Origin of the sequence: Mycobacterium sp. VKM Ac-1816D (assembly GCF_000416385.1) — a bacterium.
In the GTDB taxonomy this organism is placed as follows: domain Bacteria; phylum Actinomycetota; class Actinomycetes; order Mycobacteriales; family Mycobacteriaceae; genus Mycobacterium; species Mycobacterium neoaurum_A.
In genome coordinates, this window is record NZ_AOHQ01000142.1 from 57342 (window position 1) to 115012 (window position 57671).

Genomic DNA, 57671 nt, shown 5'->3' on the forward strand with positions numbered 1-57671 from the left:
GTGCTGGGCGGTACGGCGGATGCGGTCAGCGTGCAGGCGGCCTTCGCGGTGGCCGCGGCGCTCACCCTGACGGTGGCGGCACTGTGCCGACCCACCACCCTTGCCGGGCCGCTGCCCTGATGCTCGCCTGATCTGCCGTCTCGACAGCGGAATTTTTCGGCAACCGGATTGTTATCAAGGTTTGGCCCGTTTGTCACACGGGTAACTTTGGTAACAGGCGCAGCAAAGCGTCACACCGGTAACTACGAAAGAGCCGAATGGATCACCGCCATGAACACAGTCCTCTTCCTCAGCGCCAGTGGCGCCACTTATGAGACCCGCGCATACACCACCGCCGATATCACCGATCTCATCAACGCCCAGGGCTTACAGGCGCTGACCAGCGCCGATCATCAATTCGACTTTTGGTTCAGCCCCTCGGCCGGCGGCTGTCAACGCCGCGTCAACCGCACCGCCACCGAACTTCTGATGGCGACGACCTCGCTCGGCGCCGGCAATGTACCCCTGCTCCGCGGCGCCGTGGTGATCGCCAGCCACGATGCCGACGGCGATCTGGACGGCCTGAGCTGGGAGCAGCTCGACCAATTGGTGGACCGCCACCGGTCACTGTCCGCGGGCAAGCTTCGCGCGCTCTGCCGGCGAATGAACCGCGACGAACGCCAGCGGCGCCGCGTGCTCGCCGCTCGCACCGCGACGCGCTCGGCCAAGACCGCGCAGGCGGCACCGAGAACACCCGTCGCGCACTGAACAGCGCCCGCCGGACGCCGTCAGGCCCGGTGTTTCGGATACCCATGAGCCAGCCGGGCGGATCCGCGCTATTTTGTGGCTCATGCTCAATGCCGAACGTGATGCGGTCGCGCTCCGCTTCGCAGAGTTGCTCCGCGATCTGGAGCGCACTCAGCCCAACGACACCGAGACCGCGCTGCGGGAGCTGACCGTCAACGCGGCGGCCGCGCTGCCGGGCGCCGTATCGGCGAGCATCACGGTCGCGACCCGCGAGGGTGAGGTCAAGTCGGTGGCCGCCACCGATTCGGTGGCCGACAAGATCGACGACATCCAGCGGCGCACCAAGCAGGGGCCGTGCCTGGAAGCCGCCTGGGAACAGCACACCATGCGGATCCGGGATGTCGAGACCGAACAGCGTTGGCCGCTGTTCTGCCAGGAGACGCGGCAGAACACCAGCATCCGTTCCTCGCTGGCATTCCAGCTGTTCCGGAACCGCGAGGCGATGGGAGCCCTCAACTTCTACGGGGAACGCGTCGATGCCTTCGACGACGACGCCGTCGAGCTCGGGTTGATCCTCGCCACGCATACCGCGGTGGCCTGGAATCTGCTGGTGCGCGATGAACAGTTCCGCAGCGCGCTTGCCTCACGTGATCTGATCGGGCAGGCCAAGGGCATCCTGATGGAACGGTTCGGGGTGGACGCGGCAGGGGCGTTCGGGCTCCTGCGCAGGCTCTCCCAGGAGAGCAACACTCCCCTGGTCGATCTCGCCGAACAGGTCATCGATTCCCGAACCGGGGAGGACCGACCCGTTTGAATTTCCCGACGTGGGTAAACTGAACCCCATAGACCGTGGGTTCAGGTACGACGCCCATCCGGAGCCATTTTTGTGGAGCCCAGATGACGTCCGACCCCATTGCTGCTGCCCTGCCCGAGCGCGCAGGCATCGACTCCAGCGACCCCGAGCTGATCCAGAAGTACCTGGACCAGTGCTATTCGACCGGATTCGCCATCACCAGACTCGACGGTGCCGACCGCGGTCCGTGCTCGTGCACGCACTCAAGGGTTGATGTCGATGCCTTCGCGATCGAGGAGATCCGACATACCGGTGCGGCCCAACTGCGGGCCGATCACGTACCGGTAGTGGTGGCACTGAACGTCCTGGCCGGACGCGTCGAGGTACAGCACGGCGGATTCACCGCGGTCGCCGAGCGCGGGTCGTGGATTCTGGCTTCGAGCGGTCTCGGCGCCGTCCGGATCACCCTCGAAGACGCCCAGCTGCGTGCGGTGGTGGTGTCCAAGGCACTGCTCGCCGAGGTCGCAGCGATCGACACCGAGTCCCCGTCGGTACCGCGCTTCACCGCGCTGATACCGGAGGATGCGCACACCACGCATGCACTCGAGGCCACCGAACGGTTCCTGGACAGCTTGCTGTCACCCGATAACACCACCGACGACCCGATCGTGCTGCGATCCGCGGGCCGGATGCTGGCCAGTGCGATGCTCAGCACCTTCCCCAACGACCTGCCCACGGGCTCCGCGGATGCCGAAACCGCCGCCGACCAGCCCGCGCTGCTGCGCCAGGCGGTCAACTTCATCCAGGACAACGCCGCGCGCGATATCAGCGTCCGAGACATCGCAGCGGCCCTGTACCTGTCGCCCCGCACCGTCCAATACCTGTTCCGGCGGCACCTCAACACCACGCCGACGGCGTATCTGCGGACCATCCGGCTGGCGCAGGCGCGCAAGGAACTCATCGCCGGCGACCGATCGGTGACCACCGTCGCGGCGACGGCGGCGCGGTGGGGATTCGCCCACACGGGCCGGTTCGCCGTGCTGTATCGGCGAACCTACGGCGAGAGCCCGCACGAGACGCTGCGGCGGTGAGCCGTGATGCACTTCGCCACGCGGCCGATGATCGTCGCAAACTGGATCCACCGTCCCGGTAGCCTGAAAGCCGGTTGAGCAGCAGCCGTACCGGTCGCCTCAGCGACACCCCGCTTCCAGTGAGGGCGTCATGACAGACACACTCCCCAGCGACACCCCGGTGCCCGTCGGCACGTCCCGGCGCGCCCTTCGGATGACCACGCAGTGGCAGGATTTCGACCTGGCTGTGGTGACGGTGACCGGCGAACTCGACGCGACCAACACCGATGTACTGCTCGACTACGCGCTGAGCAAGGTCGTGCTGTGCCAGCGGATGGTGCTGGACCTCACCGATATCGACTTCTTCGGCTGTGCCGGCTACTCGATGTTGAAGACGCTGGAATACCGGTGCATCCTGGCCGATGTGGTGCTGACGCTGCTGCCCGGCCCGCCGGTACGGCGCGTCCTCACAGTGTGCGAGTACGCGGCCCGGCACGGTCTCTGACGCGTTCGCCACCGAGCCGTTGCCGTATCGACCCGCCGGGGGCGGCCATGCAAAGATCGGCTTCGATGTCCGCGTTGGTCGGCAGGAATGCCGAATGCCAGGTGCTCGACGCGCTGGTGCGCACCGTCCGGGACGGCGGCAGCGATGTCCGGGTGCTGCTCGGACAGGCCGGCGTCGGCAAGACGACCCTGCTCGGTCATCTGCGCGCATCCGCCGCCGACCTGCACATCCTCGATGCCACCGGCATCGAGTCCGAGATGGAATTGCCGTACGCGGGTCTGCATCAGGTGTGCGCACCCATCCTGCACCTGCGCGCCGCGCTGCCCGCACCGCAGCGCGCGGCGTTGGAGAGCGCGTTCGGCCTGAGCGATATCGCACCGGCCCCGGATCGCTTCCTGGTCGGCCTCGCCGTCATCGGGTTGCTGGTCGCCGCCGCGGCGCAGTGTCCAGTGCTGCTGATCGTCGATGATCTGCAGTGGTTGGACACGGTGTCGGCGCAGACACTGTTCTTCGTGGCACGCCGGCTGCCCGACGTCCGGGTCGGCCTTATCCTGGCCTTGCGCACACCGATCGACGGTATCGCCGGGCTGCCCGCGATGGCCGTACCGGGGCTGACCGACGACAGCGCACGTGAGCTGTTGGAGTCGGCATTTCCCGGCCGACTCGACCCGGCGGTTCGTGACCGTATCGTCGCCGAGGCACGCGGTAATCCCCTTGCCCTGCTTGCCATTTCACAGGGACTCAATGCCGTCGACCTGGCCGGCGGCTTCCAGCGGCCCGACCGGCGCCCGGTGGTCACCGAGATCGAGGATCACTATCTGGCGACGCTGCGGTCACTGCCCCCGGATGCTCGCGGCGTGGTGCTGCTGGCCGCCTCCGAACCCGTCGGTGACCCGTCGCTGCTGCGTCGTGCGATGGAGGTGCAGCGGTTGCCCGCGTCGGCCGAGACGGCCGCCCGTGACGCCGGCCTGATCGCCGTAGACACCCGCGTGCAGTTCCCACACCCGTTGGCGCGCAGCGTCGCCTACCGCTCGGCAGGCACCGACGAACGACGGGCCGCCCATCGCGCGTTGGCCGCAGGCACCGATCCGAACGTCGACCCCGACCGTCGCGCCTGGCACCGAGCGCTGGCGGCCGACGGTGTCGATGCCGACGTGGCCGACGAACTGGAGGCCTCGGCCCGGCGGGCCCGCCAACGCGGCGGAACGGCCGCCGCGGCCGCGTTTCTCACCAGAGCCGTCGAGCTGACCCCCGACCCGGCGATCCGGGGCGCCCGCGCCCTGGCGGCAGCCGAGGCGCATCGCGAGGTCGCCTCGTTCGAGGCCGCTCGGCAGTTGCTGGCGACGGCGCAGCTGTGCCCGCTGTCGGGCCTGCAGCGGACACAGTGGGCGCAGCTGCGGACCCGCCTGATGTTCGTCTCGGCACGCACCAGCGGTGACGCCCAGGCGCTGCTGTCCACGGTCGACCAGTTCCGCACGGTCGCAGAACAATTGCAGGTGCTGGACCCCCCGACGGCCGGTGCGGCCTATCTGGAGGCGATGACGGCGGCGGTGTACGTCGGCCGCCACGGCGGGGCCAAGGCCACCGAGATCGGTGCGGCCGCCCGCACCGCTTTCGCCGGCACCGAAGGCGGCCGCCCGCTCGATCAGGTCGCCAGGGCGCTGGCCGACCGGCTGGCGTTGGGCGCCGAGGCCGCCATGCCCGCGGTGCGCGCGGCGCTGGAGGCGCTGAAGGCGGCCGGCCGAGACCAGGTCGCCGGCGTCGGCAACGACTGGTTCTGGCTCGGATTCCCGGCCGTGCACGAATCCCTGATCCACGAGGCATGGGATGACGAGGGCTGGCGGGACATCTCCGCATACGCCATCGCGCTGGCCACCGATCGCGGCGCACTCACCCTGTTGCCCGCATCCCTGTTGGCCCGCGCCGGATCCGAGATGGAAGCCGGTGAACTCGATTCGGCGCGCGATCTGGTCGGCAAGGCACACGAGATCTCGGTCGCGACCGGATACACGCCGCCGCGGTATCACCGCCTCGTTCTCGCGGCCTGGACCGGCGATGATGCCGAGGCCTCTCGGCTGATCGACTCCGCGCTCAAGGACAGCACCGCCCGCGGCGAGGGCCGCATCACCGGGTTGGCCTACTACGGCGCCGCCGTGCTGAACAACGGCAGGGGCCGCTACCGGGAGGCGTTGGAGGCGGGCCTGCACGCATTCGCCTACGAGGACCTGGGTTTCCACAACGAGATGCTGTTGGAGCTCATCGAGGCGGCCGTCCGTTGTGATCAGCCCGAGCGGGCCGCCGAGGCCATGGAGCAGCTGCAGGCACGCACACTGGCCGCCTCGACCCCGCGCGCGTTGGGGTCACTGGCGCGGTCGCGGGCAATGCTCGCCGACGGGCCGGCCGCCGGGGAGCTCTACCTGGAGGCTCTCGACCAATTCGGCAAGACCAGACAGGCCGCCCAGCTGGCCAGGACGCACCTGTTGTACGGAGAATGGTTGCGTCGCAATCGTTCCACAAAGCAGGCCCGTGAACATCTGCGCATCGCGCATGAGTCCCTGCACCGCTTCGGTGCGACCGGATTCGCCGAACGCGCGCGGCGCGAACTCCAGGCCACCGGCGCCAAGACCCGCAAGCAGCCGACCGCCGCCGGTGACGCACTCACCTCCCAGGAGCAACAGATCGCCCAGCTGGCCGGCCGCGGGCTGACGAACCAGGAGATCGCCGGCGAGCTGTTCATCAGCGCCCACACGGTGGAGTATCACCTGCGAAAGGTCTTCGCCAAGTTGAACATCCGCTCGCGCCGTGAGCTCAGGGCACACATCTGAGGCGGCTCATGCGCCGTGTCGGTCACCCAGCATCACGATGTTGTCGGCGAGGTCGTTTCGGGGGATGGTCAGGTTGTTGGCCGGGAAGGCCGGGTCCGCGTAGCCGATACTCAGCCCGCACAGGATCGTCAATTCGTCGGGGATGCCGAGCTGTTGCCTGACGAGGTCGGGATACAACGCGGTGGACACCTGGACGCAGCTGTCGATACCTCGGTCGGTCAGCGCCAGCAGCAGGGTCTGGACGAACATGCCGACACCGAGCGCATCGGGAAGCCCGAGATCGCGGTGCATACACACCATGCCCGCCACCGGCGCGCCGAAGAAGTCGAAATTGCGCAGCTGCGCCGCCCAGCGGGCCTCGGCATCATCGCGCGCCACCCCCATCGAGCCGTAGACCAGCGCTCCGAGCTCGCGTCGGAGCGCGGCGAACGAGTCGGGTAGGCCGAGGTTCGCCGGCGGATTCGTTCGCGCCTCGGCCGACAGGGCGGCGCCGAGGGTGTCCCTGGCCGATCCGGTGGTCAGGTAGAGCCGCCAGGGTTGCACGTTGGAGTTGGACGGGGCCCGCATGGCCAGCTCCAGCGACTCGGTCAGCAGCTCCATCGGAACGGGTTTGTCGCGCAGGAACATCCGGGTGGAGCGGCGGCGCTGTACGACGTCGGTCAGGGTGCTCATCGGGCACCGAGCCAATCGACGAGCCGGGTCATTGCCAGCTCGGCGCCGGGCCCGGTCACCAGGCTCGTCTCGGTGACCGGGGTTCCGAAATAGGTGGCATCCGGGTCGGTCACGATGCGCAGCCGGTCCACATCCGGCAGCACCAGGGCGGCGAGTTCGGCGAACGACATGGTGTCGGGTCCGCCCAGGTTGTGCACCCCATCGATCGGAGCCTCGCCGGCCACCCGCGCCAGCACCGCACTCACCTCGGCCGCGGCGATGGGCTGGATCAGTGCATCCGGCGCGTGGACCACGCCGTCGGCGATCAGCGAGCCGGCGATCATCTCGGTGAACTCGTGGAACTGGGTGGCCCGCACGATGGTGTAGGGAACACCCGACTGCGCGATGGTGTTCTCCTGCACCACTTTGCCCCGCAGGTATCCGCCGCCGCGCAGACCGTCGACACCGACGATCGACAGCAGGACGTAGTGCCGCACACCGGCTTTCTTCGCGGCGCCGCTGATGTTGGCAGCGGCGGCGGTGAAGAATGCCAGCGCGGCATCATCGTCCATGGTCGGCGAGTTCAGCACGTCGACGACGATGTCGGCACCCGACAGCGCCTCGGCAAGGCCCGTGCCGAGGGCCGCGTCCACTCCGGATCGCCGGGATGCCGCCCTCACCCGGTGTCCCGCAGCGGTGAGCATGTCGACCAGCGGTGCACCGATCTGCCCGGTGGCGCCGATGACGGTGATGTTCTCGGTGGTCATGGTCGTTGTCTCCTCACGGTGCGTGAACTGCTCCAGAAGAGAGTCGCACCGGGAGGGGGCAGCCGAATCACGGAAAGCCCGTAGTCCCGCAGGTGAGCGGTGGCCGGTCAACCGGCCGTCAGCAGGATGTACTGGGCCGCCGTGCGCTGGTGCACATCGGGCAGGGCGTCGCCGTTCACCTCGACCGCGTACTCGCCGGCCAGGGCGACACAGTAGAAGGACTTACCGCGGGTGGCACAGTGGCTCTCCGGCAAGTTCGGCACGGCATCCACGGCCGCGCCCTGGTTCAGGATTTCCTTGCTGAAGGCGTTGACGATCATCAACGCCGAACCCGGGTTGCGCGCCTGATACACACTTGCCGCAGCCATCGCGACCGTGGTGACGCCGGTGTCGGAGAACAACGTCTTCGATTCCAATGGGTTGGTCTGGAAGTGCATGGCGCCGCGCTCGTCGTACACGGCGTTCTTCGTCGAACTCGGATTGGATTCCGCCGGAATGGTTTTGGCAAGGAGGCCGGTCGGGTCCAGCTCCACCTCGCCGAGCGCGTTGGGATCTGCGGGAGAAAACTTGTCGACCCGGGGCGCCTGCAGATCGACGACCTTCTGCACCAGTGTCGCCGCCATGTCCAGCCCATCCACGGACTGGGCGAGTTGCATGAACACAAAGGGGCCGTGCGGGGTGAAGGAACGGATGACCGCCCACGGCTTGTCCGATCCGGTCGGGGTGAACGGGTAGGTGAATGCCAGGGTTTCGGGGTGCCCGGGAATCGTCGCCGGTACGGGAGTGGCGCCGCGCACCGCCTGCTCGGCCGTCGCGCTGTTCATATCTGTCGCGGCCGCCTGGGCGGCGGCCGGGTCCGGGAACCGCATGACCGCATTGATCAGGATGTGCTTGTCGGGCGCCTCCCGCGCGGACGCGAAACCGTTGACGAAACCATGGCTCTGCGCCCGCTGCGCCACACTGTCGGGTGAGAACTGGGACAGCGTGGTGGGAGTGTCCAGCAGGTAGAAGGTGCTCAGGTACGGGGAGATGAGCTCGCGGTGGGCCTCCCACGGGCCGACGACGTGATCGGCCAGCCGCTGGGCATCGACCACCGCCCCGGTCTTCGGGTCACCGGCCCGGCCCAGCGGAGGACGAGGCACCGTCGGATAACGGCCCGCGTCCAGTTGCGCCGGACTCACGATCGGGGGCAGCGAGGTCTGCGGAGCCGATGCGGCCGGGCCGACCGGGTCGCCCGGGGCCGGGGACTCCGGAGACGCACAACCGGTCAGCATGGCCATGACGGCAGCGGTGCCGACGGCCGCGGGGAACACACCCATCCTCTTCACGCCCCGACCCTAACCCTGGGCACCGGCTCGCGTGCCCGGCTACCGGCGAATCATTGCGCCGCACCGTACTCCAGCGCGCGTTCCGAAGAATCCACCCGCCCGTTGCTGGAGATGGTCAGCAGGTCGGGCATGACGGCGTAACGTGCGCCGTCGGCGGGATTGACGGCGACGAATCCGGGACCGGATCGCTGCGCGTTGCGTATCTCCAGATTGGCGCCGTCACGCAATCGCTCACCGCGGTAATAGAAGTCGCCGGATGCGGTCTGACAGATGATCGCCAGCGACTGGGCGGTCCTGATCAGCGCGACCGGTGAGCTGGAGCTGTCGCAGCGGGCCGAATGCCCGACGAAACCTTGGGAGTCCGTGCCGGATATCCCGTCGACGGCGGCCGTCGACGGTCCCGCCTGCGACGGCCCGGTCGGCTCCGATGACTGTGCCGGGGCGGCCAGTGGCGATCTCGATGACGGCGCGTCACCACCGCCTAGTACCAGTGCCGACGCCAAAGCCGCTGCGATGGCGAACAATCCGATGGTTGCCAGCGCCACCGTCCACCGCGCGGACACCCGACGTCTGGCGCGCGGCGGCAACGGGGTCACCACCGAGGGATGCGGTCTCGGGTGCACGGCAGAGTACCGCTGGGTTCCCGCCGGCGAGCCGACAAGATTGGGCACCGCCGGCGAGCCGGCAAGATTGGGCGCCGCCGGCGAGCCGGCAAGATTGGGCGCCGCCGGCGAGCCGGCAAGATTGGGTACCGCCGGCGAGCCGGCAAGATTGGGTACCGCAGGCGGGGCGAGCGGCCGCGCGTTGTCGACGGCCTGCACGGCCGCCCTGGCCAACTCACCCGCGGTCGGATACCGCAGGCCCGGGTCCTTGGCCATCCCTCGGGCGATCACATCGTCGAACGTTCGGCTGACCCCACGGCGCATGATGCTCGGCCGCGGCGGTGCGGAGAACATGTGTGCCGCCCACACCTGGCGGACGTCCTCGCCGGCATACGGTTCCAGACCCGTCAGGGCCTCGTACAGCACGCAGGCGAGCGAGTAGACATCGGCCGCCGGGGCGCCGCGGTCGCCGCTGAAACGCTCCGGCGCCAGGTAGGCACTGGAACCGACCACAAGACCCGTCGAGGTCACCGCGGGTTCTCCCCCGCCGTGCGCGATGCCGAAGTCGACCAGGTATGCGAAATCGTCGGCGGTCAACAGGATGTTCTCGGGTTTGACGTCGCGGTGCACCAGGTTGGTGGCGTGTGCGGCATCCAGTGCCGTGGCCACCTGGGCGATGATCGACACGGCGCGGCGCGGCGCGAGTGCACCCTGGTCGCGCAGGACGTCCTTGAGGCTGGGCCCCTCCACCAGGCGCATGTCGATGTACAGCACACCATCGATCTCACCGAAGTCATGCACGGGGATGATGTGCGGCGCGTGCAACCGTGCGGCCAGCCGGGATTCGCGACGGAACCGGTCCCGGAAGCTGGGGTCGGTCGCCAGGTCGGACCGCAGCAGCTTGATCGCCACCACGCGGTCGCGGACGGTGTCGTACGCGCGATACACCTCGCCCATGCCGCCCACGCCGAGCACGGATTGCAGCTCGTAGGGGCCGAACCGGGCGCCCAGCCTGGAGCCGCCCTTCACGGAGCCCACATCTGGTCCTTTTCGTTTCGGAGGTCGCCGACGGGTTTCCCGCCGCGCAGCGATCCCTAACTACAGCGACGGTGCGGAGGCGCTCACAGAGTTCATCACCAGCTGATACAGCGGCAGACCCCACGCGTGCGGACCGCTGGTCGACGGTTCGTACGCCGTGTGGATGGCGATCGACGAGGCGGGGATCTCCTCGAGCTCGGGGTTGTAATCGCATACCGGGTCGCCGACATCACAGACGCTCACGGTGCGGGCACCCATCCGCGGGTCCAGCGGCGAGGTATCGGTGGAGGCCAGGAACGAATGCTCCTGCGCGACGCCCTTGCCGGGGCCGGGCAGCGCGGCCGCCGACCCGAGGTTGATGGTGGTGTCGGCGGGCAACCTGTCGCCGTCGGCGACCAGCAGCGCCGCGACCACCTGCGGGTTGTCGGCAAGATCGTGCAGGTTGCGGTGGACCACCATGGCGCCCTGGGAGTAGCCCGCCAACACCACCTTCGACTGCGGGCACCGGGCGGTGTAGGCCTCGAGCTGATCTGCGGTCGCGTCGGTGCCGTCCTCGACACTGTCCATGAAGTTCATCCAGCCACCGAGCCCGCCGGCGAGCGGTACGGGTGCGGCCGGGTACTGCACCGCCTCGGCGGTCATGGTGCGCCCGCCGGCGGCCAGCGCATTGCTCAGCTGCTGGTAGGAGGCGTAGACCACGTCGCCCATACCGGCGTTGGACACCAGCTGTGCGCCGTCGCGCTGACCCGAACCGGCGGCGCCGATCCAGTGCACGTCGGCGCAGGCCGGCTCGGCATCGGCGGTGGGCGCTGCGGCCAGCGCCGTCGCGGCCATCAGCGCGGCCGCCCCAAGTCGGAGGATCACATGGGTTCTATCGCCGCAGGCGCCGGCCGGCGTTACCGATACCGCACGAGACCCTGCTCACGCCGGTTGGTGCACCATCGCCCGGCGGAACTCGGTGGGGCTGACACCCCGGACCCTCTTGAACGCCGAACTGAACCCGAACGGATCGGAGTAGCCGACCGTGCGCGCGATCTCTGCCACGGTGGCTCGGTTCTCGATCAGCAGGTCGGCGGCCAGGGTCATCCGCCATGTCGTGACGTAGCTCGACGGCGGTTCGCCGACCAGGTCGGTGAATCGCTTGGCCAGCGTCGAACGGGCCACCCCACAACGTCCGGCCAGGGCGGCCACCGTCCACGGTGCTGCCGGATCGTCGTGGATCAGCCGCAGGGCATCACCGACCACCGGGTCACGCTGCGCCGCCCACCAGGCCGGCGGCTGCCCGCCGGGACGGTCGAACCAGGTCCGCAGGGTGCACACCAGCATCCAGTCCAGCAGCCGGTCCAGCACCACCTGCTGGCCGGGGGCGTCGATGGCGACTTCGGCGGCCAGGTGCTCGAGCACCGCGTCGCCCTCACCTCCGCCCGGCACCCGCAGGACGTCGGGCAGTTCGTCGAGAAGCCGTCGGCTGATCTCACCGCGCACCGGGTACGCACCGATGATCGCGGTGGTGGCGTCGGCGCCGCGGTCGCCGAAATCACTCCAGCCCAATCGATATCGGGTTCCGCCGCATTCGGGCACGGCGCATTCGGTGCCGCATTCGACGGGGTCCGCGCCGCTGTCGAGATCGTCGACAAAGGTGAAGGTCTGCGGGCCACGGACGATGACGGTGTCACCGGCCCGCAGTGGTTCCGTCACCCCGCCGGGGGTGACGATCCAGCCGCCTCCGGTCAGCACCGTGCACAGGGTCAGCGGTGCACCGTCGACGAAATGCAGATTCCATGGTGGCTGCAGGGTGGACCCGCCGAAGAGTGAGCCGTTGGCGCGCACCCCGCGGAACAGGTCTCCGAAGACGTCCATGCCGACAGCATAGAGGTTTGGACATGAAATCCGGCTATTCAACCATGGAATCGTCCACGACTGCGCGGTTGACTGTCACTCATGAGCAACGACACCATCCTCGTACTCGGAGCCACCGGCAAGACCGGGCGCCGCCTGCTGCCGCGGTTGCGACTGCTGGGCGTGCCGGTCCGCGCCGCATCGCGATCCAGCGGCACCCGCTTCGACTGGTCGGCCCCGGATACCTGGGACGACGCATTGACCGGCGTGGGCGCGGTCTATCTCGTCGCGCCGCCATGGCCCGGACCGACGGCCGACTTCCTCACCCGGGCGGAGGCGGCCGGGGTGCGCCGGGTGACGGTACTGTCCGGTCGCGGCGCCGACCGGTGGGGCGAGTCCGCCTTCGGACTGGATATGCGGTCCGCCGAGGCCGCCGCGCGGAATTCAACGCTGGAATGGACCATCTTGCGGCCCAACAACTTCGCGCAGAATTTCGACGAGGACCTGTTCCGGGCACCACTGCAGGCGGGCGAGCTGTTGTTGCCCGCCGGTGATGTGCCCGAACCGTTCATCGACGTCGATGATGTCGCCGACGTCGCGGCGCGGGTATTGACCGAACCGGGGCATGCCGGCAAGGTCTACGAGCTGAGCGGTCCGGAACCGGTGACCTTCGCCGCGGCCACCGAATTGATCTCGCGGGCAACGGGTCTGCCGATCGCGTACAAGCAGGTGACCGCCGACGAGTACATCGCCGCCCTCGTCGAGTCCGGCGCCGACGAACAGGACGCCGAGCACGTGGCGGCCATGTTCACCCTGATGGCCGACGGCGGAATCGCCGGCACCACTGGCGACGTCGCCACGGTTCTCGGGCGAGAACCACGCAGTTTCACCGAGTACGTGACCCGTGCGGCCGCGGCGGGAGCGTGGGACCGGTGAGCGCCATCACCGAAGGAGATATCGCCCTGCTGCGTCGGCCGCTGTACGGATTCCTCACTGTTGCAGGCGGTCCCGATCCTGCACAGCCACGACCGGTCTGGTACGAGTACGCCGACGACGGCACGATCGGGCTGTTCACCGAGGCCCGCTCGGTCAAGGTGCGCCGGTTGCGGCGGGACGCCCGTGCCTCGCTCGTGGTCACCGCGCCGGTCGGCGAACGGGAGCACTGGGTGTCGGTCGCAGGCCGCGTGGACATCCACACCGATGGGGCGTCCGACCTGGCGGCGCGGCTGGCGGCCCGCTACTGGGATCTGCAGGATCCGATCCGCACACAGGAACTGGCGGCGATGCAGTCGGTCGAGCTGTTGCGGCTGGTCATCCACCCGGACGCGATCACCCGGTACGCGATGGGCTAGCGGGCGACCGTCACGACGCTACTTTCCGGCGTTGCGGGCCAGGTCGATGGCGTACTGGTTGACGAAGGTTCCCGCGCTGGGCTCACCGCGATCACACGAACCGTCGGATTCCCCGACCCGTTTGACCCACAGGTAGGCGTCGATCTTCGGATTGGCCGTTGCGGTGGTCGGCGGCACGCCCAACGCGCGCCCCGGCGGGTTGCACCAGCTCAACGGGCTGTCCGGCGCCGGTCCGTTCCCGTTGCGGGAAGTGTCGATGACGTAGTGGGCGCCGTTGGTCATCCCGGAGATGGCCTCGCCATACCCGATCTGTTCCTCGGTGGTGAAGTAGTTCGTGGTGTTCAGGCTGAACCCACGCGCACGCTCGATGCCGACCTGGTTGAGCCGGTTGGCCATCTCGCCGGCGTCGACCCACCGGGAGTGTCCGGCATCGACGTAGACCGCGGCCGCGGGATCGCGGGTCAGGGTGTCCACCGCGTACCGGATGAGGTCGAAACGCTCCTGACGCTGGTCGCCGGACAGGCAGTCCGCCATCGCCAGCGCGTCCGGCTCCAGGATGATGGCTGCCGGCGCCCCGCCGAGCCCGGCCGAGATGGCGTCGATCCACTGGCGGTAGCTGTCCCCGGAGCCGAAGCCGCCGGCGGCGAAGCTGTAGCAGTCACGGTGCGGCAGCGCGTAGATCGCGAGCACCGGTGTCGCTCCGGCGCCTTGCGCGGCACCCACGAGCTTGCTGACCGTTCCCGACACCGTCGATGCGGGGAAGGCCTGGTCCAGCCAGTAGGCCTGCGGGGTGTTGGCCACATAGTCGAGCTGCGGGTTACCCGGCGACGCCTGTGCGGCCCGCATCGCCTTGGAGATGGGATCGACATAGAACGGCCTACCGGCCAACGGGTTCGCCTCGCTGGCCAACCGCACCTGCGGCGTGGGGACAACCGGGAGGCCGAGACCGGCGACGGCCGCTATGGCGGCGATGGCGAAGAAGGGGGCAAGCCACCGCGCGACGGTGCCAGCAGCAGAGGACATCACATCGACAAAAGTTAGTGCGGCTCGGTGTTGAAGGCCAATCGCTCACGCCCTGGTCACGGGCCATTTCGCGCCAGGGCAAACTTGTGGTTGCCAGCCCCGCGTGACACCACGTGCCACTCCCGGGCCGCACTGCGCCCACCAGCAACACATCAACGTCAATTTGCGGGTAGTCACAGCAGCACCACGGGTTGCGGCGGGAGCCCGCCGCGCGGCGTGGTCACGGCCCGCGGAGCCCGGTGCTGCCGTGCTCGTGGTCGGTGGTGGCCCAGTGCCAGAAGTCGGCGTCTTCGGTGATTCTGCGGAACTGCACGAGGACCTGCTCATCGGACAGCTCGTCATCGTCCGGGTAGGCATCGATGACGGCCAGGTCGTCGCGCTCGACGCTGCCGGACTCGTCTGCGTTGTCGGTCTGGAAGTCGCGCGAGTCGCACCGTGCGAGTTGCGCGCCCCGGATGAGCAGTTCGGGTCGATGGACGTAGTTGATGCGAGATTGGCCGTGATCCAACGCCGCCGGGGGATGCCATTCGCATTCGTTGCGACCGTTGAACATGGTGGTGTACCCGCCCGGGCGCACCATGCGGTTGTCACACCCGCATGCCAGGGTCAGATCATCGACGTTCGTATAGCCACCCTCGGCGAAATCACGGTCTCCATGGTGGACCTGGCAGCGGTACGCCCCGGCCGTGCAGCACGGTTTGGTGCAGCCGCCGTCGCGAGCGATCAGCATGATCCGCTGGGCCGGGCTGGCGGTGCGCCGGGCTCGGAAATAGTTCAACGCGGCACCGGTGGCCCCATCGAAGATCGCCAGGTAATGGTTCGCGTGCCCGCCCATGCGAATGACGTCGCGGATCGGGAGTGTCGTCCCACCCCCGGATACACCGACCCCGGCGCGGGATTCCAAGTCCTGCAACGTGGTGCGGATGATGACCGACACGGGCAGTCCGTTGAGTTGGCCCAGATCGGTCATCAACGCGATCCGTCCGATCGCGATCATCGCGTCATGGGTGCGTTGGGCGACGGTGCGGTGATCATTGTCGATCTGAGCCTGGGTGGGCGTACCGCTGGTACACGGCTGTTCATCGTCGGGGTTACACATGCCCGGGGCGGCGAAGCGCGCCAGCAGCGGTTCCCACACCGCAGCTGCTTCCGGGGTCAGTGATCCGGTGATCACGGCCATGCCGTCGCGACGTTGCGCCCCGATCGCGACACCTCGGCTGCGTTGGCGTTCGGCGTCATCGGGAAGGGGCCCGTCCTGATCGAGCAGGAACAGTTTCAGGGCGGCGGCGTCCTTGAGTTCCTTGGGACCTACCCCGACCGCCAATGTCACCAGGTCGGCTTCGAACATCTCTCGCTCGGCGAGACCGACGAACCCGGGCAGGTCGGCCATGGCGTCGCGCAGCACCCTGACATGCTCGGCAGTGATCAACCCGCCGGCTTGTGCAGCCGCCACCACGGGAAGGAGCGGGGGCAGGGGCTCACCGGTCAACGCGCGGCGGGGCCCCAACGCCGCAGCCTCGTGCAGACGCCGGCCCGCTTCGGCGGGCGACAGACGCCACCGGATCCGCAGTACGGCGTTCCAGGATTTGGCGCCCATCTCCCGTGCGCTCGTCTCCTGCTGCAGTTGGTTCAGCAGCCGATGCCCTTGGGCAGGTAGTCGGCAGGTCAGCGTTTCGTACTCGTCGATCAGCGTGACCAACTCATCACGTGACAACGCACCGAGGTCGCAATCGGCGAACGCATCCATGGCGGCCCGCAGACCCGCCATCGCCGCCATCACCCCCGCCACCGCCGTTGTCATGATTCGAACATACATTCGACCACCGACAAGTGGCGAGAGGGCGCTCAGGCGGCCACCGCCGCCGGCACGGCCAGTGCTGCGCGCAACAGGGTACGTCCGCGATGCAGCCGGGAGAGCACCGTTCCCATCGGAGTGTGCATCATCTCGGCGATCTCGCGACAGGAGTAGCCGTCGATGGCCGCATAGCAGAGCACGTCGCGAAACTGCTCGGGCAACCCGGCCAGTGCGGAAGCCACCGCGTCGTCGGGCATGACCTCCAGCACCTCGGCCTCCGCCGATTTCGCCCCGCGCGCCGCGCTCACCGCGGTGACGTCATCGCACAGAAACTCCGGGCGCCGCATGCTCTTGCGGTAGTTGCCGATATGGGTGTTGGTCATGATCCGAAACAACCACGCCCGCAGATTCGTGCCACGCTCGAACGCCTCGAAACCGGCGAACGCCTTCAACAACGTCTCTTGCAGCAGCTCCTCGGCATCGGCGCGGTTGCGCGTCAGGCGGAACGCGCCGCGGCGCAACACATCCAGATGCTCGCGCACATCATGGTCGAAAGCGTCGGCGAGGGCGGCATCCATGGTGGGCTCCTTGGCGGTCGAAGCTGGTGATGTGTCCCATCTTGTCGCGCAGCCGCATTCCACGTCTGCACCGCTGACGCCAAAGGCCGACCACGGCCACCGGTAGTCCTCGATACCCGCTAGCGGTACCGTTCGACCGCACCGACCGGTCACTCCCGGCGGTGAACGGTCTCGGTAAACCAACAGCGCGGTCACGGTTACATGACGTTATCCGCAATGTCGACAACGTAATTCGCCACATCCGAGGTGCCTTTCGGGCACGCCGGGGACGCTGCCCGAGTTTACCCCCGAAGTCGCGGGCACATTTTGACATATCGGACAATTCGACGCCCACGAAGGTAGTTGCGATCGAAACTAGCTGGAACGAGCCCCGACAGGGCCTCCGACCACGCCTTCTCCCGCCGACGGTCGTGCGCCCGAGTGATCACGTGCGGTTTTGCTGGTTGCCCTCGGGGCTCGGGGCATGGTGACGATCGGTGGCCTAACACCCGGTCGGCAATCCGTACTGCGGGAATACTGTTGCGCCGCTTACATTGATCGCCGTCACAGCTTGTTCCGCTCCGGACTGCCAGAGAGGCCGTCATGCTGTCTCCATCATTCCGCGCCGCACGGCGAGCACGAATCGTCGCGCTCGTCGCGGCCGTGCTGTGTGCAACCTCGGTTCAGATACCCATCTCACATGCCACGGCACCGCCACGGGTCGACGTCTCGGCACGCGCGCTCGGTATCGCGGAATCGAATCTCTACTTCATGTCTCCAGACGAATTAACTACCGCAATAACGGCTTTCGAAGTCATGGGAGTCACCCAGATCCGGATCTTCCTGCCATGGCGAGCCATGGAGCCGTCACGGGGCACCTACAACTGGACCATATCCGACCGAATACTCGACGCTGCGGCCGACAAGGGAATCGCGGTGGTCGGCGCGGTGACGAGTACCCCGATCTGGGCCGCCGACAACGGATTCTGGCTGCCGAATGCCGCCCCGCGTGATCCCAGCGATTACGCGTCCTTCATGACGCAGGTGGCCATGCGATATGGCGCGGGCAGCAGTAGGCCGCGCATCGCGGCCTACGAGATCTGGAACGAGCCGAACGCGAACATCGGATGGTCACCCGAACCCGATGTCGTCGGTTACACGACTCTGCTCAAAGCGGCGTATTCCGCGATCAAAACCGTCGAGCCCGGCGCACTGATCATCGGCGGTGTCCTCGGTGCGGGGCTCAGCTTCGGGACCTGGACCATCAATCCGGTCGACTACCTCGCCCAGATGTATGCCAATGGCGCACGCGGCTACTTCGACGCGTTGTCCTTCCACCCGTACAACTTCTCCAGCAGCTTCTCCGCCGGAATGCCGTACGCGAACACCCCGTATCGGCAATACCTGTCGATGCGGCAGTTGATGGACCAAGCCGGCGACACCGACAAGCTGATCTGGACCACCGAATACGGTGTGCCGACCTCTGCCGTGGACGCGACGACGCAAGCGGCCTGGATCATCGACTTCGCCGACACCTGGTCCCAACTGCCCGGCGTCGGACCGATGTTCATCTATTCACTGTCCGACCGTCCGAACGAGACGCCGTGGGGAATCTACGACACGAACTGGGTGGCCAAGCCCGCAGTGTCGGCGATCCATGACTGGATCGCCGAGCACTCCGGCGCATCGGTGCTCCGGCAGCTCAGTGGGGGCTGATTCGAGTCGGACACCCACCGCATGGCTGTCACGGTGTCGACTCACTGACCTGCCCGTCGCGGACCGTCCAGTGCCGATCGAGGCGGACATTCTGCAACATGCGCCTGTCGTGGGTGACCAGCAGCAACGTCCCGTCATACCCGTCGAGCGCCTGCTCCAGCTGCTCGATGGCGGGCAGGTCGAGATGGTTCGTCGGTTCGTCGAGCACCAGCACGTTGGTACCGCAGGCCTGGAGCAGCGCCATCCCGGCGCGCGTCCGCTCACCTGGCGAGAGGTCGTCCACCTCGCGCTCGACATGGTCGGCCCGCAGGCCGAACTTGGCCAACAGCGTGCGCACATCGGCGGTGGGCCAATCCGGCACGTGCTGCTCGAAGCGGTCGACCAGCCGCCCGGGACCGGTGAATTCGGTTCGGGCTTGGTCGATCTCGCCGATCGCCACGCTGGCACCCATGCTGGCCCGTCCGCTGTCGGGTGCTCGGCGACCGAGCAGTAATCGCAGTAGCGTCGACTTTCCCGCGCCGTTGGGACCCGTGATCCCGATTCGATCGCCCGCACTGACCTGAAGCGATACCGGACCGAACAGGAAATCACCCTGCCGCACAGCGGCATCGTCCAGCGTCGCCACCACCGAGCTGGAACGCGGCGCCGCACCGATGCTGAACTGCAGCGACCACTCCTTGCGCGGCTCCTCGACCTCTTCCAGGCGGGCGATCCGGCTCTCCATCTGCCGGACCTTCTGCGCCTGCTTCTCACTGGATTCCGTCTGCGCCCGGCGGCGATTCTTGTCGTTGTCCGGAGCCTTGCGCATCGCGTTACGCACACCCTGGCTCGACCACTCCCGCTGAGTCCGCGCCCGCGCCACCAGATCCGCCTTCCGGTCGGCGAATTCCTCGTACTCTTCGCGGCGATGCCTGCGCGCGACCGCGCGCTCTTCGAGATAACTCTGATAACCACCGCCGTAGACCGTGGTCTGGTTTTGCGCGATATCGAGTTCCAGCACGCGAGTCACCGTGCGCGTCAAGAACTCCCGGTCGTGACTGACCAGCACGACCCCGCCACGCAGATCCCGCACGAACTGTTCGAGACGTTCCAGGCCGACGAGGTCGAGATCGTTGGTTGGCTCATCGAGCAGGACGATGTCGAACCGGGACAGCATCAGGGCCGCCAATCCGACCCGGGCCGCCTGGCCACCCGAGAGAGCCGTCATGAGTGTGGCATCCGGCTCGACGTCCAATGCCAGATCCGCCAAGACCACCGGCAGCCGCTCCTCCAGGTCGGCCGCACCGGTGGCCAGCCAGTGATCCAGCGCCGTGCCGTAGGCATCGGCGGCGGCATCGGATTCCGACAGTTTCTCCGCCGCAGCCTCCATGGCGGCGGTGGCGGCCGCGCATCCGGTCCGCCGCGCGATGTAGGCCGCGACGCTCTCACCGGCGACACGTTCGTGCTCCTGCGGTAACCAGCCGATGAACGCGTCGGCGGGGGCACGGCTGATCGTGCCGTCCAACGGCGACAGCTCTCCCGCGAGGATCCGCATCAGGGTGCTCTTGCCCGCACCGTTGGCCCCGACGACACCGAGCACATCGCCCGGGCTCACCGTCACGTTCACGTTCTCGAACAACGTCCGGTGCGCGTACCCGCCGGCCACGTCCTTGACCACGAGCGTGGCGGTCATGCGGGCACATTCGCGCCGCAGATGCCGCAGGTCTCGAACTGCGTGCGCCCCCAGCGCGCGATCGGGACGAAGAACAGGGTGAATTGCCGGTACCGACGTACCCGCGACCATGCCGTGGTGTTGTGACAGCGCGGGCAGGTCCGGACGCCGGCCTCGCCGAGCAGCTTCTGTTTGGTGCCGAAGCCGAAGATGAAGAGCACGGCTCCAGCCTAGAGAGATCGCATCGACCGGGTGTTCTTCAGCAAGGCCCCGTCCCCGCACCGAGTCGGGATCGCCAGGACCCCCGGGGCGGTGAGCTCGCTTCGTCGATCCCCGGATTCCGGCGCCACGGCCGTTCCGCGTTAGGGTGCTGGAGAGAACTTCGGCAAATTTGCAGATAGAAGATGTGAGCCCCACATGACCGCAGCAGCAGAAGCGTCGACACTTCAAGAACGGGTCGGCCACTACTACCAGATGGACGGTACCTACCTGGTGGGTCGGGAGAAGATCCGCGAGTTCGCACGCGCGGTGCAGGACAAGCACCCGGCGCACTGGGACCTGGACGCGGCCCGCGCACTCGGCTACCCAGGCCTGGTCGCGCCGATGACCTTCACATCCACTCCCGCCATGGCCTGCAACCAGCGCATGTTCGAGCAGATCGTGGTCGGCTACGACATGTACCTGCAGACCGAGGAGGTCTTCGAGCAGCACCGCCCGATCGTCGAAGGTGACGAGCTGACCATCGATGTCGAGCTGACCTCGGTGCGCCACGTCGCGGGCCGTGACCTCATCACCGTCACCAACACCTTCACCGACACCGCGGGCGAGGTGGTGCACACCCTGCACACCACGGTCATGGGTATCGGCGCCGAAGAGGTCGACCCGGCGATCCGGCCCGCGGTGCAGGGCGTGATGATGCACGGCATCAACATGCTCGGCGCCGAGGACTCCGAAGCGCCGTACCACAAGGAGGTCCGGCCGGGGGGCACCGTGACCGTCGCCGACGGCAGCAAGCGCAGGCCCACATCGCGATCGTTCGCCGATGTGACTGTCGGCGACGCCTTGCCGACACAGCAGGCGCGACTGTCACGAGGTGACCTGGTCAACTACGCCGGTGTGTCCGGTGATGCCAACCCACTGCACTGGGACCAGAACATCGCCAAGCTCGCCGGGCAGGACGACGTGCTGGCCCACGGGATGCTCACGATGGGCCTGGGCAACAGCTTCGGTTCGGCATGGTCCGGCGACCCGGGCGCGGCGACCCGTTACGCGGTCCGGCTCTCCCAGCCCGCGATCGTTCCCGCCGTCGGCACCGAGATCGAGTTCACCGGGAAGATCAAATCGCTGGACCCCGAGACGCGCAGTGGCGTGGTCGTGGTCGGGGCCAAGTCCGGCGGGCGCAAGATCTTCGGTTTGGCGACGCTCAACGTCCGGTTCAGCTGAGTTCAGTGCTCGTCGACGCCGGCCCGCACGCCGGCCTCGGCGAGTGCGGCCAGCACGGCTTCACGATGAGCAGTGCCCCGGGTTTCCACGGTCAGCATCACCTCCACCTCGTCGAGCCCCAGCGTCGGCGCCGTGCGGCGATGGACGACATCGAGCACGCTGGCCCCACTGGCGCTGACGACACTCAGTAATCCGCTGAGCCCACCCGGCCGGTCGGGGATCACCGCCTTGACGACCAGATACCGACCGGCCGCCCGCAGCCCGTGGTTCATCACATGGGTCAGGACCAGTGGATCGATATTGCCGCCGGAGAGCACGGCGCACACCGGACCGTCGACCGCCGTTGTGCCGGTCATCAGCGCGGCGACCGCGGCGGCTCCGGCGGGCTCGACCAGCAGCTTGGCACGCTCGAGGCACAGCAGCAGTGCACCGGACAGCGCCTCCTCGGACACCGTCACCACCGAGTCGACGAGTTCGCGCACATGGGTGAAGGGCACCTGCCCCGGCAAGGGGACCGCGATCCCGTCGGCCATCGTCGACATCGACTGCACCCGAACCGGCTCACCGCGCCCCAGCGATATCGGCCAGGCCGCCGCACCGGCGGCCTGTACGCCGATGACACGGACCCGCGGTGCCAGATGGTGCATCGCCGCGGCGATGCCCGCCACCAGACCGCCGCCGCCGGTCGGCACCAGAATGGTTGCCACGTCCGGGATCTGGCGCAGTATCTCGAGTCCGACACTGGCCTGTCCCGCGACGATGTCGAGATGGTCGAAGGGGTGGATCAGCACCGCCCCGGTCTCGGTGGCGAACTCGGCCGCGGCGTCGAGGGCGTCGGCCAGGGTTGCCCCGACCAGGTGGACCCGACCACCGTAGGCCTTGGTGGCGACCACCTTCGGCAACGCCGCGTTCTCGGGCATGAACACCGTCGATTCGATGCCCAACTCCGTTGCCGCCCAGGCCACCCCTTGCGCGTGGTTGCCCGCGCTGGCCGCCACCACACCGCGGGCGCGTTGCTCACCATCGAGATTCGCGATGCGGTTGTAGGCACCGCGGGGCTTGAACGAGCCGGTCCTCTGCAGGTTCTCGCATTTCAGCCACACCTGCCGGTCGGTACGTTCGGACAGCACCCGCGATGCGATGACCGGGGTCTCCCGGATCACCGGGGCCAACAGCTCGGCGGCCGCGGTGATCTGATCGAGAGTTACCAGCGCCGGATCCACCACTCCATCGTTGGCTACCAGACCGACAAGGTCAACGATCCGGCCGCGCTGGTCACCCCGTCGGTATCGGTCGCGACGATCAGGATGGTGCGGGTTGTCCACGCTCCTTGGGTGGCGGAGAAGGTGACCGCCTTGAGGGCATCTTCGTACTGCTGCTTGGTCGCGATACCGGAGAGGGTCAGCGTCCTGGTGCCGGCGTCATAGCTGGCGGTCACCGGGTTGTTCGGCAGTCCCGCGAACACCAAGGTGTCGCCGTCCTTGCCGAACGCCGTGACCCGCACGGTCACCTGTTGCAGGTGGCTGGAATCGGCGTCGACGATGGAGACGGCGGCGACAGGATTCACCGGTGAACTGCCGATGGTGTACGACCGGCCGCCGATCGGGGTGACGAGCGGAACCAACCGCGTCGGTGAGGACACACCGACGGTGACGAATCCCGGCGCGATGTTCTCGATACCGTGCTCGTCGGTCGCCGAGATCGTCAGACCACGCACCAGCGCCGCACCCTGGGTGGCACTGAACGTCACCGCCTTGAGCGCCTCCTCGTACTGAGCCAGCGTCCCCTCACCGACCAACGTCAACGTCCGGGTGTTCTCGTCCCAGGTCGCCGTGACCGGATTACCCGACGGCGCAACATAACCCAACACATCACCGCTCTGGCCCAACGTCGCGATCTTCACCACGACCTTGGACAACTTGCCCGAATCACCATCGACGATATCCACCCCCGACACGATCTTCGACGGATTGCCACCGATGGTGAAACCACCACCGGCAATCGGGGTCACCAGCGGCGGAAGGGCGGTGGCCGGCCAAACCGCCACGGTCACGAAACCCGGGGCGATATTGGGGACATCATCGGAGTCGGTCGCCGAGATCGTGAGTCCGCGTACCAGCAGCGCGCCCTCGGTCGCCGAGAACGTCACGGCCTTGATCGCCGCCTCATACTCGGCGAGCGTCCCCGTCCCCTCCAGCGTGAGGGTCAAGGTGTCGGGATCCCAGGTCCCGAGGATGGGGCTGTCGGTGGGGGCGGTGTAGGACAGCGTGTCACCGGTTTGCGCCAAGGTCGCGATCTTGATGACGACTCGTTTGAGTGTCGTCGAATCACCGTCGACGATATCGACCGTCGACACGATATGGGCGGGCTGTTCACCGAGTTTGTAGCCACCGCCCACGATCGGGGTCACCAAGGGCGGCGCCTGATAGACCGGATCGACGGTGACCGGCACCGTGATCGTGAGATTGTCGGCCTCGGCGATGCCGAGGAATCGGGTGACCGTCTCGACCAGCGTCTGGATCTGGCCGAGGACCCCCGGCAGATGCTCGGAGTCGTCGCGCACGACGATCTGGAAGCTGTCCACCAACGGCTGGCCGGTCACCAGTGCGTAGGGGGTGTAGACGAACTTCCCGGTGATGAGGTCGCGATACACCCAGCCCTTCTCGGGCTGGATGATGTCGTAGGTCAGGACATCACCGTTGGGGTCGGTGGCGTTGAGGTCGATGTAGACCTGGCCCAGGACGTTCTGCTCGTAGACGATGGGCCCGGCCACCGGTGTCCGGTTGACGAAGGTGTGGCTGATCTGCCGAGCGACCCACGCCATCATCGTGTTCACCAGGACATCCAGCGGTGACAGCACGGGAGCCGACTCATTGGCCGCGGCGCTTGCCGCGTACATCTTGGGCGTGTCGGTGCCACCGGACACCGCGGAGTCCCGCACCGACGGCGCGGGAGCCACCTCGGTGCCCGGGGCCTGCTCGGCCGGTTCCTGCTCGAGCGGAGCCGGTGCGGACTCCTGGGTCTCGGACTCCGGAATCGACTCTTCGGACTCGGCAGCTGCGTCGGTGTGGCCCGGGGATGTCGTGACGACCGACGCCGGCTCGACCGATGCGACCGGCGGCCGGGACTTGCGGCCGGGATCGGTGTCGGTATCGGTGTCGCCTACCGGCTCGGCCGGGTCGACGATGACATCGGTGGGTTCGCCGGTGGCTTCCTCGGTGGGTTCGTCGGTGTCGAGCTCGGTGTCGACACGTCCGGGATCGATCGCGCCGTCGTCCTCGTCATCATCAGCCCCGTCATCAGCCCCGCTACCGGCCTGCCCTGCCGATGCACCGCCGGTCGGCGTGTGCCCCGAGTCGGTGTCGCGGTCGGAATCGACGCCGGACCCGGACTCCGGACCCGTGGCCGGTGAGTTCTTCGTGTCGCTCGCAGATGAGTCGTTCCCGCTGTCGGATCGCGACGGCGACTCGGTGCCGGTATCGGCGTAGGCGGGCTGGGCGGCCCCGGCGATGGCGAAGCCGACGCCCAGCGATACCGCGAGCGCGCCGACGCGGCCGATGTGCAGCGCATATGCCGAGGTCACCTTGCGGGCGTGGCGTGCCTGACCTGCGATGTCACCGGACTCCAGAAGTCCCCTGGCCTGCCAGTTCGACTGGTCGCTTCGCGTGACGCGGTGACGGGCCGGGGCTGCACACATAAGAGTTGTTCTCCAAAGCTCGTTCCATGCCCCCGTGTCAGTCGGGATCGCGCGCGCCTCCCCTGCGCCCACGATCCCGTGATGCCGTCGGCCGAACTCCGATGTACCAGGCGTTGTTCGGCCTCCCAGACTGTAGGGGTGATTCCGATACCGAAGTAGCGTTATGAGCAACAAATTTTGCGATCGCAACTATTGAGCAATGCCATCCCTGTGAATATCCTGAGCGAACCGAAGCGATGCCACCTGACAGCAAATAGTCATCTACGTCAAATTGGTCCGCCTCCGTACCGGAGGTCCGCCCTTCCACCGGCATATCTGCCGCTGACGACCCTTCCGACGCAGCCCACCGGTGTGACCCAAGTCGAGAAACTGCACCGAAAATCTGATTAGCTGTGAAGGTCAGCATCACACTGGCGCGTCGTCACGTCCTGACCACGGATCTACAAAGGAGCCGATCAATGTTGCTCAATGCCCGTCGTGCGGTAGTCGGAATCTTGGGAGCCGGCGCAGTCACCGGCGCGGCGCTGCTCGGTGCCGCCCCTTCGGCATTCGCCGAGCCCGTCCCGCCGCCGAACTGCACGGCAGCCGACCTTGCGGGCGTGCAATCCGGTGTGTCGGCGGCGACGTCGGCCTACCTGTTCACCCGCCCCCAGGTGAACGAATTCTTCACCAGCCTGCACGGTCTGCCGCACGACCAGATCGAGCAGAAGGTCAACGATTACTTCAATGCCAACCCGCAGATCGGCGCGGAGCTCAAGAACATTCGCAAGCCGTTGCAGGACGTCCGCCTTCGTTGCGGCGATGTCGACAGCGACGGGGACGTCGACATCCTCTGACCCACAGCGGATCTCCGTCATAGGGCACCGCCCGACGGGGCACTGAACGTCGAAACCCGGATGAGCGCCGCACGCGCCATCCGGGTTTCGACGTTTAGGTCGGTGCATGCCGACCAAAAACAAGCGCCGACAGCCGCATGACGCGGATGCCGGCGCTTGCCGAAAACTTAGGTCAGAGAATCCCGATGCCCCCGTAGCCACCGTAGCCCCAGGGCCACATGCCCCACTGGGTCTCGCCGAGCTCGCCGGGCGAGCTGGTGATCTGAGCGTTGCCCGGGGTCTGGCACACGGTGCTGGATCCGGAGACGATGCTGCCGGCCTGCGTGCAGCTGGGCTCGGCAGATGCCATCGGGGCGGCCATGATTGCGCCGACAGCACCTGCGCCGGCGAGCAGGGCAGCAACGGTCAAACGTGACGTGATCACAAGGGTCCTTTCATCGGATAGATGAAAGCGTACAGCGAATCGTCAGGAATCGGGGCTGTGTACAACAAGGTTCATTCATCGGTGACCGGCCGGGAGCGCGGGATGAAAACCGCGATCACCGTGCACAGCGCGGCGGCACCGAGGCCGAAGAGGAAGGCCGCGTGGAATCCCGTGGCGCTCGGAACCGGCACGCCCTGCACCACTTCCGCCGATCGGGTGAGCACCGCGGCGATCACCGCGGCGGCGGTAGCCGTGCCGAGCGAACGCATCAGGGTGTTGAGCCCGTTGGCAGCACCTGTTTCCGATGCCGGGACCGCCCGCATGATCAGCGTCGGCATGGCGGCATAACCGAGCCCAATTCCGATGCCGATGAGGATGTTGATGACGAGGATGTGTCCGGCATGCAGATCGGCGAGCACCGCCACCACATAACCGGAACCCATGATCGCCGCGCCGGCGATCAGCAGCGGCTTGGGTCCCCACAGCGCGATCAGCCGACCCGAGATCGGGGACATCGCCAGCATCGCGAGACCGGCCGGCATCAGATACAGGCTCGCCTGCAGAAGCGGCATGCCCAGCCCGCCCGCTTCGACCGGCAACTCAAGGAGTTGGGGAAAGGCGATCTGCGATGAGAACAGCGCAAAGCCCATGGCGATCGAGGCCAGGTTGGTCAGCAGGACCGGGGCGCGGGCGCTGACCCGCAGATCCACCAGCGGCTCCCGGACACGCAGCTCCAGCCATCCCCAGATCAGCAGGACGATCAGCCCGCCGACCATGGACCCCAGGGTCGATGGCGATGTCCAGCCCCACTGGTTGCCCTGAGAGATGGCAAGCAGTACACCGGACAGCCCGATCGCCAACCCGAGGATGCCGATCCCGTCGACGCGGCCACCTGCTCGTATCCCGCTCGCGGGCACCAGAGTCCACATCAGGGTGAAGGCGATGGCGCCGAGGCCTGCGGCGAGCCAGAACAGCACATGCCAGTCGAAGTGCTCGGTGACGAATGCACTGATCGGCAGCCCGAGCGCCCCGCCGACGCCGAGTGTGGCGCTGACCAGGGCAATGCCCGAGCCGAGCCGCTCGGCCGGGAGGGTATCGCGCAGGATGGCGATACCGAGCGGGATGACACCCATGCCGACACCCTGCAAACCCCTACCGACGATCAGCGGGACCACCGTCGAGGACAGCGCAGCGACGACCGAACCGAACATCAGGACACCGAGCAGGCTCAGCGCGATGCGGCGCTTGCCGTACATATCGCCGAGCTTCCCGGAGATCGGCGTGCAGATGGCGGCGACCAGCAGGGTGATGGTGATGACCCACGCGGTCTGGCCGCTGGACGCGTCGAGCAGCTGGGGCAACTCACCCTGGATCGGGATGAGGATGGTCTGGGTGAAGGCCGCCGTCATCCCGGCAAAGGCCAGCGCCCCGACAACCGGCCCGCTGCGCGCACCGGGCACCGGCGGACCGGGCGGGGTGTCCACAGCTGCCCGGGTATCGACTGTCATCAACGTCCTCCCTCGCCTAGCCCGAGTCACGCTACCGTCGCGTGAGACTGAGTATCAAGTTGAAGCCGCAGTTTCTCTTCTGATATTCCGCATCAGGTGCGTTAGTCTTGCGCCATGGCCGCCGGAGTACGGGAGCGCGCACGGCTAGCCCTGCGCACCGAGATCGCGCAGGCGATGAGCGAGCTGTTCGCCCGTCGCGGCTTCGACGCGGTGACGGTCGAAGAGGCCGCCGGCGAGGTCGGCATCTCCAGGGCCACCTTCTTCCGGTACTTCGGGTCCAAGGAGGACGCCGTCCTGGCGGCCATCGAGGCGTCCTCGATCGACTACGTCGCCGCCTTGCAGGATCTCCCCGCCAGGACCGGCGAAACCCCATGGCAGCTGATACAGCGGGCCTTCACCGAGGCGCTGACCCATATCGACGAGCACTCCGAGCTGGAGCGCTCGCGGGTGCAGATGATCAACGCCACCGTGTCACTGCGCACCAGGATGGCGCAGCGTCGTTTCGCCTACGAGGACGCGCTCACCCCGGTGCTGGCCGCCCGTATCGACAGGCCAGAGGCGGCCCGGCCGGTCATCGCTGCCGCCCTGGCCTGCCTCGATCTCGCATGGCGTCGGTGGGCGGCCGGTAAGGCGCGCACCATGGCCGAATCCGTCGACACGGTGTTCGCCCACCTCGGCTCGGCACCGTAGCCGGTGAGAGATCTGCGGCCGTTGCCGCGATACTGAGGGCTCGCCCGCCACGACGAGCTTTCCGGAGGACCCGAGCCGCCCATGACGACTGTCGCCATCTACCTCGTCGTGACGTTCGGGCTGGGCGGACTCGCCATGGCCTTCCGGCTTCCCCCGCTGGTCGGATTCCTGGCAGCCGGTTTCGTCATCAATGCCCTCGACGTGGAGCACATTCCGCAGTTGGAGATCCTGGCCGATCTGGGCGTCACCCTGCTGCTGTTCGCCATCGGGCTGAAACTCGACGTGCGGATCCTGCTCCGCCGCGAGGTATGGCTGACGACTTCGGTTCACATGCTGATCAGCGTCGTGTTCGGCGGTGCCGCACTTTGGCTGGCGGCCGTGGCCGGGATGTCCATGCTGACCGGGCAGAGCCTGCAGACCATCGCGCTACTCGCCTTCGCACTGTCCTTCTCCAGCACGGTCTTCGTGGTGAAGGTGCTGGAGGAGCGCGGGGAGTCGCACGCGCTGTACGGCCGCGTCGCGATCGGCATCCTGGTCATGCAGGACATCGTCGCGGTGGTGTTCCTGACCGCGACCAGTGGACACCTGCCCAGCCCGTGGGCCTTGGCACTGGTCGGCCTGTGGCCGCTGACGCGGGTGCTGCGCAAGATCTGGACCCGGCTCGGGCACGGCGAGATGCAGTCGCTGTTCGGCATCGTGATGGCCTTCGTCCCTGGCTACGCCCTGTTCTCGGCCGTCGGCCTCAAGGGTGACCTGGGTGCGTTGATCATCGGCGTCCTGCTGGCATCGCATTCGGCATCCTCGGAACTGGCCCGTTCGCTGTTCCACATCAAGGAACTGCTGCTGGTCGGCTTCTTCGTGTCGATCGGGCTGACCGGACTGCCCGATCTCCCGACAATCGGCGTGGCGATGCTCATGGTGCTGCTGCTGCCCTTCAAGGCAGGGTGGTACGTCGCCCTGCTGTCGCTGATGCGGCTGCGGCACCGCACCTCGCTGCTGGCCGGGCTCAGTCTGATGAACTACTCCGAGTTCGGGCTCATCGTGGTGTCGGTCGGCGTCTCGGCCGGCATGCTGGCGCCCGCCTGGCTCGTGGAGATGTCCATCGCGGTGGCGCTGAGCTTCGTGGTCTCGGCCTTGGTGAACGGTCGCGGACACCTGATGGTGGAGAAGATCGCCGCCCGGCTGCCCGCCCAGGACGAACAGAAACTGCAGCCCGAGGAGCGCCCGGTCGATGCCGGTGATGCCGAGGTCGTGGTGATCGGCATGGGCCGCGTCGGATTCGCCGCCTATCAACGCCTTACCGATCACTACGGCTTGCGGGTGGTCGGAGTCGACTACGACGGGCGCCGCATCCAGCGGCTCGCCGAGGACGGGCTGCGGGTCGTCGAGGGTGATGCCACCGACCTGGACTTCTGGCACCGGCTGCGGCATTCGGAATCGGCGCGCATCGCCATCCTGGCCATGCCTCGGCACGGCGCCAACGTCACCGCACTCGACTGCCTCCGCGAGTCCGGTTTCAGCGGCACCGTTGCCGCGGTGGCCCGCTACGACGACGAGGTGGCGTGGGCCAAGGAGCAGGGCGTCGAGATCGCCTTCAACGTCTACGCCGGCGCCGGACTGGAGCTGGCCGATCAGGTGGGTGGTGGCCCCGTTCCAGCGACGGTCGATCCAGATCTCGACCCCGAACCCGAAGCCGTCGAGGACCCGAATCCGCGCTGAAGCCATGCCGCAGTCCGAAAGTGCACATCACCCGGCCGGTTCATCGGCTAGAGAATATCCACGACACCGTCACCGTTGGTATCTCCGCATCGAATCTTTGCTTCCTGCAGTGGTTTACGTATCCCTTTGAGCTCAGCAGCCATCTGTGGGTTCGCGGCGAAGAAGGCATCGACCTTTGCCTGCTTCTGATTATCGGGCAATGGATGCAGACTGGTGAAGAACTCGTTGGCCTGTTGGTGGGTGAACAGGTAGGCCGAAGTCGAAGCAGACACCCCGGCCGCGATGCCGGCGAGGTCCGCCGCGGTGCAGTGGTCGGGTGCCTGCGGAGGCTCGGCGATTGCCGGCGGGGCTGCCACCACACCAGCAATGGCGGCAGCACCCAAGGCTCCGATCACAAACCGGCGCGTGGCATTCAACATTGTTGTCTCCCATCACAATTGACGACTTCTCAGCGCTACTGTAGGCCACGGTGGTCGATCTGGAACCTGGCAGAAGACTGCAGGATTCCTTCACACACGCTGGCTGATTTCGCCAGACGCCGTGCCGGTCGCTATCGCAACCTATGATCGCTGCACCGAGGAAAGGTTATGAGATATGAACGCCCGCTTGGCCATCGCCGCACTGCTCACCGCGACCGGCATCTGTGGACCCGTCTTGGTCGCACCATTGGCGGCAGCCGACGAGCCCGACACACCGTCCTGCACCAACGCCGGCAGCATCGTCTCCGGCTCGTCGACGGTATGCCAGAGCCCCGGCGATGCTCAGCTCACCAGTTCCCCGGGCGAGCTGGGTGAGACCCAGTTCGGAATGTGGCCCTGGAGCGGAGGTATCGGAATACTCTGAACCGCCGGAACAGCACGCTCTGTGCAGACCGGGCCTCTCCGCCGCGCCACCCGATCGCTCGAATTCCTTTGGTAGCCGCAGACGATGCGGCACCTGTCGCCACATACAGCGAGGGCGCCCGCAATGCGGGCGCCCTCGCTGTATGTGCTGTGTCGAAGTATCAGTGCCGAACGGAGGTGTCGACCTGGGGCACCTTGACCGTCGGGTACAGCTGGTTGAACCACGGGTAGTAGTCGTTGTTGTCCGGGTAGTAGATACCGTCGGTCTGCGGCACCATGTCCAGGGGTGCCTGCGCCTGTGCGGGACCTGCCAGTCCGACGACCGCTGCGGTGAATGCTCCGGCGATCATGCCCGCCAATCCGATCTTCTTCATCGGTCTCGCCTCTTTCTTGTGACTGCTGTTCCGATATCCGCTTCAACAGCACCCGCAATCGATTTGATTCCCGCCGTCAGCCATAGAGATGTAGAGCACGTGCCGCCTCGGTGGCGATCCGGCCGGCGAGGGATCCGATGGGCGGACCGCCCGGCTGGTGGATGACGTTGGCGAGTACGACGATGTAGGTATCCGAGCCGGGATCGATCCACAACGAGGTACCCGTGAAGCCGGTGTGGCCGAAACTGCCGACGGGCAGCAGCGACCCGCGCGGTGCGGAATGCGCGGTGTCGACATCCCAGCCGAGGGCCCGCACATTCCCGTCGGGCAGGTGCTGGCCACGCGTCATGAGTTCCGCCGACGCCCGTGTCAGCGGGAACGGACTTCCACGGCCGGCCAGCCGGTCGAGCAGCGCTTGGGCGAACCGGCCGATATCGCTGGCGGTGGTGAAGACACCGGCACTGCCCGTCGCGCCGCCCATCCGGCGGGCGGTCGGGTCATGGACGCTGCCGCGCAACAGGTACCCGTAGTCGGGATTGCGTCCCGGGGTGTCCCCATCGTGCGAGGTCGGTGCGATACGCGCCAGCAGGTCGGTCGACCAGGTCCCCGGCGCGCACCGCTGCGCTCGGGGGCCATCCGGTTCTGCCACCACAGCGCCGCCGCGCACATCATGCGGCCCACACGCTTTCGCGAGGGGCAGGTAGCCGGTGTCGGCCATGCCCAGCGGCGCGAACACCGCGGAGTCCGCCTGCTCGTCGATATCGCGACCGGTCAACTTCTCGACGATCTCGCCCAGCAGGATGAAGCCGATATCCGAGTAATGGAAGCCTTGGCCGGGTTCGGTCACCACCCACGCGCCCTGAGCCCGGCGCAGGCCCTCGGGCTTGTCCGGTTTCTCCAGCCCCCAGGGACCGTCCAGGCTCAGGTCCCCCGCGATACCCGAGGAGTGGGTGAGCAGCATCCGCACGGTCACCAACGCGCGGCGCGGATCACCGGTCGGGTTGAACCCTGGCAGATAGGTCTGCACCGGTTCGTCGAGCTCCACCCTGCCCTGCTCGCGAAGTTGCATGACGGCCGTGGCCGTGACCAGGCTCTTTGTCAGCGAGGCCAGATCGAAGAGGGTGTCGGTGGTCATCGGTTCCGCGGGCGCCGGTGTCCCGTCCAGCCCCGGTTCGCCGGCCAGCCTCCGGTCGCCGAAGGCACGGCGGAAGACCACGGTACCGCCGTGCCCCACCTGAACCACGGCGCCCGGCAGTCGGTGCGCGGCGATCGCCTCCTCGACCGCCCCGCTCAGCGCGGCGAAGGCGGCGGGCGCAATGGGAGCGGGTGGCGGGCTCGGATCGTCGCTCTCGCCGGGCGCAGGCGAGTCGACGGCCACCGCGGCTGAGGAGGATGTGTCGGCCGACCGCGGGCGATCCTGGTGGCCACATGCGGAGATTGCCACGATGGCGCACACGATGCCGACGGTGGCCACGACGCGGCAGGGCCGGACAAGGTTCGCCATCGATGGACCACGACCTGTCGGGTAACGGTTGACGCAGAGTCGGCGACCCCTCGACGCCGACTGCTGCACGTAGCATCATAAACGATTACGTACACAATTGAGGCATGTGGAGTGCCGGGGGGTGCACAGTGGCTGCCAAGTTGCCGCCGGGACGGCACCGCCTGACGCGCGAAGAGGTCGCCGCCGACCAACGCCGCCGGATGATCGCCGCGCTTGGCGAGGTGTTGCAGGACAAGGGTTTTGCGGGCACGACGGTCACCGACATATCCGAGCGGGCCCGGGTGTCCAAGCAGACCTTCTACGAGCACTACGACAGCAAGCAGGCCTGCTTCCTCGATGCCTACGCACGCATCCACGACCGGGTCAGCCTCGCCGCGGGCACACTGCCCGAGAAGTCGACCCCCTTGGACGTGTTCAGCGCGGTCCTGACGAACTATCTGGACACCCTGTCTCGCGACCCGGCGATGGCGCGCGTCTACCTCGTGGAGGTCTATGCCGCGGGGCCCGAAGCCCTGCACGCCCGGATGCGATTACAGCAGCGCACGGTCGACAGCGTGCAGGAGGTGTTCGGGATCGACGACGAGGAAGGCCGGTTCGCGTGCCGTGCCCTGGTCGCCGCGATCGCCTCGTTGGCGACCCACGAGTTGGCCGACAGTGACTCCGGTGACGTCCGGTCACTGCACGCACCCCTGGTGGCGTTGGCGGAGCGACTGTTCGGCGCCTAGCATCCCTCGACGGTCGCCGCGGCCGCCTCATCCAGCACATCGGCGATCTCGCCGCGGCGCCCCCACGCGGCCTGTTGGCGCATCGCACCGTTGCCTTCGCCGTAGACCCTTTCCAATTCGTCGGCCACGAAACCGAAATCACCGACGGTACGCAGTGCGGGCGCGAGGTGATCGACCATCGACCTGAGTAGATCGATCACCGGTGCGCAACCGTGTCCACCGAGGTCGACCGCCTCACCGGCCAACCCGTCGTGCGCCGACCGCCAGTACGCCGCGTTCAGCTCATGCCCTGACAACTGCACCACCGGGGTGCCGCGGTCGTCGTCGAGGGCGGTCATCACCGCCGCCCTGATCAGCGCGGCGTGTAACACCGTCTCGGCGACGGTCGCCGGCACATCGGCCACCCGCACCTCGACGGTGGGGAAGTTCGCCGAGGGTCTGACATCCCAATAGACCATCCCGGCGTCGAGCATCGCCCCGGAATCCACCATCATCTGCACCGCACCGTCGTAGTCATCGGCCGATGCGAAGTACGGCGTCGGGCCCGCGCTGGGCCACCGCGACCACAGGATGTGACGCCAACTCGCGTGCCCGCTGTCGGCGTTGCGGTAGATCGCCGAATTGGCGGTGAGGGCCAACAGCAACGGCAGCCAGCGACGCAATCGGTTGCTCACCCGGATCGCGGCATCGCGATCCGGAACCGCCACGTGCACATGGCAACCGCTGATCCCCTGCTCTCGGGCGATCATCCCGAACCGGGACGCGATCTGCCGGTATCGCGGCGTATCGGTGACCGGGAAGTGCTCGGGCAGGGTCGGCGGCAGCCCGACGGCCAACAACCGGGCGCCGGCGGCGTCGGCCGCATCGGCGGCCCCGCGCCGCAGCCTGCGCAACTGCGACAGCAGCTCCGCGGGATCGTCACAGACCTTCGTGGCGGTCTCGACCTGGCAGCTGGTCAGTTCGAGTTGTAGGTCGACACCGCGGCGCTCGGCGTGCTCGGCGACCTCTCGGTTGACCGGCAGCGGCGCCCCCGAGTGCGGATCTATCAGGAGGAACTCCTCCTCGACGCCGAATGTGGGGTGACTGGTCATGGTGAGACCTCAGGTGCCCTTTAACCAGGAAACGGAAACACCGACTACGGGTTTTCCGTGGTCCGTGCGGCCCGATCGGGATGTCACTGTCGAGGTATCTCATCGAGGAAAGGGATGCGCGATGCCTACCACCCAGATCGTTGTCATCGGCGGCGGATACGCCGGTGTGCTGGCCGCCAACAGAGTGCTCCAGCGGGCCGATGTCGACGTCGCGCTGGTCAATCCTCGTCCGGAATTCGTCGAACGCATCCGGCTGCACCAGCTGGTGGCCGGTACCGACGACGCCGTCGCGGACTACGCCACGGTGTTGTCACCGCGGGTGCGGCTAATCGTGGACTCGGCCGACAAGATCGACGCCGATGCCCGCAAGATCCTGCTGGCATCCGGGTCGTCGTTGGCATACGACCACCTCATCTACGCCGTCGGCAGTACCGCCGCAGTGCCCGCCTCGGTACCGGGGGCGGCCGAATTCGCCTATCCGCTGGGCGAATTGGAGGCCGCCCACGCATTGGCCACCAGGATGGCCGAGCTGGCGCCGTCGGCACCGATCGTGGTCGTCGGCGGCGGCCTCACCGGTATCGAGGCGGCCGCCGAGTTCGCCGAGAGTGGCCGCGCGGTCACCGTGGTCACCGACACGCTCGGGCCGTCGCTGGCCGCGGGCGGCCGTCGTTCGGTGGCCGCGCGGCTGCACAAGCTCGGTGTCGGCGTCCTGGAGAACGCCAGGGTGGCCGCCGTCACCACCGATCACGTGACGCTCGCCGACGGCCGCGAGGTGCCCGCCGCGGTGACGGTGTGGACCGCCGGGTTCGGCGTCCCGACCCTGGCCGCCAACAGCGGATTGGCCACGGACTCCCTCGGCCGCCTGGTCACCGACGAGACACTGACCAGCGTCGGCCATTCGTCCATCGTCGCGGCCGGGGATGCGGCCGCACCCTCGGCGCTGCCGTTGCGGATGAGCTGCCAGCTCGCCATGCCGTTGGCGGCGCAGGCCGCCGACACCGTGCTGGCCCACATCGAGGGCAGGCAACCCCGCGTGCTCAACCCGGCGTCGGTGGGTCAGTGCATCAGCCTGGGCAGGCACGCGGGCACCATCCAGCTGTCCCGCTTCGACGACACCGCCATCGGATTACACATCGGGGGCCGCCTGGCCGCCACCATCAAGGAATCCGTGTGCGCCGGGACGTTGAACTTCCTGGCCAAGGAGGCGCGCAAACCGGGCGGTTACTTCTGGCCGCGCGGCGGCAAGCGGGCCGAGCGGCTCTCCGCCCGCCCGGTTCACCCGTAGCTGGCGTCGACGAACCGACTGCGCACCGCGGACGACGGGATGGGGCAGGTGTCGTACTGCCCGCCCACGTGATAGCGCACCTTGGCGAACGCGGCGTACAACCGGTCTCGCAGGAACGCCGGGATCACCCGCGCGACCGATGCCAGCTTCCAGCACCCGCCGAGGTAGTCCGCGACCGCCAGCATCGCCGCCGATTCGGTGCTGACCGTCTCGGCACGCCCGCCCGGGTCGCCGACGAAGACGACCGAGTCCCGGCCTGCGAGGTGGGGGTGGCGGGCGATGACGTCCCTGGCGAAATCGCTGTCCAGTGCGGCGAAGCGCAGAGTTCCGCCCCTGTCGACGCGCAGGAGGGTGCGCACGGCGCTGTTGCAGACCCCACACACACCGTCGTACAGCAGGACGGGTGCGTTCGATTCGGTCGGAGTGCTCATCGGGTCCTCCACTCGGTACCTGCCATGTTCATCGGGTTCCCACACCCGCGGCCGAGAAACCGGATATGGATCACCATGCCGGCGTGCGAGGGGCGCCTGATCGGCTGTGCGCGGTCTCACACTGGTTGACCACGCATGACCTTTGCCGGCCGGGCCCGGCGCCCATCCCGCTCGGATGCGTTCAGATGTCGGGTCGGCGGACTACGATTTCCCCGGCAACCCGGCCCCGATGGAGAGAACGAGCAGTGAGTTACAACGCCGCAGACATCACCGAACTCGATGATGTCCAGCACACCCGTCTGCGGCCGGCGGTCAATCTGGGCCTCGACGTGCTCAACACCGCATTGCGGGAACTGGTCGACAACGCGATCGAAGAGGTCGCCGATCCCAGCCACGGCGGATCGACGGTCACCATCACCCTGCACGCCGACGGTTCGGTCAGCGTCGCCGATGACGGCCGCGGACTTCCCGTCGACTCCGATCCGGTGACCGGGAAGAACGGCATCGTCAAGACGCTCGGCACCGCGCGCGCCGGCGGCAAGTTCTCCGCGCACACCGACGCCACCAGCACCGGTGCCGGGCTCAACGGGATCGGCGCCGCGGCAGCGGTGTTCATCTCCGCCCGCACCGATGTGACGGTGCGCCGCGCCGGCAAGACCTATCTGCAGAGCTTCGGCGCCGGCTATCCCGGCACCTTCGAGGGCAAGGATTTCGATCCCACCGCACCCTTCACCCGGGCCGACACCCAGAAGCTGCGCGGTGTCGGCAACCGCAAACCCGATGCACACGGCACCGAGGTGCGCATCCTGTTCGACAAGGCCGTCGTCCCGGATTCCAGCATCGATGTCGGCGAGGTGCTGCTGCGCGCCCACGCCGCGGCGCGGATGTCCCCCGGCGTGCACCTGGCCGTGGTCGACGAAGGGTGGCCCGGCGAAGAGATCCCCGCCTCGCTGCTGGAGCCGTTCGACGGCCCGTGGGGCAGCGACACCCTGCTGGACCTCATGTGTACCGCGGCGGGCACCCCCTCGCCGGCGGTGCGCGCCGTGGTGGAGGGCCGCGGCGAGTACACCACGGGTCGGGGGCCGACGCCGTTCCGGTGGTCGCTGACCGCAGGCCCGGCCGAGCCGGCCACCGTTGCCGCGTTCTGCAACACCGTGCGCACCCCCGGCGGCGGTTCCCATCTGACGGCCGCCATGAAGGGGTTGTCCGAGGCACTGGCCGACCGCGCATCCCGGATCCGCGACCTGGGCCTTGCCAAGGGCGAGGACGGTCCGGAGCCACAGGATTTCGTCGCGGTGACCGCCTTGGCCGTCGACACCCGCGCACCCGATGTGGCCTGGGATTCCCAGGCCAAGACGGCGGTGTCCTCGCGTTCACTCAACGTGGCGATGGCCCCCGACGTAGCCCGCAGCGTCACCATCTGGGCGGCCAATCCGGCCAACGGCGACACCGTCTCGCTGTGGACCAAACTGGCGCTGGAATCGGCACGCGCCCGACGCAGCGCCGAGGGCGCCAAGGCGCGTTCACGCGCGGCATCGAAGGCCAAGGGACTGGGCACCAACCTGTCCCTTCCGCCCAAGCTGCTGCCGAGCCGGGAGACCGGACGCGGATCCGGTGCCGAGCTGTTCCTGTGCGAGGGCGACTCAGCGCTGGGCACCATCAAGGCCGCCCGCGATGCCACCTTCCAGGCGGCCTTCCCGCTGAAAGGCAAGCCGCCCAACGTGTATGGGTTCGCCATCAGCAAGGCGCGCGTGAAGGACGAGTTCGACTCGATCGAGCGGATCCTGGGGTGTGGACTGCGCGACAACTGCGATCCCGAGCTGTGCCGCTATGACCGCATCCTGTTCGCCTCCGACGCCGACCCCGACGGCGGCAACATCAACTCCAGCCTCATCTCGATGTTCCTGGACTTCTACCGCCCGCTGGTGCAGGCCGGGATGGTCTATGTGACGCTGCCGCCGCTGTTCGTGGTCAAGGACGGCACCGAGCGGATCTACTGCCAGGACGAGTCCGAACGCGATGCCGCGGTGGCCGAGTTGAAGGCCAGGTCCAAGCGCAAGGTCGAGGTGCAGCGCAACAAGGGTCTCGGCGAGATGGACGCCGACGACTTCTGGAACACGGTGCTGGATCCGCAGCGGCGCACCGTCATTCGGCTGCATCCCGACGATGCCGACAAGAAGTTGCACCACATCTTGTTCGGCGGGCCACCGGAAGGCCGGCGCACGTGGATGGCCGATGTCGCCGCCCGTGTCGACACCGCCGCTCTGGATCTGACCTAGGAAGAAACTCACCGTGACCGCCACCCTGGACATACCAGAGCAGAATCCCGATCTGGTGCTCGATCAGAGCGCCGACGATTACTGGAACCACTACCAGCTCACCTTCGCGCTCTACAGCGTCAGCGACCGCGCCATCCCCTCGGCGTTCGACGGGCTCAAGCCCGGTCAGCGCCGTCTGCTCTACCAAATGCACGATTCCCGACTGCTGCCGGGGAACAAGCCGCAGAAGTCCTCGAAGATCTGCTCGGCGGTGACCGGCAATCTGCATCCGCACGGCGGGGCCTCGATGTACGGTGCCGCCGCGCTGATGGCCGCCGAGTTCCAGCGCGTGAAGGTGATCGACGGACAGGGCGCCTTCCCCCGCATCCAGGGCGATATTCCCGCCGCCGACCGCTACACCGAGATGCGGTTGTCGGCACCGGGAGCCGCGCTGACCGCCGAACTCGACGATCACGCGGTGCCGATGGTGTCTACCTTCGACGGTGAGTGGGTCGAGCCCACCATGCTGCCCGCGCAATGGCCGGTGCTGCTGTGCAACGGCGCGATGGGAATCGCGGAGGGCTGGGCCACTAAGGTGCCCGCGCACAACCCGCGTGAGGTGATGGCCGCGTGCCGAGCGCTGCTCGCCAGGCCCAACACCACCGACGACACCCTGATGAAGTTGATCCCCGGCCCCGACTGGGGTTGCGGGGCAACCGTTGTCGGCACCGCGGGGCTGCGGGAGTACATCACCACCGGGCGTGGCCAGCTCACCGTGCGCGGCACCGTCAGCGTCGACGGGAAGAACTGCGTCATCACCGAACTACCGCCCGGTGTCGCGAGCAACACTGTGCAGGAACGCATTCGGGCACTCGTCGAATCCGGCGAGATGTCCGGCGTGGCCGATATGTCGGACCTCACCGACCGCCGCAACGGCCTGCGCATCGTCGTCACCGCCAAACGCGGGTACAGCGCCGAACAGATCCGCGATCAGCTGTTGGCCCTGACCCCGCTGGAGTCCACCTTCGCCGCCAGCCTGGTGGCCCTCGACGAGGACCGGGTGCCGCGCTGGTGGAATGTCCGCGAGCTGATCGGCGCCTTCCTGCACCTGCGCGACTCGGTGGTGCTGCATCGCAGCGAGTACCGACTGGAGAAGGTCACCGCCCGCCGCCACCTGGTCGCCGGCCTGATGAAGATCCACCTCGACATCGACGCCGCCGTCGCGGTGATCCGCAATTCCGAGACGGTCGACGAGGCCCGCCAGGGCCTGCAGAAGCGCTTCGAGATCGACGAAGAACAAGCCAATTACGTTCTGGCTCTGCAGCTTCGCCGACTGACCAAGCTCGATGTCATCGAATTGCAGGCCGAGGCCGACAAGCTGGACGCCGAGTTCGCCGAGCTCACCGAACTGGTCACCGATCCCGATGCGCGCCGCAAGGTCATCGACAAGGAGCTGGTCGAGACAGCCAAGCTGTTCAAGGGTCCCGAGTTCGACCGCCGCACCGTGCTCGACGCCGAGGCCACGCCGGTGACCGCCGGCTCCGACGAGGACGGCCCCCGCGAGCGCAAGGTCAACACCGCCTGGCGCCTCGATGACCGCGGGGTGTTCTCGGACAGCCACGGTGATCTGCTGACCTCCGGTCTCGGCTGGGCGGTGTGGACCGACGGACGTGTGAAGTTCACCAACGGCAACGGCCTGCCCTTCAAGATCCGCGATATCCCCGTGGCACCGGATATCACCGGCCTGCTGCGGTCCGGTGTGCTCGGCGAGGGCTACCACCTGGCGCTGGTGACGCGGCGCGGAAAGGTGCTGCGCATCGATCCCGCCGCGGTGAACCCCCAGGGGGCGGCGGGTAACGGCGTGGCCGGGGTGAAGCTCGGCGGTGACGGTGAACCGCAGGACGAGGTGATCGCCGCGCTGCCGCTGTCCTGCCAGAACGGCGAGGCCATCCTGTCGATCTCGGAAAAGGGCTGGAAGGTCACCGAAGTAGCCGATATCCCGGTCAAGGGCCGTGGTGGTGCCGGTGTCGGTTTCCACCCGTTCGTCGCGGGTGAGCATGCGCTGCTGTCGGCACAGGTGTCGGCCACGGGCTACGTGCGGGGCAAGCGCGCGGTGCGTGCCGAGAAGCGCGCCAAGGCGTCCAACAAGGGGTCCGGCACCGACGTGCTGCCCGCCGAATCACCGGCCTGAGCCAGGGCGGGCTACCGGGCTGCGGGTGAGCGCTGTGCCAGCTGGTCCCCCGCCCAAGGTGTGAGAGGTTTGGCGAGTGGGAGCCGACGACGCAGAGTCCGTAGGGTGGGCGGGCGCGCTCGCCGTGGCGGATGGCGCCCTGTGCTACGTCGGAGCGTTGTCCGATGCGGACGGTCACCACCATGCCGCGACACAGATCGTGAGTGCGTTGTCGGGTTCTTTCGAGTTGACCGACGGCGGCGGGCACTGCGCGGTTGCGCAGGCGGCGATCATTCCTTCGAGCTGTGAACACTCCATTCGTGTCGGGCATCGACGCGTCCGAGGAGCGCTTGTTTTCCTCGACCCCGGGTCTGCGCTGGGTTCGGGAATCGCCGAACTCGTCAGCGGTAGTTCGGATGTGACGCGGTGGGTCGCGGCAGGGCACGAGTTCGTGAGGTCGATGGATCTCACGACGGGTGATCCGGCGTCAATCCTGGAAATGCTGGCCGACGTCCGCGGTGCGGATCATCGGCCGGGTCATCGGCTGTGGCACCCCAGTGTGCGCCTCGCTGTCGAACGCGTCACCGAACTGCTGCCCGAGCCCGTGACGCTGGTGGAGGTCGCCAACTCCGTCGGCCTGTCGCCCAGCCGCCTGAGCCGCTTGTTCAACGAGCAAGTGGGACAGTCGTTTCCCGCCTACATCCGGTGGAGGAGGTTGCGACTGGCTATCGAAGCCCTGCAACAGGGCGTTTCGCTGACCGACGCGGCCCACACCGCCGGCTTCACCGACAGCGCGCACGCCAACCGTGTCTGCCATGAAATGTTCGGCTTGTCACCCAGCCTCGCGAGCAGACACCTGGTGTGGGGCTGATTCGACCGGACCGCAGGTGAAAGACGGCAAATCTGTACAAGCGGCGGACAGATGGCGTGCGCGACGGTGGTCTGCATGTTCGCTTCAGTGATTCGATACGGCTATGTGCCGTTCATGCTCATCGGCATCAACGGTGCGGCGGCGTTCCTGGCCGCCCGGAATTCTTCCGAGTTGTGGTTGGTGGGCCTCATCGTGGTGGCGGTCGGCTGCTCGTTTGCCGCGGAGCGCATCGTGCCCTACCGCCGAGAGTGGAACGACGGGCTCGATGACGCGGGGCGCGACACCGCCCACGCATTCGTCAACGAATCGTTCATCCTGGTAAGTGTCGCGGCCATTCCCCTGCTGGCTGCGGTCACACCGTTGCATCACTTGTGGCCCGGGACTTTGCCATTCGTTGCACAGTTGCTCATCGCAGTGTTGGTGGCGGATTTCGGTATCACCACGATTCACCTCGCAAGCCACAAGATCGGCTGGTTGTGGCGACTACATGCCGTTCATCACAGTGTTCGTCGGTTCTACGGTCTCAACGGCCTGATGAAGCACCCGTTGCATCAGGCCGTGGAAATGCTGGGCGGTGTCCTGCCGCTGATCGTCATGGGGGTGCCGGTGCAGGTGGCATCGGCGCTTGCGGTGTGCGTCGCCGTGCAATTGCTGCTCCAGCACGCCAACGTCGACTACCGGGTCGGCCCGCTGCGCTCGGTACTGGCGCTCAATGAAGGCCATCGGTTCCACCACCTGAAGTGGGCCGGTGTCGGCGACGTCAACTTCGGGTTGTTCACACTGCTGTGGGATCACCTCTACCGCACCTATTCCTTTGATCCCCAACGCCGATTCACGACGGACGATCTCGGCATGGCGGCCAAACCGCACTATCCGACAGGTTACTTTTCCCAGCTCGCCGAACCCTTCACCGCGAGCGGAGCGTGTCACTTCGACCCCGCCGCGGCCGCTGACGCGACTCATGGTCAGGCCGGCTAGGTGATCTGGTCGGGTGCGCGTTCGGAGATGGTCAGGGTGGCGCGCAGGCCGCCCAGCGGGCTGTCGTCGAGTTCGAGGCGCCCACCGTGCAGGGCGGCCTGCTGGGTGACCAGCGCGAGCCCGAGCCCCGAACCGCCGGGCGCGGCGGTACTGCCGCGCGAGAACCGGCCGAGCACCGCCGTGCGCTCCTCGGCGGGCAGGCCGCAGCCGTCGTCGTCGACGACGATCTGTAAGCGATCGGGTAACCGGTTGCAGGTCAGTGTGATCCGACTGGCTCCACCGTGGGTCGCCGCGTTGCGCACCAGATTGTCGACCGCCAGCCGCAGCCCGCCAGACCAGCCCCACACCGTGACGTGGTCGTCATCGGCCACCGTGATGTCGACGGTGGGGTGCACTCGCGCGTTCTCCCGCACCACCCGGTCGAGCATGTCGGTCACGTCGATCAGCTCACGGTCCTCGGCTTGCGCGAGCTGCCCCGAGGCCAGCTGTCCGAGTGCGGTGATGGTGGCCTCCACCCGGCGCTGGGCGCGCAGCAGGTCGGCGACCACCTCGTCACGCTCCTCGGCGGGCAGGTCGTGGATGCGCAGCGTATCCAGATCCGCACGCATGGCCGTCAACGGTGTGCGCAGTTCGTGTGCGGCATTGGCCGCGAAATCCTGTGCGGCCTGCAGGGATCGGGTGGTGGCCTGCTGCGCGGCGGCCAGCCTGCTCAGCATGCCTGCCATCGCGTCGGAGAGTTCCTCGGCCTCGCGGGCACCCTTCACATTCGGCACGCCGCCGCTGCCCAACGATTTCGTCTGCTCGGTCAGCCTGCGCAGCGGGCGCACCGCGGGGCCCGCCAGCAGCCAGCCGAACCCGCCGGCCACCAGCACGGTGAGCACTCCGACCGCGAGATACACCGGAATTCTCGTGGGGCTCAGCAGAATACTGTCGGCACGAATACCCAGCGACAGCAGGATGCCGCCACCCTGCTGGTCCATCGGGATGGTCCGCACCCGGTACTCGACACCGTTGACCTCCACGGTCTCGGTGCCCGGTGCCAGGGCGGGCAGCTGAAAGCCGCGCTGAAAGACCACCTGGCCGGTGGAGCGCGACCGGCCCGTGGTCAGCACCCCGCGTCTTGGGTCGGACAGCTGTTCGGGGAACATGCTGGCCTCGACGATCGAATCGAGACGACGATCCAGTTGTGCGGCATCGTTGTTGGCCAGTACCAACGATGTCAGCACCGTGAAGCCGGCGACGACGGCGGCCGCCGCGACGGCGGAGGCGATGGCGACCCGAGTGCGCAGTGACAGCCGAGCCACGGACTACGCCTCCTCCCGCAGCACGTAACCGATCCCGCGGACCGTGTGGATGACCCGGGGGCGATCCTCGCGCTCCAGCTTGCGCCGCAGGTAGGAGACGAACACATCGGCGACATTGGTGTCGACGTCGAAGTCGTATCCCCACACCAGCTCGAGCAGCCGCTGCCGGGACAGCACCACCCCCGCGTTCTCGGCCAGCACCGCGAGCAGATCGAATTCACGCTTGGTCAGATCGGCACGCTCGCCGTCGACGTAGACCAGCCTGCGGGCGGTGTCGATGGTCAGCGGGCCCACGATCATCACATCGGATTCGCGTTCGGCGTGACTGGCGCGGCGCAGCAGGGCGTGCAAGCGGGCCACCAGCTCACCGAGATCGAACGGCTTGGTCAGGTAGTCATCGGCACCGGCCTCCAGACCGGCGATCCGGTCGTTGACGGTATCGCGGGCCGACAGCACACAGATCGGGATCTCGTTGCCGAGCGCCCGCAGCGCCGTCACCACCGCCACGCCGTCGAGTTCGGGCATTTGCACATCGAGCACCAGCGCGTCGTGGGCCTCGCTGGCCAGCATGCGCAACGCCTCGCGGCCGTTGGAGGCCACCCGCACATCGAATCCGGAATGCCGCAGCCCGCGCGCGACCGAGGTCCGGACATCCGGGTCGTCGTCGACCATCAGCACCGTGCGGCCGGTGCTGTCGGATGGGGAGTGTTCCAGCGTGGTGCGCACCCCTGGATTATGGCGTGCGCTACGGGATTGCGCGGAGGACCGGGCCGGGCAGGGCGCCGGTGCCCTGGGCGACGGGACTGACGGTGTCCCCGGCCGCGGGTGATCCCGCAGCCGCCGATCCTGCTGTGGACGATCCGGCCGTCGGCGACCCGGCACCGGTCAGGCCGGTGGCCGGCTGCTGTACGGCCTGCATCAGACCGAGTACCTGAGGCAGCGAGATCGGCAGCTGGCACTGTGTCGACAACCTCACCAGGGGTGCCTGAAGGCGCTGCATGTCCTTGGCGGCACCCGGCTTGGCGTCGAAGTAGGCCTTGGCGGCGGCGAGGGACTGCGGCCCGGCGGGCTGCGCGGCGATCGTGGTCAACGCCTGATTGGTGTCGGGGTGGGTGTCGAGGTAGTTGCCCATCGACGTGGCCACCGAACCGATGGTCTTGGCGATCTCGCTCGCCTCACACGGATCGGTCTCCGCCCCGGCGCCCGGCGCCGAGATGACCGCGGCCACGCCACCGGCGGCCAGGCAGCCAGCGAATGTCGCCCACAGGCCGCGACGCAGCGCGGCGGAGCGACTGGGAATCAGATTCATCGGAAATCTCCTTCGGGTGGGACACCACTGGTATGGCTTGCGAACTCCCACTTTCGACAAGGCACGTATCCCCGACCCGGAACGACCAGCCGCCATCATGCCATCTGCCCGATCACCGAGCCAACCGGCACAGCAAACTCGCAGGTGGTGCCGAGGGGCGGACGTTGCGAGGTGGTCACAACCCGGATCGGGCACCGTTCGCCGCACAGCAAGCTGCGGTACGCTCTCGCTTACCAGCATCCGGGGAGAAAGGCCAGGGGCGCCATCCAGCAGTTCATGATGCGCTTGAGCAGCAGCCTGCGCAGATATCGCTGGGCGGTGTTTGTCGTATGGGTGCTGCTTCTCGTGCCCTCCGTATACCTGGCCATCAACCACTCCGACCGGCTCACCGGCGGCGGGTTCGAGGTCGCGGGATCGCAATCGCTGGACCTTCAGCACCAGCTCGAAGAACAGTTCCCCGACCAGGGCGCCTCACCGCTGGCGCTGGTGGCGGTGCCGCGCGCCGACGCGTCCTTCGAGGATATGAACGAGGCCGTCGCGCAGCTGCGGCGGATCGCCGGGGAAGTGCCCTCGGTCACCGAGGCCCCCAACCCGCAGCAACCGCCGCCCGCCCCCGACCGGCCCTATGTCGTGCAGTTGAAGGTGGACTTCAACAACAGCGGCGCGGTCGACATCGCCAACCAATTGCGCGACAAGGTCGGCATCGAAGGTGAGCAGGCGGGCCTGTCCGACAACGGCAAGGTCCGCCTCTACGTCATCGGCCAGGGCGCGCTCGGCGCCGCCGCACAACAGGCCACCAAACATGACATCGCGCAGGCCGAGAAGTGGAACGCGCCGGTCGTCCTGATCATCCTGCTGGCGGTCTTCGGGTCGCTGGCCGCGGCCGCGATGCCGCTGCTGCTCGGCATCTGCACCGTGGTGGTCACCATGGGCGTGGTGTTTCTGCTGTCCCATGTGATGGCCATGTCGGTGTTCGCCACCTCGACGGTGTCCATGTTCGGGATCGCGGTGGCGGTGGACTATTCGCTGTTCATCCTGATGCGATACCGGGAGGAGTTGCGGGCCGGACGCGATTCCGCGCAGGCCATCGACGGGGCGATGGCGACCTCGGGGCTGGCGGTCGTGCTGTCGGGCCTGACGGTGATCGCCTCGGTCAGTGGCATCTATCTGATCAACACCCCGATCCTGGAATCGATGGCCACCGGAGCCATCCTCGCGGTGGCGGTCGCGGTGCTGACCTCGACCACCCTGATCCCTGCCGTGCTGGCGACCTTCGGGCGCTCGGCGGCCAAACGGTCCAGACTGTTGCACTGGTCCCGGCGCCCGGACACCACCCAGTCACGCTTCTGGACTCGCTGGATCGGTGCGGTCATGCGCCGGCCGTGGGTGTCGGCATCGTTCGCCGCGGTGATGCTGCTGGTGATGGCGGCCCCCGCCTTCGGGATGACCCTCGGCAACAGCATGCTGCGCCAGTTCGACCCGAGTCACGAGATCCGCGGCGGGGTGAACGCCGCTGCCGAGGCGCTCGGTCCCGGCGCCCTGGGCCCGGTGCGGGTCATGGTCACCTTCCCCGACGGGCAGGCCGACGGCCCGGCGGCGCAGGCCGCGCTGGCCACCGTGGGACGCACCATGGCCGAGGGACCGGATGTGGCGGCCGTGACACCGCCGGTCATCGGCAAGGACAACGACAGTGCGCTGCTGTCGGCGGTGCTCACGGTCGACCCCGAGGACTTCCGGGCCCGCGATGCGGTCGACTGGATGCGCACCGAGCTGCCCAAGCTCGATATCGGCAACGCGCAGATCGACGTCGGCGGGCCGACCGCGCTGATCAAGGATTTCGACGACCAGGTGTCCATGGCCCAGCCGTGGGTGTTCGTCTTCGTCGCCGTCATCGCCTTCGTGATGCTGCTGATCGCGATCAGGTCGGTGTTCCTGGCGCTCAAGGGCGTGCTGATGACCGTGCTGTCGGTCGCGGCCGCCTACGGCAGCCTGGTGGTCGTCTTCCAGTGGGGCTGGTTGGAGGACCTCGGGTTCGCCCCGTTGGAATCGCTGGACAGCACGGTGCCCCCGCTGGTGCTGGCGATGACGTTCGGCCTCTCGATGGACTACGAGATCTTCCTGCTCACCCGCATCCGGGAACGCTTCCTGATCACCAACAACACCCGCGACGCGGTCGCCTACGGCATCTCCACCAGCGCGCGCACCATCACCAGCGCGGCGCTGATCATGATCGCGGTGTTCATCGGATTCGCCTTCGCAGGTATGCCGCTGGTGGCCCAGATCGGTGTCGCGTGTGCGACGGCCATCGCGGTCGACGCCACGATCGTGCGGTTGGTCCTCGTGCCCGCGTTGATGGCGATGTTCGACGAATGGAACTGGTGGCTGCCGCGCTGGCTGGACCGCATCCTGCCGTCGGTGGACTTCGAGAAGCCGCTGCCCAAGGTCGACATCAGCGACCTGGTGCTGGTGCCCGAGACGGCCCTGGCCGCACCCGGAGCCGATCTGCGCATGGTGGTCAAGTCCGCCGCCAAGCTCAAGCGTCTGGCCCCGCAGACCGTGGTGGTCCCCGATCCGCTGGCCTTCACCGGCTGCGGACCCGCCCCGGGGGAACGCCGGCTGTCCGGACGGCTGCCCACGATCACCTCCACCGGTTCGATCACCCGGCCCGTGCACCCGGTGACGATGTGGCGCGGCCGGATCAACGTCGCGCTCGACGCGCTGGAGACCGCATCGGACTCCGAGAAGCTGCCCGTCCAGCGCCGCAGCCCGATCGAGGCGACCACCGTGCAGCTGCCCACCGGCGACCGGTTGCTCATCCCGACCGGCGCCGAGACACTGCGGATGAAGAGCTATCTGTTGATGTGCCGCAACACCAGCCGCGACTTTGCGGAGTTCGCCCGGCTGGTCGACTCGATGGAGACCGACACCGCGGCCCGCGTCCTGACCGGCATGGACCGGTATTACTGTGGACAGCGCCCTCGGGCGCACTGGGTCGCCACCCAGCTCGTCCGCAGGCTTGCCGACCCACGGCCTTCGGACGACCCGGACGCTCCGGCACCGGCCGAGACCGATTGGGACCAGGTTCGGCAACGATGCCTGTCGGTCGCGGTGGCGATGCTCGACAGGACAGAGCTGGAGGAGGCGAGGTGACGGTGGCAGCGCAGCCCACTGACATGTCCTCGGCGGCCGACGGACGGCCCGTCGAATTCTGGCCCACCTCGGCCATTCGCGCCGCACTGGACAATGACGACCTGGCGGTATGGCAGCGCATCGCCGCGGCCATCAAGCGGGATCCGTTCGGCCGCACCGCGCGCCAGGTCGAAGAGGTCCTCGACACCGCGCACCCGTACGGGGTGTCCAAGGCACTCGCCGAGGTGCTGGACAAGGCGCGGGCGCATCTGGAGGCCAATGAGCGCTCCGAGGTGGCTCGGCACATCCACGAGCTACTGGAACGGTCCGGTCTCGGCGTTCCGGAATTCGCGTCGCGGATCGGGGTGCCCAGCGAGGACCTCACCGGATGGCTCGAGGAGAACGGCTCCCCACCGGCGACCCTGATGATCCGGATGCGCAGGCTCTCCGACCGGTTCGCCAGGATCCGCGCCCAGCGCGCTCAGGCCTCCGCCGAACGCTGAGCTCAGCGGGCGTTGATCGGCGTCACATCGGTCACCAGCCACGTGCCATCGGTCTTGGCGAGCGTGACGCGCAGTGCCAGCACCGCGATATCTGCCGGTTTGCCCGGGGTGTTCTGGGTGCCGCGCATGACGACGGCCACGCTGGCCGCTGCCGGACCGATCGCCTCCACCCCTGCCGATACCGTCTGCGCCTGACCGGATACGTTGCGGCTGGTCAGATCCTTTGCCACGGCCTGAAATTCGTTGCGGTAGCTCTCGGCCCGCTCCGGCGACATCAACGCGGTGGCGCGGTCGATGCCGGTGTTCGGGCTGCTCGGGCTGAACGTCGCCGAGGCCTCCGCGACGCTGCTGGCGATGCCGACGACCTCGGCGCTGTCCCGGCCGAGGTCGCGGTCGGGGACAGTCCACCGGATGTAGCCGACGAAGACGGCCGCGACCGCGAGGACGGTGGCGGTCGCCACGACCCCCAGCCGCAGCAGCGGCCCGTCGTCATCGGTGCCCACGGTGACGCCGTCGCGGCGGAACAGCACCGCGTTGACCACCACGCCCTGCAGGATCAGCAGGCACAGCGCCGTGCACACCGCCACCCACCAGCGCGGCCAGTCCAGCGCACTGCCGATGAACACCAGCGCCAGGATCGCCAACGCCGGCGCCAGGATGTCGACGCCCGCGACCCGTAGCCGGTTGATCATCGGATGGTCTCCAGTCGCGAGATCAGCAGCGAGCCGTCGATATCGGAGACACCCAGGCGCAGATTCCAGCGCACCGTGGTCGGCTGGGCGCCGGCGTTCTGGCTGACCGACGTGGCGACCACCAGCACCGTGTCGGTGCGTGATGCCACCGTGGCGAGCTCGGCAGGGGGCGCGTCGGTGTCCTTGGCACCATCGGGGACCCGGTGCATGGACTCGATCGAGACGGACTCGACCTGGCCGACGGTCTGTGACTTCAGCTTGCCGACCAGATCGGCGAACGGTGTCATGGTGGCGTCGAAATCGACGTTGAGCTGGCCGACGGTGCCGTCCCGCAGCTGCTGCAGGTTCTGCGGCGCGTTCTCGGAGTTCATGTTGATCAACAGCGCGGTCCAGTCCACCGCCGCCTGCAGGACCTCGCTCTGGTGGGTGCGTTCGGCCACGTCGGCGCGGTGTCCGGTCCACACCATGACGCCGAGCGCCGTGGCCGCCAGGGCGATCACACCGAACACGATGCCGGCGATGCCGTAACGGGACAGCACCCTGGTTTGCTCATCGGGCATGGCCGTGAGGCTACCGGTGAGCTCTGGCACCATGAGAGTGTGACGTCTACAGAACTCCGCTCCGGCATCGATCTGCGATACGTCGACGCCGATGTGCGCCCCCAAGACGACCTGTTCGGCCACGTCAACGGACGCTGGCTGACCGACTACGACATCCCCGCCGACCGCGCCACCGACGGTGCCTTCCGCACCCTGGCCGACCGCGCCGAGGAACAGGTACGCGACATCATCACCTCCGCTTCGGCGGCCGACGGACCCGATGCCCAGCGCATCGGCGATCTCTACGCGTCGTTCATGGACGAGGCCACCGTCGCACGGGTCGGCCTGGCCCCGCTGCGCGCCGAGCTGGACACCATTACCGCCGCAGCCGACCGGGACGCACTGGCAGCGGTGGTGGGCGCCCTGCAGCGCACCGGCGTCGGTGGCGGCGCCGGGGTGTACGTCGACACCGACTCCAAGGACTCCACCCGCTATCTGCTGCACATCTCCCAGTCCGGGCTCGGCCTGCCCGACGAGTCGTACTACCGCGACCCCGCCCATGCCGCCATCCTGTCCGCCTATCCCGAGCACATCGCCCGCATGCTCACCCTCGTCCACGGAGAGGGTGACCATGCCGAGACGGCGCGCCGCATCGTGGAGTTGGAAACCAAACTGGCCGCGGCGCACTGGGATGTCGTCAAGCGCCGTGATGCCGACCTGACATACAACCTGCGCACCTTCGCCGAGTTGCCCTCCGAAGCGCCGGGATTCGACTGGGCAGGCTGGGTCGCTGCGTTGGGCGCGAACCCCGAAGAAGTGGTGGTCCGCCAGCCCGACTACCTGACGGCGTTCGCCGCGCTGTGGGCGGGTGAAGACCTGCAGGTGTGGAAGCAGTGGTTGAGCTGGCGGGTCATCAGCGCGCGCGCCTCGCTGCTGACCGATGACCTGGTGGCCGAGAACTTCGCGTTCTATGGGCGCACGTTGTCAGGGACCGAGGCCATCCGGGATCGCTGGAAGCGCGGCGTCGGCCTGGTCGAGAGCCTGATGGGCGATGCCGTCGGCAAGTTGTACGTGGCTCGGCATTTCCCGCCGGAGGCCAAGTCCCGGATGGATGAGCTGGTGGCCAACCTGCGCGAGGCGTACCGGGTCAGCATCACCAGCCTGCCGTGGATGACCCCGGAGACCCGCACCCGCGCACTGGAGAAGCTGGACAAGTTCACCCCCAAGATCGGTTACCCGGCGAAATGGCGGGACTATTCGGCGCTGGTGATCGACGCGGGTGACCTGTACGGCAACTACCGGCGCGGCTACGCGTGCGAGTATGACCGTGACCTGGCCAAGCTCGGCGGCCCGGTGGACCGCGACGAGTGGTTCATGACCCCGCAGACGGTGAATGCCTACTACAACCCCGGCATGAACGAGATCGTCTTTCCCGCCGCCATCCTGCAGCCGCCGTTCTTCGACGCCGAGGCCGATGACGCCGCCAACTATGGCGGTATCGGGGCGGTGATCGGTCACGAGATCGGGCACGGCTTCGACGATCAGGGTGCCAAGTACGACGGCGACGGCAACCTTGTCGACTGGTGGACCGATGCCGATCGCGCCGAATTCGGCCAGCGCACAACGGCGTTGATCGATCAGTACGAGCAGTTCACCCCGCGGGGGCTGGATTCCGGCCACCACGTCAACGGTGCCTTCACCGTCGGGGAGAACATCGGCGACCTCGGCGGGCTGTCCATCGCCCTGCTGGCCTACGAGCTGTCCCTCGACGGCAAGGAAGCCCCGGTGATCGACGGCATGACCGGCGTGCAGCGGGTGCTGTTCGGGTGGGCTCAGGTGTGGCGCACCAAATCTCGTGAGGCCGAGGCCATCCGGCGCCTGGCCACCGATCCGCATTCGCCGCCGGAGTTCCGCTGCAACGGTGTCATCCGCAACATCGACGCGTTCTACGAGGCGTTCGAGGTCGGCACCGATGACGAGCTGTACCTCGAACCCGACCGGCGCGTTCGCATCTGGTAACGGGGCGCGGGTAGGCGACCTACCAGGCTTGCACCCCGAGCAGGCTCGGCCCTGCGAGGACTGCACTCAGGTAGGAAATCGTGCCCGCAGGGCTACCTGGATTCAGCCTGGTGGCCCTCTGCCCGAAGCGACTGAAACCTGGTAGATCTCGCCGCGACCCCGTGACGCAGAACGGCCCACTTTCCCTGGGAAAGTGGGCCGTTCTGTGTGAACAGGATCGTCAGAACATCTGCCAGTCCGAGGCCCCGTCGGGCTGGTTGTACAGACCACCGTCGGTGTTCTTGATGACGACGGCATCACCGGAACCGAAGTTGTCGTAGAACCACTTGGCGTCGGCGGGGGCGAGGTTGATGCAGCCGTGGCTGACATTCGTATTGCCCTGGTCGGCCACCGACCACGGCGCGCCGTGCACGAAGATACCGCTGTTGTCGATGCGCACGGCATCTTTGACGTGGGTCTTGTAACCCTCCGCGGAATCCACCGGGACTCCGTAGGTGGAGGAGTCCATCACGATATCGGCGAACTTCTCCAGCACGTAGTAGGTGCCGTTCTTGGTCTCGTGGCCGGACTTGCCCAGCGAGACCGGGAACTCCTTCTCCACCTCGCCGTTGCGCACCACCGTCATCGTCTTGGTCGCATCGTCGACGGTCGCCACCAGCTGCTCGGGCACGGTGAAGCTGGACTTGGTGCCGGCGGCGTCGATGTTGACCACGGTGCCGGTGGGCCAGAAGTCCTGCGGGCGCCACCGCAGCTGGGTATCGGTGACCCAGTAGAACTGGCCGGGCACCGGCGGGTTCGAGGTGATGTGCACCGCGTCCTGGGCCATCTGCCGGTTGGCGATGGGCCGCTGGAAGTTGATGTAGATCGGCTTGGCCGCGCCCGCGATCGACCCGTTGACGGGGTTGAACGACGGCGGCACGAACGGCGGCAGACCGCGGAACGGATTCGGATTCTGTCCGGGCGGGGTCCCCGGCGGGATGGGCAACGGCTGCGCCCCGGGCCCACCGACCGGGGCGAACGGATCGGCTGCCGTCGGTGTCGCGGACGGAGCCGGCGGCGCGAACGGGTTGGGGAATGCGGGCGGGGCCGGCACGGGCGGAGCGGGCTCCGCCAGAGCCGACGGGCTACCGATACCTGCTGCGACGACCGTTGCGGCCGCCAAGATCGCGCTGGCGAGTTTCGTTCTCGTCCGCTGCGACATATGTCACCTCCACTGGCATATCTGCAGACCAGTCTGGCACAGCACGTCTACCGGCTAACCCTGGCGAGGCCGGACGGACCCCTCATCACCGTCCGACCTGCACCACTGACCTGGGACGTTTATCGCCGGTGTGAGTCCTGCCGTTACAGGGGCGAGCAACCACGGCAGCGCGGCAACAGCGACCAATACCACCGCGGTCAAGGCCGCCGACGCGCTGAGCACGGCCAATGACCCACCGGCTGCGAACAGGGCGCCACCGGCCAGGGCGCCGGTGACGATGCCGGCCTGGAACGTCGCCACGTAGAGCCCGGACGCACCGTCGGGGTCCTCGGGTGCGCTGTTGATCGCCGCGGACTGCAGCATCGGCGGCAGCGCCGTCGACATGGCGCCCCACGCCAGCATCCCGACGACGCCGAGCACCGCCCGCGGGTCGCCACCGGCCACGACCGCCAGCCCCGCGAACGCGGCGACCAGCCCTGCCAGCGCCGTCATCAGGACCGGTCGCGGCCACTGGTCCAGCGGGCGGGCGAACACCGCCATGGCGACCAGTCCGGCCACCCCGAACCCGGCGAGCACCGGCGCGGTGGCGGTGCCCGTGACCTCACCGATGATCACGGCGATGTAGGTGTAGGACATGAAGTGCGCGCTGACACCGACCAGCGTGAGTCCGCACAGGGTGGCCAGCGCGCGATTACGGTGCCACCTGCGGCGGCGGCCCACCTGCCCGGCCGGGCCCATATCGCCGGCCGGCAGCACCGGTAACAGCAGCCGCGCGGCCAGGGTCACCGCTGCGGCCGCCACCATGACCGCGGCGACCGCGGCGCGCCAACCCCACGCCTGTGATGTAAGCGCCGTCATCGGGTTGCCCGCCACCAGGGCCAGGGCGGTGCCGGCGTACACCGCCGTGGTCGCCCGTCCGCCATGCCCGGGGGGAACCAGCCGGACGGCGATCGGGGCCAGTACCGACCACATCAGACCGTGGGTGAGCGCGCACAGCACCCGCGCCACCGAGAGCACCTCGAAGTTCGGCGCGAGCACCGAAAGCGCTTGCGAGACAGTCAGACACACCAGGGTCAACAACAGTGCCCGGCGCCGCGGCCAGCGCGCCGTCCAGCGCACCAGCGGCAGGGTGGCCACGGCGGCGATAAACGCATAGCCGGCCAGCAGGGTGCCCACCGTCGCCGGCGCGATGTCGAGGTCGGCCGCGATGGCAGGCAGCGCCCCGACGGGCAGGATCTCGGCGGTGACGTAGACGAACGCGGCGGCCGCGAGCACCGTCAGTTGCGCGTACGGTTTCACGGTCATGCTGGAACGCCACGGTAATGCCGTGGCCGCCCCGAACCCGAGAGGACGCGCGATGATCGTCGCCTTCAGCATCAGCCCGTCGGGCACCGGCCGCTCCGACGGCTCGGTCAGCGAGGCCGTCGCCGCCGCGGTGCGGGTGGTGCGCGCGTCGGGGCTGCCCAACCGGACCTCGAGCATGTTCACCGAGATCGAGGGCTCCTGGGACGAGGTCTTCGACGTCGTCAAACGTGCGACCGAGGCGGTGGCACCGTTCGGTACCCGGATCTCACTGGTGCTCAAGGCCGATATCCGACCAGGCCACGAGGGCGAACTCGACGGCAAACTCGCGCGCCTGGAGTCCGCGATCGAGAACGCCGAACCGGTCTGATTGCGGCTAGGAGCGGACCAACCGGGCGATGGCCGCCGACGCCTCGGCCAGCTTGACCTCGGCCTCCTCGCCACCCGCGGCAACCGCGTGGGTGACGCAGTGGCCGAGGTGCTCGTCGAGCAATCCGAGGGCGACCGACTGCAGCGCGCTGTTGACCGCGCTGATCTGGGTGAGGATGTCGATGCAGTACTTGTCGTCATCGATCATCTTGGCGATACCGCGCACCTGCCCCTCGATGCGCCGCAACCGCTTGGCGTAATTCTCCTTCTGCGGCGAATAGCCGTGTTCTGCATCGGTCATCGACTACCCGCCTCCCAACAGTTGCTGCATGTGACCGGCCTCCTCTTGGCGCGTGCTGATGATGCCCTGCGCCAGCGTCTTGGCGTTGGCGTCCTGACCCTCCTGGATCTCGGTGGCGGCCATGGTCAGGACGGCCTGGTGATGGTTGAGCATGGCCTGCAACCACAACCTGTCGAATTCGGGACCGCGCAGCGCCGCAAGCCGTTGCATGGCGCCCTCGTCGAACAGGTTGGGCCCCTGCGGCACCGGACCCTGACCGCCCTGCTGGCCGTCGGTCCACTGCACCAGCAGTGCGTTCACGGTGTCGGTCTGCTGTTTCTCGCTGACGGCAAGCACATCGGCGAGCGCCTGCATGCGTGGGTCGTCGGAGTTGGTGCGCACCAGCGCGATCATCTGGTCGATACGCGGGCGCTGGGCGAGCAGGGCATCGGCGAAGGCGCGATCGATGGCATTGACCCCCGGAGTGCCCGGGGCGGGCGATGTCGCCGAAGCGGCGGCGGCGCTCGACGCCTCGGGTGCACCGGCCTGTCTGCCACAGGCCGGCACAAGGATGGCCAGCATCGCCGCCACCAGTACCAGCACCCGTCTCATGTAGCCAGGCTACCGGTACCCCAGAGGGGTATCAGCGGGGGTTTGGGATGGCCCTGGGCCGAATGCATACTTACCTGCATGCCCTCAGCACCGCAGGCCCGTCCCGGGGTCGATATCAAACCCCGCAGCCGCGACGTCACCGACGGATTGGAGAAGACCGCCGCCCGCGGGATGCTGCGCGCCGTCGGTATGGGCGACGACGACTGGGTCAAGCCGCAGATCGGCGTCGGCTCATCCTGGAACGAGATCACCCCGTGCAACATGTCGCTACAGCGGCTCGCGCAGGCGGTCAAGGCTGGCGTGCATGCCGGCGGCGGCTACCCACTGGAGTTCGGCACCATCTCGGTCTCCGACGGCATCTCCATGGGCCATGAGGGCATGCACTTCAGCCTGGTGTCCCGCGAGGTGATCGCCGACAGCGTCGAGACCGTCATGCAGGCCGAACGCCTCGACGGATCGGTGCTACTCGCCGGCTGCGACAAGTCGATCCCCGGCATGCTGATGGCGGCGGCCCGCCTCGATCTGGCATCGGTGTTCCTCTACAACGGCTCGATCATGCCCGGAACGGCGAAGCTGACCGACGGCACCGAGAAAGAGGTCACCATCATCGACGCCTTCGAGGCCGTCGGTGCGTGTGCCCGTGGCCTGATGTCCCGCGAGGACGTCGACATCATCGAGCGCGCGATCTGTCCCGGCGAGGGCGCCTGCGGTGGCATGTACACCGCCAACACGATGGCTTCGGCGGCCGAGGCACTGGGATTGTCCTTGCCCGGCAGCGCATCCCCGGTGGCCATCGACTCACGCCGCGACGAGTACGCGGCCCGGTCCGGCGAGGCCGTCGTCGAGCTGCTGCGCCGCGGTATCACTGCCCGCGACATCCTGACCAAGGAGGCGTTCGAGAACGCGATCGCGGTGGTCATGGCCTTCGGCGGTTCCACCAACGCGGTGCTGCACCTGCTGGCCATCGCCCGCGAGGCCGAGGTCGAACTGACGCTGGCGGACTTCACCCGTGTCGGCAACCGGGTGCCCCACCTGGCCGATGTGAAGCCGTTCGGCAGGCACGTGATGAAGCATGTTGATGAGATCGGCGGTGTGCCGGTGGTCATGAAGGCGTTGCTGGATGCCGGTCTGCTGCACGGTGATTGCCTGACCGTGACGGGCCAGACGATGGCCGAGAACCTGGCCCATATCGAGCCGCCGGACCCCGACGGCAAGGTGCTGCGCGCCATGAACAACCCGATTCACCCCACCGGTGGGATCACCATCCTGCACGGCTCGCTGGCACCCGAGGGCGCGGTCGTCAAGTCTGCCGGCTTCGACTCGGACGT

54 protein-coding genes (2 of these 54 cut by a window edge) are annotated in these 57671 nt (G+C 67.7%); 25 read left to right on the plus strand and 29 right to left on the minus strand.

Going from position 1 to position 57671, the window contains the following annotated elements; all coding sequences use genetic code 11:
* The 6 genes from G154_RS21265 to G154_RS21290 all read left to right on the plus strand — a co-directional run.
* Positions 1-120, plus strand: the final stretch of a protein-coding gene (locus G154_RS21265) for an MFS transporter (protein ID WP_031601232.1). Its footprint begins 1128 nt before the window's first position; 120 of the gene's 1248 nt are visible here — the last part of the coding sequence; its start codon lies beyond the left edge, outside the window; the stop codon is at positions 118-120.
* 150 nt (positions 121-270) lie between these two features.
* A complete protein-coding gene (locus G154_RS21270) occupies positions 271-747 on the plus strand; it encodes a hypothetical protein (RefSeq protein ID WP_019514271.1) in 477 nt (158 codons plus the stop codon).
* An 82-nt stretch (positions 748-829) separates the two neighbouring features.
* The gene (locus G154_RS21275; RefSeq protein ID WP_023985038.1) at positions 830-1540 is read left to right on the plus strand and encodes a GAF and ANTAR domain-containing protein; all 711 of its coding nucleotides are present in this window, start codon (positions 830-832) and stop codon (positions 1538-1540) included.
* A gap of 83 nt (positions 1541-1623) precedes the next feature.
* Complete coding sequence (locus G154_RS25650) at positions 1624-2610, plus strand: helix-turn-helix domain-containing protein (RefSeq protein ID WP_019514269.1); 987 nt, start codon at positions 1624-1626, stop codon at positions 2608-2610.
* 130 nt (positions 2611-2740) lie between these two features.
* Positions 2741-3094, plus strand: a complete 354-nt coding sequence (locus tag G154_RS21285) for an STAS domain-containing protein (protein ID WP_045546550.1) — start codon at positions 2741-2743, stop codon at positions 3092-3094.
* A 65-nt stretch (positions 3095-3159) separates the two neighbouring features.
* Positions 3160-5919, plus strand: a complete 2760-nt coding sequence (locus tag G154_RS21290; RefSeq protein ID WP_019514267.1) for a LuxR family transcriptional regulator — start codon at positions 3160-3162, stop codon at positions 5917-5919.
* A 6-nt stretch (positions 5920-5925) separates the two neighbouring features.
* Here the strand turns inward: G154_RS21290 and G154_RS21295 are convergent, their stop codons facing one another.
* The 6 genes from G154_RS21295 to G154_RS21320 all read right to left on the minus strand — a co-directional run bounded on the left by G154_RS21295 (position 5926) and on the right by G154_RS21320 (position 12165).
* Complete coding sequence (locus G154_RS21295; RefSeq protein ID WP_019514266.1) at positions 5926-6591, minus strand: nitroreductase; 666 nt, start codon at positions 6589-6591, stop codon at positions 5926-5928.
* Positions 6588-7337 carry an SDR family oxidoreductase gene (locus G154_RS21300; protein WP_019514265.1) on the minus strand — a complete coding sequence of 250 codons (750 nt, stop codon included), beginning with the start codon at positions 7335-7337 and terminating at the stop codon, positions 6588-6590. Before G154_RS21300 ends, G154_RS21295 begins: the two co-directional genes overlap by 4 nt.
* A gap of 107 nt (positions 7338-7444) precedes the next feature.
* Positions 7445-8665 carry a hypothetical protein gene (locus G154_RS21305; RefSeq protein ID WP_131701325.1) on the minus strand — a complete coding sequence of 407 codons (1221 nt, stop codon included), beginning with the start codon at positions 8663-8665 and terminating at the stop codon, positions 7445-7447.
* Between the two features lie 50 nt (positions 8666-8715).
* Entirely contained in the window at positions 8716-10305 is a 1590-nt protein-coding gene (locus tag G154_RS21310; RefSeq protein WP_019514263.1) for a serine/threonine-protein kinase, read from the minus strand.
* A gap of 60 nt (positions 10306-10365) precedes the next feature.
* A complete protein-coding gene (locus G154_RS21315; protein WP_019514262.1) occupies positions 10366-11169 on the minus strand; it encodes a cutinase family protein in 804 nt (267 codons plus the stop codon).
* Positions 11170-11226: 57 nt separating this feature from the next.
* Entirely contained in the window at positions 11227-12165 is a 939-nt protein-coding gene (locus G154_RS21320) for an AraC family transcriptional regulator (protein WP_019514261.1), read from the minus strand.
* A gap of 81 nt (positions 12166-12246) precedes the next feature.
* On the opposite strand from G154_RS21320, the gene G154_RS21325 reads away from it, so the two are divergent.
* Both G154_RS21325 and G154_RS21330 read left to right on the plus strand, forming a co-directional pair.
* Positions 12247-13080, plus strand: a complete 834-nt coding sequence (locus tag G154_RS21325) for an NAD(P)H-binding protein (RefSeq protein ID WP_019514260.1) — start codon at positions 12247-12249, stop codon at positions 13078-13080.
* Complete coding sequence (locus G154_RS21330) at positions 13077-13496, plus strand: pyridoxamine 5'-phosphate oxidase family protein (RefSeq protein WP_031601234.1); 420 nt, start codon at positions 13077-13079, stop codon at positions 13494-13496. The genes G154_RS21325 and G154_RS21330 overlap by 4 nt, the downstream gene beginning before the upstream one ends.
* 18 nt (positions 13497-13514) lie before the next feature.
* On the opposite strand, the gene G154_RS21335 is transcribed toward G154_RS21330, so the two are convergent.
* The 3 genes from G154_RS21335 to G154_RS21345 form a co-directional block, all read right to left on the minus strand.
* On the minus strand, positions 13515-14519 hold the full coding sequence (locus G154_RS21335; protein ID WP_019514258.1) for a glycoside hydrolase family 6 protein: 1005 nt from the start codon (positions 14517-14519) through the stop codon (positions 13515-13517).
* A 220-nt stretch (positions 14520-14739) separates the two neighbouring features.
* Positions 14740-16335 (minus strand): DUF222 domain-containing protein, encoded by a 1596-nt coding sequence (locus tag G154_RS21340; protein ID WP_023985042.1) that lies wholly within the window; start codon positions 16333-16335, stop codon positions 14740-14742.
* Between the two features lie 29 nt (positions 16336-16364).
* Positions 16365-16892 (minus strand): sigma-70 family RNA polymerase sigma factor, encoded by a 528-nt coding sequence (locus G154_RS21345; RefSeq protein ID WP_019514257.1) that lies wholly within the window; start codon positions 16890-16892, stop codon positions 16365-16367.
* A 582-nt stretch (positions 16893-17474) separates the two neighbouring features.
* Between G154_RS21345 and G154_RS21350 the strand changes: the two genes are divergently transcribed.
* Complete coding sequence (locus G154_RS21350) at positions 17475-18587, plus strand: cellulase family glycosylhydrolase (protein ID WP_023985044.1); 1113 nt, start codon at positions 17475-17477, stop codon at positions 18585-18587.
* A gap of 28 nt (positions 18588-18615) precedes the next feature.
* Here G154_RS21350 and abc-f read toward each other — a convergent pair whose 3' ends face one another.
* Both abc-f and G154_RS21360 read right to left on the minus strand, forming a co-directional pair.
* Complete coding sequence (gene abc-f / locus G154_RS21355) at positions 18616-20259, minus strand: ribosomal protection-like ABC-F family protein (protein ID WP_019514255.1); 1644 nt, start codon at positions 20257-20259, stop codon at positions 18616-18618.
* Complete coding sequence (locus tag G154_RS21360; protein ID WP_019514254.1) at positions 20256-20459, minus strand: zinc-ribbon domain-containing protein; 204 nt, start codon at positions 20457-20459, stop codon at positions 20256-20258. Before G154_RS21360 ends, abc-f begins: the two co-directional genes overlap by 4 nt.
* Positions 20460-20655: 196 nt before the next feature.
* On the opposite strand from G154_RS21360, the gene G154_RS21365 reads away from it, so the two are divergent.
* A complete protein-coding gene (locus tag G154_RS21365) occupies positions 20656-21681 on the plus strand; it encodes a fused (3R)-hydroxyacyl-ACP dehydratase subunits HadA/HadB (protein ID WP_023985045.1) in 1026 nt (341 codons plus the stop codon).
* Positions 21682-21683: 2 nt separating this feature from the next.
* Here the strand turns inward: G154_RS21365 and ilvA are convergent, their stop codons facing one another.
* Positions 21684-22904 (minus strand): threonine ammonia-lyase, encoded by a 1221-nt coding sequence (gene ilvA / locus G154_RS21370; protein ID WP_110807232.1) that lies wholly within the window; start codon positions 22902-22904, stop codon positions 21684-21686.
* 14 nt (positions 22905-22918) lie between these two features.
* Positions 22919-25378, minus strand: coding sequence for a hypothetical protein (locus G154_RS25655; RefSeq protein WP_051154401.1), 2460 nt, complete (start codon positions 25376-25378; stop codon positions 22919-22921).
* A 458-nt stretch (positions 25379-25836) separates the two neighbouring features.
* On the opposite strand from G154_RS25655, the gene G154_RS21380 reads away from it, so the two are divergent.
* Positions 25837-26214 (plus strand): heme-binding protein, encoded by a 378-nt coding sequence (locus G154_RS21380; protein WP_019514250.1) that lies wholly within the window; start codon positions 25837-25839, stop codon positions 26212-26214.
* Positions 26215-26386: 172 nt separating this feature from the next.
* Here G154_RS21380 and G154_RS21385 read toward each other — a convergent pair whose 3' ends face one another.
* Together G154_RS21385 and G154_RS21390 are read right to left on the minus strand one after the other, a co-directional pair.
* Positions 26387-26638, minus strand: a complete 252-nt coding sequence (locus G154_RS21385) for a hypothetical protein (protein WP_019514249.1) — start codon at positions 26636-26638, stop codon at positions 26387-26389.
* A gap of 71 nt (positions 26639-26709) precedes the next feature.
* Positions 26710-28146, minus strand: a complete 1437-nt coding sequence (locus G154_RS21390) for an MFS transporter (RefSeq protein WP_234713105.1) — start codon at positions 28144-28146, stop codon at positions 26710-26712.
* 114 nt (positions 28147-28260) lie between these two features.
* Here G154_RS21390 and G154_RS25660 point away from each other — a divergent pair, with 114 nt between their 5' ends.
* Together G154_RS25660 and G154_RS21400 are read left to right on the plus strand one after the other, a co-directional pair.
* Positions 28261-28836 carry a TetR family transcriptional regulator gene (locus tag G154_RS25660; protein WP_019514247.1) on the plus strand — a complete coding sequence of 192 codons (576 nt, stop codon included), beginning with the start codon at positions 28261-28263 and terminating at the stop codon, positions 28834-28836.
* Positions 28837-28917: 81 nt separating this feature from the next.
* Positions 28918-30555 (plus strand): cation:proton antiporter family protein, encoded by a 1638-nt coding sequence (locus G154_RS21400; protein ID WP_019514246.1) that lies wholly within the window; start codon positions 28918-28920, stop codon positions 30553-30555.
* Positions 30556-30602: 47 nt separating this feature from the next.
* On the opposite strand, the gene G154_RS21405 is transcribed toward G154_RS21400, so the two are convergent.
* Positions 30603-30974: a heme-binding protein gene (locus G154_RS21405; RefSeq protein ID WP_019514245.1), complete on the minus strand. Its 372-nt coding sequence runs from the start codon at positions 30972-30974 to the stop codon at positions 30603-30605.
* 175 nt (positions 30975-31149) lie between these two features.
* Here G154_RS21405 and G154_RS21410 point away from each other — a divergent pair, with 175 nt between their 5' ends.
* Positions 31150-31398, plus strand: a complete 249-nt coding sequence (locus G154_RS21410; RefSeq protein ID WP_019514244.1) for a hypothetical protein — start codon at positions 31150-31152, stop codon at positions 31396-31398.
* Between the two features lie 160 nt (positions 31399-31558).
* Here the strand turns inward: G154_RS21410 and G154_RS21415 are convergent, their stop codons facing one another.
* Both G154_RS21415 and G154_RS21420 read right to left on the minus strand, forming a co-directional pair.
* A complete protein-coding gene (locus tag G154_RS21415) occupies positions 31559-31771 on the minus strand; it encodes a hypothetical protein (RefSeq protein ID WP_019514243.1) in 213 nt (70 codons plus the stop codon).
* A gap of 76 nt (positions 31772-31847) precedes the next feature.
* Entirely contained in the window at positions 31848-33275 is a 1428-nt protein-coding gene (locus G154_RS21420) for a serine hydrolase (protein ID WP_045546552.1), read from the minus strand.
* 128 nt (positions 33276-33403) lie between these two features.
* On the opposite strand from G154_RS21420, the gene G154_RS21425 reads away from it, so the two are divergent.
* Entirely contained in the window at positions 33404-34000 is a 597-nt protein-coding gene (locus G154_RS21425) for a TetR/AcrR family transcriptional regulator (protein ID WP_019514241.1), read from the plus strand.
* Here G154_RS21425 and G154_RS21430 read toward each other — a convergent pair.
* The gene (locus G154_RS21430) at positions 33997-35091 is read right to left on the minus strand and encodes a glutamate--cysteine ligase (protein WP_019514240.1); all 1095 of its coding nucleotides are present in this window, start codon (positions 35089-35091) and stop codon (positions 33997-33999) included. The two genes, G154_RS21425 and G154_RS21430, sit on opposite strands and share 4 nt — an antisense overlap.
* 121 nt (positions 35092-35212) lie before the next feature.
* Here G154_RS21430 and G154_RS21435 point away from each other — a divergent pair, with 121 nt between their 5' ends.
* The gene (locus tag G154_RS21435; protein ID WP_019514239.1) at positions 35213-36376 is read left to right on the plus strand and encodes an NAD(P)/FAD-dependent oxidoreductase; all 1164 of its coding nucleotides are present in this window, start codon (positions 35213-35215) and stop codon (positions 36374-36376) included.
* On the opposite strand, the gene G154_RS21440 is transcribed toward G154_RS21435, so the two are convergent.
* Positions 36367-36807 carry a thiol-disulfide oxidoreductase DCC family protein gene (locus tag G154_RS21440; RefSeq protein WP_023985052.1) on the minus strand — a complete coding sequence of 147 codons (441 nt, stop codon included), beginning with the start codon at positions 36805-36807 and terminating at the stop codon, positions 36367-36369. The two genes, G154_RS21435 and G154_RS21440, sit on opposite strands and share 10 nt — an antisense overlap.
* Positions 36808-37052: 245 nt before the next feature.
* Here G154_RS21440 and G154_RS21445 point away from each other — a divergent pair, with 245 nt between their 5' ends.
* The 4 genes from G154_RS21445 (at position 37053) to G154_RS21460 (ending at position 43084) form a co-directional block, all read left to right on the plus strand.
* Positions 37053-39086, plus strand: coding sequence for a toprim domain-containing protein (locus G154_RS21445; RefSeq protein ID WP_019514237.1), 2034 nt, complete (start codon positions 37053-37055; stop codon positions 39084-39086).
* Positions 39087-39099: 13 nt separating this feature from the next.
* Entirely contained in the window at positions 39100-41256 is a 2157-nt protein-coding gene (locus tag G154_RS21450; RefSeq protein WP_019514236.1) for a DNA gyrase subunit A, read from the plus strand.
* Between the two features lie 439 nt (positions 41257-41695).
* A complete protein-coding gene (locus tag G154_RS27195; RefSeq protein WP_234713106.1) occupies positions 41696-42106 on the plus strand; it encodes a helix-turn-helix transcriptional regulator in 411 nt (136 codons plus the stop codon).
* A gap of 75 nt (positions 42107-42181) precedes the next feature.
* Positions 42182-43084, plus strand: coding sequence for a sterol desaturase family protein (locus G154_RS21460; protein ID WP_023985053.1), 903 nt, complete (start codon positions 42182-42184; stop codon positions 43082-43084).
* Here G154_RS21460 and G154_RS21465 read toward each other — a convergent pair.
* The 3 genes from G154_RS21465 to G154_RS21475 form a co-directional block, all read right to left on the minus strand.
* Positions 43081-44388, minus strand: a complete 1308-nt coding sequence (locus tag G154_RS21465; RefSeq protein ID WP_019514233.1) for a HAMP domain-containing sensor histidine kinase — start codon at positions 44386-44388, stop codon at positions 43081-43083. The two genes, G154_RS21460 and G154_RS21465, sit on opposite strands and share 4 nt — an antisense overlap.
* A 3-nt stretch (positions 44389-44391) precedes the next feature.
* Positions 44392-45060 carry a response regulator transcription factor gene (locus tag G154_RS21470; protein ID WP_167666324.1) on the minus strand — a complete coding sequence of 223 codons (669 nt, stop codon included), beginning with the start codon at positions 45058-45060 and terminating at the stop codon, positions 44392-44394.
* A gap of 73 nt (positions 45061-45133) precedes the next feature.
* Positions 45134-45697 carry a hemophore gene (locus G154_RS21475; protein ID WP_019514231.1) on the minus strand — a complete coding sequence of 188 codons (564 nt, stop codon included), beginning with the start codon at positions 45695-45697 and terminating at the stop codon, positions 45134-45136.
* Between the two features lie 276 nt (positions 45698-45973).
* Here G154_RS21475 and G154_RS21480 point away from each other — a divergent pair, with 276 nt between their 5' ends.
* Together G154_RS21480 and G154_RS21485 are read left to right on the plus strand one after the other, a co-directional pair.
* Positions 45974-48847 carry an MMPL family transporter gene (locus G154_RS21480; protein WP_023985056.1) on the plus strand — a complete coding sequence of 958 codons (2874 nt, stop codon included), beginning with the start codon at positions 45974-45976 and terminating at the stop codon, positions 48845-48847.
* A gap of 23 nt (positions 48848-48870) precedes the next feature.
* The gene (locus tag G154_RS21485; RefSeq protein WP_019514229.1) at positions 48871-49329 is read left to right on the plus strand and encodes a hypothetical protein; all 459 of its coding nucleotides are present in this window, start codon (positions 48871-48873) and stop codon (positions 49327-49329) included.
* A 2-nt stretch (positions 49330-49331) separates the two neighbouring features.
* Here the strand turns inward: G154_RS21485 and G154_RS21490 are convergent, their stop codons facing one another.
* Both G154_RS21490 and G154_RS21495 read right to left on the minus strand, forming a co-directional pair.
* Entirely contained in the window at positions 49332-50021 is a 690-nt protein-coding gene (locus tag G154_RS21490) for a hypothetical protein (protein WP_019514228.1), read from the minus strand.
* On the minus strand, positions 50018-50581 hold the full coding sequence (locus tag G154_RS21495; RefSeq protein WP_031601241.1) for a hypothetical protein: 564 nt from the start codon (positions 50579-50581) through the stop codon (positions 50018-50020). Before G154_RS21495 ends, G154_RS21490 begins: the two co-directional genes overlap by 4 nt.
* A gap of 39 nt (positions 50582-50620) precedes the next feature.
* On the opposite strand from G154_RS21495, the gene G154_RS21500 reads away from it, so the two are divergent.
* Positions 50621-52579: a M13 family metallopeptidase gene (locus tag G154_RS21500; protein WP_023985058.1), complete on the plus strand. Its 1959-nt coding sequence runs from the start codon at positions 50621-50623 to the stop codon at positions 52577-52579.
* Between the two features lie 220 nt (positions 52580-52799).
* Here G154_RS21500 and G154_RS21505 read toward each other — a convergent pair whose 3' ends face one another.
* Positions 52800-53780: a L,D-transpeptidase family protein gene (locus G154_RS21505; protein ID WP_023985059.1), complete on the minus strand. Its 981-nt coding sequence runs from the start codon at positions 53778-53780 to the stop codon at positions 52800-52802.
* 54 nt (positions 53781-53834) lie between these two features.
* The gene (locus tag G154_RS21510) at positions 53835-55085 is read right to left on the minus strand and encodes an MFS transporter (protein WP_081650075.1); all 1251 of its coding nucleotides are present in this window, start codon (positions 55083-55085) and stop codon (positions 53835-53837) included.
* A gap of 52 nt (positions 55086-55137) precedes the next feature.
* Between G154_RS21510 and G154_RS21515 the strand changes: the two genes are divergently transcribed.
* Positions 55138-55452: a thiamine-binding protein gene (locus G154_RS21515; protein ID WP_019514223.1), complete on the plus strand. Its 315-nt coding sequence runs from the start codon at positions 55138-55140 to the stop codon at positions 55450-55452.
* A 6-nt stretch (positions 55453-55458) separates the two neighbouring features.
* On the opposite strand, the gene G154_RS21520 is transcribed toward G154_RS21515, so the two are convergent.
* The gene (locus tag G154_RS21520; RefSeq protein WP_019514222.1) at positions 55459-55752 is read right to left on the minus strand and encodes a metal-sensitive transcriptional regulator; all 294 of its coding nucleotides are present in this window, start codon (positions 55750-55752) and stop codon (positions 55459-55461) included.
* 3 nt (positions 55753-55755) lie between these two features.
* Entirely contained in the window at positions 55756-56343 is a 588-nt protein-coding gene (locus tag G154_RS21525; RefSeq protein ID WP_023985061.1) for a DUF305 domain-containing protein, read from the minus strand.
* A 78-nt stretch (positions 56344-56421) separates the two neighbouring features.
* Here G154_RS21525 and ilvD point away from each other — a divergent pair, with 78 nt between their 5' ends.
* On the plus strand, positions 56422-57671 hold the 5' portion of the coding sequence (ilvD, locus tag G154_RS21530; protein WP_019514220.1) for a dihydroxy-acid dehydratase. It continues 466 nt past the right edge of the window; the window shows 1250 of its 1716 coding nt (coding positions 1-1250); the start codon lies at positions 56422-56424; the stop codon falls past the right edge of the window.

Excerpts from the sequence above, each read along its gene's own strand:
- G154_RS21270 (WP_019514271.1), top strand. The coding sequence starts at position 271 with ATGAACACAGTCCTCTTCCTCAGCGCCAGTGGCGCCACTTATGAGACC.
- G154_RS21275 (WP_023985038.1), top strand. The coding sequence starts at position 830 with ATGCTCAATGCCGAACGTGATGCGGTCGCGCTCCGCTTCGCAGAGTTG.
- G154_RS25650 (WP_019514269.1), top strand. The coding sequence starts at position 1,624 with ATGACGTCCGACCCCATTGCTGCTGCCCTGCCCGAGCGCGCAGGCATC.
- G154_RS21285 (WP_045546550.1), top strand. The coding sequence starts at position 2,741 with ATGACAGACACACTCCCCAGCGACACCCCGGTGCCCGTCGGCACGTCC.
- G154_RS21290 (WP_019514267.1), top strand. The coding sequence starts at position 3,160 with ATGTCCGCGTTGGTCGGCAGGAATGCCGAATGCCAGGTGCTCGACGCG.
- G154_RS21295 (WP_019514266.1), bottom strand. The coding sequence starts at position 6,591 with ATGAGCACCCTGACCGACGTCGTACAGCGCCGCCGCTCCACCCGGATG.
- G154_RS21300 (WP_019514265.1), bottom strand. The coding sequence starts at position 7,337 with ATGACCACCGAGAACATCACCGTCATCGGCGCCACCGGGCAGATCGGT.
- G154_RS21320 (WP_019514261.1), bottom strand. The coding sequence starts at position 12,165 with ATGGACGTCTTCGGAGACCTGTTCCGCGGGGTGCGCGCCAACGGCTCA.
- G154_RS21325 (WP_019514260.1), top strand. The coding sequence starts at position 12,247 with ATGAGCAACGACACCATCCTCGTACTCGGAGCCACCGGCAAGACCGGG.
- G154_RS21335 (WP_019514258.1), bottom strand. The coding sequence starts at position 14,519 with ATGTCCTCTGCTGCTGGCACCGTCGCGCGGTGGCTTGCCCCCTTCTTC.
- G154_RS21340 (WP_023985042.1), bottom strand. The coding sequence starts at position 16,335 with ATGTATGTTCGAATCATGACAACGGCGGTGGCGGGGGTGATGGCGGCG.
- G154_RS21345 (WP_019514257.1), bottom strand. The coding sequence starts at position 16,892 with ATGGATGCCGCCCTCGCCGACGCTTTCGACCATGATGTGCGCGAGCAT.
- G154_RS21350 (WP_023985044.1), top strand. The coding sequence starts at position 17,475 with ATGCTGTCTCCATCATTCCGCGCCGCACGGCGAGCACGAATCGTCGCG.
- abc-f (WP_019514255.1), bottom strand. The coding sequence starts at position 20,259 with ATGACCGCCACGCTCGTGGTCAAGGACGTGGCCGGCGGGTACGCGCAC.
- G154_RS21365 (WP_023985045.1), top strand. The coding sequence starts at position 20,656 with ATGACCGCAGCAGCAGAAGCGTCGACACTTCAAGAACGGGTCGGCCAC.
- G154_RS25655 (WP_051154401.1), bottom strand. The coding sequence starts at position 25,378 with ATGTGTGCAGCCCCGGCCCGTCACCGCGTCACGCGAAGCGACCAGTCG.
- G154_RS21380 (WP_019514250.1), top strand. The coding sequence starts at position 25,837 with ATGTTGCTCAATGCCCGTCGTGCGGTAGTCGGAATCTTGGGAGCCGGC.
- G154_RS21390 (WP_234713105.1), bottom strand. The coding sequence starts at position 28,146 with ATGACAGTCGATACCCGGGCAGCTGTGGACACCCCGCCCGGTCCGCCG.
- G154_RS25660 (WP_019514247.1), top strand. The coding sequence starts at position 28,261 with ATGGCCGCCGGAGTACGGGAGCGCGCACGGCTAGCCCTGCGCACCGAG.
- G154_RS21400 (WP_019514246.1), top strand. The coding sequence starts at position 28,918 with ATGACGACTGTCGCCATCTACCTCGTCGTGACGTTCGGGCTGGGCGGA.
- G154_RS21405 (WP_019514245.1), bottom strand. The coding sequence starts at position 30,974 with ATGTTGAATGCCACGCGCCGGTTTGTGATCGGAGCCTTGGGTGCTGCC.
- G154_RS21410 (WP_019514244.1), top strand. The coding sequence starts at position 31,150 with ATGAACGCCCGCTTGGCCATCGCCGCACTGCTCACCGCGACCGGCATC.
- G154_RS21415 (WP_019514243.1), bottom strand. The coding sequence starts at position 31,771 with ATGAAGAAGATCGGATTGGCGGGCATGATCGCCGGAGCATTCACCGCA.
- G154_RS21420 (WP_045546552.1), bottom strand. The coding sequence starts at position 33,275 with ATGGCGAACCTTGTCCGGCCCTGCCGCGTCGTGGCCACCGTCGGCATC.
- G154_RS21430 (WP_019514240.1), bottom strand. The coding sequence starts at position 35,091 with ATGACCAGTCACCCCACATTCGGCGTCGAGGAGGAGTTCCTCCTGATA.
- G154_RS21435 (WP_019514239.1), top strand. The coding sequence starts at position 35,213 with ATGCCTACCACCCAGATCGTTGTCATCGGCGGCGGATACGCCGGTGTG.
- G154_RS21440 (WP_023985052.1), bottom strand. The coding sequence starts at position 36,807 with ATGAGCACTCCGACCGAATCGAACGCACCCGTCCTGCTGTACGACGGT.
- G154_RS27195 (WP_234713106.1), top strand. The coding sequence starts at position 41,696 with ATGGATCTCACGACGGGTGATCCGGCGTCAATCCTGGAAATGCTGGCC.
- G154_RS21460 (WP_023985053.1), top strand. The coding sequence starts at position 42,182 with ATGTTCGCTTCAGTGATTCGATACGGCTATGTGCCGTTCATGCTCATC.
- G154_RS21470 (WP_167666324.1), bottom strand. The coding sequence starts at position 45,060 with ATGGTCGACGACGACCCGGATGTCCGGACCTCGGTCGCGCGCGGGCTG.
- G154_RS21475 (WP_019514231.1), bottom strand. The coding sequence starts at position 45,697 with ATGAATCTGATTCCCAGTCGCTCCGCCGCGCTGCGTCGCGGCCTGTGG.
- G154_RS21480 (WP_023985056.1), top strand. The coding sequence starts at position 45,974 with ATGATGCGCTTGAGCAGCAGCCTGCGCAGATATCGCTGGGCGGTGTTT.
- G154_RS21485 (WP_019514229.1), top strand. The coding sequence starts at position 48,871 with ATGTCCTCGGCGGCCGACGGACGGCCCGTCGAATTCTGGCCCACCTCG.
- G154_RS21490 (WP_019514228.1), bottom strand. The coding sequence starts at position 50,021 with ATGATCAACCGGCTACGGGTCGCGGGCGTCGACATCCTGGCGCCGGCG.
- G154_RS21495 (WP_031601241.1), bottom strand. The coding sequence starts at position 50,581 with ATGCCCGATGAGCAAACCAGGGTGCTGTCCCGTTACGGCATCGCCGGC.
- G154_RS21505 (WP_023985059.1), bottom strand. The coding sequence starts at position 53,780 with ATGTCGCAGCGGACGAGAACGAAACTCGCCAGCGCGATCTTGGCGGCC.
- G154_RS21510 (WP_081650075.1), bottom strand. The coding sequence starts at position 55,085 with ATGACCGTGAAACCGTACGCGCAACTGACGGTGCTCGCGGCCGCCGCG.
- G154_RS21515 (WP_019514223.1), top strand. The coding sequence starts at position 55,138 with ATGATCGTCGCCTTCAGCATCAGCCCGTCGGGCACCGGCCGCTCCGAC.
- G154_RS21520 (WP_019514222.1), bottom strand. The coding sequence starts at position 55,752 with ATGACCGATGCAGAACACGGCTATTCGCCGCAGAAGGAGAATTACGCC.
- G154_RS21525 (WP_023985061.1), bottom strand. The coding sequence starts at position 56,343 with ATGAGACGGGTGCTGGTACTGGTGGCGGCGATGCTGGCCATCCTTGTG.